General features: G+C 56.1%; 55 protein-coding genes and 1 riboswitch (2 of these 56 only partly in view). Of the genes, 25 read left to right on the top strand and 30 right to left on the bottom strand.

What is annotated here, in order from left to right:
* The 8 genes from ABLV30_RS21235 to ABLV30_RS21200 form a co-directional block, all read right to left on the bottom strand.
* Positions 1-436 carry the 5' portion of a shikimate 5-dehydrogenase gene (locus ABLV30_RS21235; protein ID WP_032719358.1) on the bottom strand. The gene continues 374 nt to the left of window position 1, outside the view, so the window shows 436 of its 810 coding nt (coding positions 1-436); it begins with the start codon at positions 434-436; the stop codon falls past the left edge of the window.
* Positions 429-1,661, bottom strand: coding sequence for an L-sorbose 1-phosphate reductase (gene sorE / locus ABLV30_RS21230; RefSeq protein ID WP_265800765.1), 1,233 nt, complete (start codon positions 1,659-1,661; stop codon positions 429-431). Before sorE ends, ABLV30_RS21235 begins: the two co-directional genes overlap by 8 nt.
* A gap of 97 nt (positions 1,662-1,758) precedes the next feature.
* On the bottom strand, positions 1,759-2,583 hold the full coding sequence (locus ABLV30_RS21225) for a PTS system mannose/fructose/sorbose family transporter subunit IID (RefSeq protein ID WP_004097717.1): 825 nt from the start codon (positions 2,581-2,583) through the stop codon (positions 1,759-1,761).
* Positions 2,584-2,594: 11 nt separating this feature from the next.
* Entirely contained in the window at positions 2,595-3,392 is a 798-nt protein-coding gene (locus ABLV30_RS21220; protein WP_014227519.1) for a PTS mannose/fructose/sorbose transporter subunit IIC, read from the bottom strand.
* Between the two features lie 186 nt (positions 3,393-3,578).
* The gene (locus ABLV30_RS21215) at positions 3,579-4,073 is read right to left on the bottom strand and encodes a mannose/fructose/sorbose PTS transporter subunit IIB (RefSeq protein WP_025107712.1); all 495 of its coding nucleotides are present in this window, start codon (positions 4,071-4,073) and stop codon (positions 3,579-3,581) included.
* Positions 4,073-4,480, bottom strand: a complete 408-nt coding sequence (locus tag ABLV30_RS21210; protein WP_014227521.1) for a mannose/fructose/sorbose PTS transporter subunit IIA — start codon at positions 4,478-4,480, stop codon at positions 4,073-4,075. Before ABLV30_RS21210 ends, ABLV30_RS21215 begins: the two co-directional genes overlap by 1 nt.
* Before the next feature lie 9 nt (positions 4,481-4,489).
* Entirely contained in the window at positions 4,490-5,293 is an 804-nt protein-coding gene (locus ABLV30_RS21205; RefSeq protein WP_025107711.1) for an SDR family oxidoreductase, read from the bottom strand.
* A gap of 70 nt (positions 5,294-5,363) precedes the next feature.
* The gene (locus tag ABLV30_RS21200) at positions 5,364-6,311 is read right to left on the bottom strand and encodes a sugar-binding transcriptional regulator (protein ID WP_025107710.1); all 948 of its coding nucleotides are present in this window, start codon (positions 6,309-6,311) and stop codon (positions 5,364-5,366) included.
* A gap of 348 nt (positions 6,312-6,659) precedes the next feature.
* On the opposite strand from ABLV30_RS21200, the gene rluF reads away from it, so the two are divergent.
* Positions 6,660-7,532: a 23S rRNA pseudouridine(2604) synthase RluF gene (gene rluF, locus ABLV30_RS21195; RefSeq protein ID WP_224293760.1), complete on the top strand. Its 873-nt coding sequence runs from the start codon at positions 6,660-6,662 to the stop codon at positions 7,530-7,532.
* Here rluF and ABLV30_RS21190 read toward each other — a convergent pair.
* The 4 genes from ABLV30_RS21190 to ABLV30_RS21175 all read right to left on the bottom strand — a co-directional run bounded on the left by ABLV30_RS21190 (position 7,529) and on the right by ABLV30_RS21175 (position 10,929).
* A complete protein-coding gene (locus tag ABLV30_RS21190) occupies positions 7,529-7,801 on the bottom strand; it encodes a DUF3811 domain-containing protein (RefSeq protein WP_009653910.1) in 273 nt (90 codons plus the stop codon). The genes rluF and ABLV30_RS21190 overlap by 4 nt on opposite strands.
* A gap of 196 nt (positions 7,802-7,997) precedes the next feature.
* Entirely contained in the window at positions 7,998-8,927 is a 930-nt protein-coding gene (gene panS / locus ABLV30_RS21185) for a ketopantoate/pantoate/pantothenate transporter PanS (RefSeq protein WP_025107709.1), read from the bottom strand.
* Between the two features lie 111 nt (positions 8,928-9,038).
* Positions 9,039-10,619 (bottom strand): RNA repair transcriptional activator RtcR, encoded by a 1,581-nt coding sequence (gene rtcR, locus ABLV30_RS21180; protein ID WP_265800771.1) that lies wholly within the window; start codon positions 10,617-10,619, stop codon positions 9,039-9,041.
* A gap of 94 nt (positions 10,620-10,713) precedes the next feature.
* On the bottom strand, positions 10,714-10,929 hold the full coding sequence (locus tag ABLV30_RS21175; RefSeq protein ID WP_072351824.1) for a hypothetical protein: 216 nt from the start codon (positions 10,927-10,929) through the stop codon (positions 10,714-10,716).
* Positions 10,930-11,065: 136 nt separating this feature from the next.
* On the opposite strand from ABLV30_RS21175, the gene ABLV30_RS21170 reads away from it, so the two are divergent.
* A complete protein-coding gene (locus tag ABLV30_RS21170; protein ID WP_014227527.1) occupies positions 11,066-12,193 on the top strand; it encodes a slipin family protein in 1,128 nt (375 codons plus the stop codon).
* A 5-nt stretch (positions 12,194-12,198) separates the two neighbouring features.
* Complete coding sequence (locus ABLV30_RS21165; protein ID WP_048262090.1) at positions 12,199-12,987, top strand: nucleotidyltransferase domain-containing protein; 789 nt, start codon at positions 12,199-12,201, stop codon at positions 12,985-12,987.
* A gap of 39 nt (positions 12,988-13,026) precedes the next feature.
* Here the strand turns inward: ABLV30_RS21165 and lysC are convergent, their stop codons facing one another.
* Positions 13,027-14,376, bottom strand: a complete 1,350-nt coding sequence (gene lysC, locus ABLV30_RS21160) for a lysine-sensitive aspartokinase 3 (protein WP_004097732.1) — start codon at positions 14,374-14,376, stop codon at positions 13,027-13,029.
* 180 nt (positions 14,377-14,556) lie between these two features.
* Positions 14,557-14,790: riboswitch (Lysine riboswitch) on the bottom strand.
* A gap of 352 nt (positions 14,791-15,142) precedes the next feature.
* Between lysC and pgi the strand changes: the two genes are divergently transcribed.
* Positions 15,143-16,792: a glucose-6-phosphate isomerase gene (gene pgi, locus ABLV30_RS21155; RefSeq protein WP_004097737.1), complete on the top strand. Its 1,650-nt coding sequence runs from the start codon at positions 15,143-15,145 to the stop codon at positions 16,790-16,792.
* Between the two features lie 45 nt (positions 16,793-16,837).
* Here pgi and ABLV30_RS21150 read toward each other — a convergent pair whose 3' ends face one another.
* From ABLV30_RS21150 to ABLV30_RS21125, 6 genes are all read right to left on the bottom strand, one after another.
* The gene (locus ABLV30_RS21150; RefSeq protein ID WP_004097740.1) at positions 16,838-17,293 is read right to left on the bottom strand and encodes an acyltransferase; all 456 of its coding nucleotides are present in this window, start codon (positions 17,291-17,293) and stop codon (positions 16,838-16,840) included.
* Positions 17,294-17,301: 8 nt separating this feature from the next.
* Entirely contained in the window at positions 17,302-17,811 is a 510-nt protein-coding gene (locus ABLV30_RS21145) for a GNAT family N-acetyltransferase (RefSeq protein WP_014227531.1), read from the bottom strand.
* Between the two features lie 111 nt (positions 17,812-17,922).
* Entirely contained in the window at positions 17,923-18,300 is a 378-nt protein-coding gene (locus ABLV30_RS21140) for a Rid family detoxifying hydrolase (protein ID WP_232551388.1), read from the bottom strand.
* A gap of 25 nt (positions 18,301-18,325) precedes the next feature.
* A complete protein-coding gene (locus ABLV30_RS21135; protein ID WP_004097748.1) occupies positions 18,326-18,646 on the bottom strand; it encodes an AzlD domain-containing protein in 321 nt (106 codons plus the stop codon).
* A complete protein-coding gene (locus ABLV30_RS21130; RefSeq protein ID WP_004097750.1) occupies positions 18,639-19,376 on the bottom strand; it encodes an AzlC family ABC transporter permease in 738 nt (245 codons plus the stop codon). Before ABLV30_RS21130 ends, ABLV30_RS21135 begins: the two co-directional genes overlap by 8 nt.
* Positions 19,377-19,443: 67 nt before the next feature.
* Entirely contained in the window at positions 19,444-20,721 is a 1,278-nt protein-coding gene (locus ABLV30_RS21125) for an L-serine ammonia-lyase, iron-sulfur-dependent, subunit alpha (RefSeq protein ID WP_025107706.1), read from the bottom strand.
* Positions 20,722-21,098: 377 nt separating this feature from the next.
* Between ABLV30_RS21125 and psiE the strand changes: the two genes are divergently transcribed.
* A complete protein-coding gene (gene psiE / locus ABLV30_RS21120; RefSeq protein ID WP_004097754.1) occupies positions 21,099-21,509 on the top strand; it encodes a phosphate-starvation-inducible protein PsiE in 411 nt (136 codons plus the stop codon).
* A gap of 190 nt (positions 21,510-21,699) precedes the next feature.
* Here the strand turns inward: psiE and malG are convergent, their stop codons facing one another.
* The 3 genes from malG to malE all read right to left on the bottom strand — a co-directional run bounded on the left by malG (position 21,700) and on the right by malE (position 25,526).
* Positions 21,700-22,590: a maltose ABC transporter permease MalG gene (malG, locus tag ABLV30_RS21115; RefSeq protein ID WP_004097756.1), complete on the bottom strand. Its 891-nt coding sequence runs from the start codon at positions 22,588-22,590 to the stop codon at positions 21,700-21,702.
* Positions 22,591-22,604: 14 nt separating this feature from the next.
* The gene (gene malF, locus ABLV30_RS21110) at positions 22,605-24,149 is read right to left on the bottom strand and encodes a maltose ABC transporter permease MalF (RefSeq protein WP_025107705.1); all 1,545 of its coding nucleotides are present in this window, start codon (positions 24,147-24,149) and stop codon (positions 22,605-22,607) included.
* A 186-nt stretch (positions 24,150-24,335) separates the two neighbouring features.
* A complete protein-coding gene (gene malE, locus ABLV30_RS21105; RefSeq protein WP_014227534.1) occupies positions 24,336-25,526 on the bottom strand; it encodes a maltose/maltodextrin ABC transporter substrate-binding protein MalE in 1,191 nt (396 codons plus the stop codon).
* Between the two features lie 370 nt (positions 25,527-25,896).
* Between malE and malK the strand changes: the two genes are divergently transcribed.
* From malK to ubiA, 5 genes are all read left to right on the top strand, one after another.
* Complete coding sequence (malK, locus tag ABLV30_RS21100; protein WP_004097762.1) at positions 25,897-27,006, top strand: maltose/maltodextrin ABC transporter ATP-binding protein MalK; 1,110 nt, start codon at positions 25,897-25,899, stop codon at positions 27,004-27,006.
* Positions 27,007-27,177: 171 nt separating this feature from the next.
* The gene (locus tag ABLV30_RS21095) at positions 27,178-28,467 is read left to right on the top strand and encodes a maltoporin (RefSeq protein ID WP_014227535.1); all 1,290 of its coding nucleotides are present in this window, start codon (positions 27,178-27,180) and stop codon (positions 28,465-28,467) included.
* A 111-nt stretch (positions 28,468-28,578) separates the two neighbouring features.
* The gene (malM, locus tag ABLV30_RS21090; RefSeq protein ID WP_014837132.1) at positions 28,579-29,496 is read left to right on the top strand and encodes a maltose operon protein MalM; all 918 of its coding nucleotides are present in this window, start codon (positions 28,579-28,581) and stop codon (positions 29,494-29,496) included.
* Positions 29,497-29,684: 188 nt separating this feature from the next.
* On the top strand, positions 29,685-30,182 hold the full coding sequence (ubiC, locus tag ABLV30_RS21085; protein ID WP_014227537.1) for a chorismate lyase: 498 nt from the start codon (positions 29,685-29,687) through the stop codon (positions 30,180-30,182).
* Between the two features lie 12 nt (positions 30,183-30,194).
* Complete coding sequence (ubiA, locus tag ABLV30_RS21080) at positions 30,195-31,064, top strand: 4-hydroxybenzoate octaprenyltransferase (protein WP_004097768.1); 870 nt, start codon at positions 30,195-30,197, stop codon at positions 31,062-31,064.
* A gap of 98 nt (positions 31,065-31,162) precedes the next feature.
* Here the strand turns inward: ubiA and plsB are convergent, their stop codons facing one another.
* Positions 31,163-33,586: a glycerol-3-phosphate 1-O-acyltransferase PlsB gene (gene plsB / locus ABLV30_RS21075; protein ID WP_025107704.1), complete on the bottom strand. Its 2,424-nt coding sequence runs from the start codon at positions 33,584-33,586 to the stop codon at positions 31,163-31,165.
* Between the two features lie 129 nt (positions 33,587-33,715).
* Here plsB and ABLV30_RS21070 point away from each other — a divergent pair, with 129 nt between their 5' ends.
* The 4 genes from ABLV30_RS21070 (at position 33,716) to ABLV30_RS21055 (ending at position 36,550) form a co-directional block, all read left to right on the top strand.
* Positions 33,716-34,084: a diacylglycerol kinase gene (locus ABLV30_RS21070; RefSeq protein ID WP_014227539.1), complete on the top strand. Its 369-nt coding sequence runs from the start codon at positions 33,716-33,718 to the stop codon at positions 34,082-34,084.
* A gap of 122 nt (positions 34,085-34,206) precedes the next feature.
* Entirely contained in the window at positions 34,207-34,815 is a 609-nt protein-coding gene (lexA, locus tag ABLV30_RS21065; protein ID WP_004097774.1) for a transcriptional repressor LexA, read from the top strand.
* Positions 34,816-34,887: 72 nt separating this feature from the next.
* Positions 34,888-36,204 (top strand): MATE family efflux transporter DinF, encoded by a 1,317-nt coding sequence (gene dinF, locus ABLV30_RS21060; protein ID WP_265800777.1) that lies wholly within the window; start codon positions 34,888-34,890, stop codon positions 36,202-36,204.
* A 136-nt stretch (positions 36,205-36,340) separates the two neighbouring features.
* Positions 36,341-36,550 carry a CsbD family protein gene (locus ABLV30_RS21055; protein ID WP_004137568.1) on the top strand — a complete coding sequence of 70 codons (210 nt, stop codon included), beginning with the start codon at positions 36,341-36,343 and terminating at the stop codon, positions 36,548-36,550.
* 342 nt (positions 36,551-36,892) lie between these two features.
* On the opposite strand, the gene zur is transcribed toward ABLV30_RS21055, so the two are convergent.
* The gene (gene zur, locus ABLV30_RS21050) at positions 36,893-37,408 is read right to left on the bottom strand and encodes a zinc uptake transcriptional repressor Zur (protein WP_004097781.1); all 516 of its coding nucleotides are present in this window, start codon (positions 37,406-37,408) and stop codon (positions 36,893-36,895) included.
* Between the two features lie 201 nt (positions 37,409-37,609).
* Here zur and ABLV30_RS21045 point away from each other — a divergent pair, with 201 nt between their 5' ends.
* The 3 genes from ABLV30_RS21045 (at position 37,610) to pspG (ending at position 39,584) form a co-directional block, all read left to right on the top strand.
* The gene (locus ABLV30_RS21045; RefSeq protein WP_014227541.1) at positions 37,610-38,098 is read left to right on the top strand and encodes a cupin domain-containing protein; all 489 of its coding nucleotides are present in this window, start codon (positions 37,610-37,612) and stop codon (positions 38,096-38,098) included.
* Positions 38,099-38,202: 104 nt separating this feature from the next.
* Positions 38,203-39,201 (top strand): tRNA dihydrouridine(20/20a) synthase DusA, encoded by a 999-nt coding sequence (dusA, locus tag ABLV30_RS21040; RefSeq protein WP_086074011.1) that lies wholly within the window; start codon positions 38,203-38,205, stop codon positions 39,199-39,201.
* A gap of 140 nt (positions 39,202-39,341) precedes the next feature.
* Complete coding sequence (pspG, locus tag ABLV30_RS21035) at positions 39,342-39,584, top strand: envelope stress response protein PspG (protein ID WP_014227543.1); 243 nt, start codon at positions 39,342-39,344, stop codon at positions 39,582-39,584.
* Between the two features lie 177 nt (positions 39,585-39,761).
* On the opposite strand, the gene ABLV30_RS21030 is transcribed toward pspG, so the two are convergent.
* The gene (locus ABLV30_RS21030; RefSeq protein ID WP_014227544.1) at positions 39,762-40,745 is read right to left on the bottom strand and encodes a quinone oxidoreductase; all 984 of its coding nucleotides are present in this window, start codon (positions 40,743-40,745) and stop codon (positions 39,762-39,764) included.
* Between the two features lie 61 nt (positions 40,746-40,806).
* Here ABLV30_RS21030 and dnaB point away from each other — a divergent pair, with 61 nt between their 5' ends.
* The 4 genes from dnaB to aphA all read left to right on the top strand — a co-directional run bounded on the left by dnaB (position 40,807) and on the right by aphA (position 45,787).
* Positions 40,807-42,222 carry a replicative DNA helicase gene (gene dnaB / locus ABLV30_RS21025; RefSeq protein WP_004097788.1) on the top strand — a complete coding sequence of 472 codons (1,416 nt, stop codon included), beginning with the start codon at positions 40,807-40,809 and terminating at the stop codon, positions 42,220-42,222.
* A gap of 145 nt (positions 42,223-42,367) precedes the next feature.
* Positions 42,368-43,447 carry an alanine racemase gene (alr, locus tag ABLV30_RS21020; protein ID WP_265800781.1) on the top strand — a complete coding sequence of 360 codons (1,080 nt, stop codon included), beginning with the start codon at positions 42,368-42,370 and terminating at the stop codon, positions 43,445-43,447.
* A 238-nt stretch (positions 43,448-43,685) separates the two neighbouring features.
* A complete protein-coding gene (tyrB, locus tag ABLV30_RS21015; RefSeq protein ID WP_014837136.1) occupies positions 43,686-44,879 on the top strand; it encodes an aromatic amino acid transaminase in 1,194 nt (397 codons plus the stop codon).
* Between the two features lie 194 nt (positions 44,880-45,073).
* Positions 45,074-45,787, top strand: a complete 714-nt coding sequence (gene aphA, locus ABLV30_RS21010; protein WP_004097791.1) for an acid phosphatase AphA — start codon at positions 45,074-45,076, stop codon at positions 45,785-45,787.
* A gap of 13 nt (positions 45,788-45,800) precedes the next feature.
* On the opposite strand, the gene ABLV30_RS21005 is transcribed toward aphA, so the two are convergent.
* The gene (locus tag ABLV30_RS21005) at positions 45,801-45,938 is read right to left on the bottom strand and encodes a hypothetical protein (RefSeq protein WP_157214916.1); all 138 of its coding nucleotides are present in this window, start codon (positions 45,936-45,938) and stop codon (positions 45,801-45,803) included.
* Here ABLV30_RS21005 and ABLV30_RS21000 point away from each other — a divergent pair.
* Both ABLV30_RS21000 and ABLV30_RS20995 read left to right on the top strand, forming a co-directional pair.
* On the top strand, positions 45,930-46,346 hold the full coding sequence (locus ABLV30_RS21000) for a secondary thiamine-phosphate synthase enzyme YjbQ (protein ID WP_048262067.1): 417 nt from the start codon (positions 45,930-45,932) through the stop codon (positions 46,344-46,346). The two genes, ABLV30_RS21005 and ABLV30_RS21000, sit on opposite strands and share 9 nt — an antisense overlap.
* Before the next feature lie 2 nt (positions 46,347-46,348).
* Entirely contained in the window at positions 46,349-46,702 is a 354-nt protein-coding gene (locus ABLV30_RS20995) for an MmcQ/YjbR family DNA-binding protein (protein ID WP_004097793.1), read from the top strand.
* Between the two features lie 2 nt (positions 46,703-46,704).
* Here the strand turns inward: ABLV30_RS20995 and ABLV30_RS20990 are convergent, their stop codons facing one another.
* From ABLV30_RS20990 to uvrA, 3 genes are all read right to left on the bottom strand, one after another.
* Positions 46,705-47,022 carry a hypothetical protein gene (locus ABLV30_RS20990; RefSeq protein WP_004097794.1) on the bottom strand — a complete coding sequence of 106 codons (318 nt, stop codon included), beginning with the start codon at positions 47,020-47,022 and terminating at the stop codon, positions 46,705-46,707.
* 2 nt (positions 47,023-47,024) lie between these two features.
* Positions 47,025-47,435 carry a hypothetical protein gene (locus ABLV30_RS20985; protein ID WP_014837137.1) on the bottom strand — a complete coding sequence of 137 codons (411 nt, stop codon included), beginning with the start codon at positions 47,433-47,435 and terminating at the stop codon, positions 47,025-47,027.
* Positions 47,436-47,567: 132 nt separating this feature from the next.
* A complete protein-coding gene (gene uvrA / locus ABLV30_RS20980; protein WP_004097797.1) occupies positions 47,568-50,393 on the bottom strand; it encodes an excinuclease ABC subunit UvrA in 2,826 nt (941 codons plus the stop codon).
* Positions 50,394-50,639: 246 nt separating this feature from the next.
* Between uvrA and ssb1 the strand changes: the two genes are divergently transcribed.
* Entirely contained in the window at positions 50,640-51,167 is a 528-nt protein-coding gene (gene ssb1 / locus ABLV30_RS20975; RefSeq protein ID WP_004097799.1) for a single-stranded DNA-binding protein SSB1, read from the top strand.
* An 86-nt stretch (positions 51,168-51,253) separates the two neighbouring features.
* On the opposite strand, the gene ABLV30_RS20970 is transcribed toward ssb1, so the two are convergent.
* Positions 51,254-52,867: a lytic transglycosylase F gene (locus ABLV30_RS20970; protein ID WP_202019343.1), complete on the bottom strand. Its 1,614-nt coding sequence runs from the start codon at positions 52,865-52,867 to the stop codon at positions 51,254-51,256.
* Positions 52,868-53,462: 595 nt separating this feature from the next.
* Here ABLV30_RS20970 and ABLV30_RS20965 point away from each other — a divergent pair.
* Positions 53,463-55,572 carry the 5' portion of a TonB-dependent siderophore receptor gene (locus tag ABLV30_RS20965; RefSeq protein WP_265800785.1) on the top strand. Its footprint extends 152 nt past the window's final position, so only the first 2,110 of its 2,262 coding nucleotides appear in the window; its start codon is at positions 53,463-53,465; its stop codon lies off the right edge, out of view.

Here is a 55,572-nt window from a genome sequence, read left to right as displayed (position 1 = left end):
CATCGCGGAAACCGGCATCGCGGAAGGCGGCGATGACCGCTTTGCCCATTCCGCCGCTGCCCTGGATCATCACTTTGGCTGAGGAATCGAGCTGATAGCTGTCAATCAGGCTTTTCACCGCGATATAGTCGGTATTCAGCCCGGTCAGCCTGCCGTCGTCGTTGACGATGGTGTTGACCGAATCAATCGCCTTTGCCGAAGGGTCAAGCGCGTCAAGATACGCTATGCAGCTCTCTTTAAACGGCATAGAGACCGCGCAGCCGCGAATGCCTAATGCGCGCACGCCGTTTACCGCCGCGGCTATATCCTGGGTCGTAAACGCTTTATAGATATAGTTCAGCCCCAGCTTTTCATACAGGTAATTATGAAAGCGGGTGCCGAAGTTACCCGGGCGACCGGCCAGCGACATGCACAGCAGCGTATCGCGATCAATCATGAGCAATATCCTCCGCGTGGGCCAGCAGGTACTCTTCCGCCTCTTTTGACCAGATACCGTGGTGACGTTCCATAATCGCCGCCAGCTGCGGGTCGCTAATGTTTCCCAGAGGCGTAAGCGGAATGTTTTTTCCGGTATAGACCAGCTTCTTACCGCCGCCTACCGCCGGTAAATCCAGGGTGGTCTCGCCCGCCGCGTTCAGCCCCAGAATATGAGTCACCACTTTCGCGGTCTGCACCTTTTTCTCCTGCATCAGCGCTACGGCGGCGCGCATATCGTCGGTATTGCCGCCGGAGGTGCCCACGTAGTGGGTGAAGGCGTAATGCACATCGTAAAAATTGATCGGTGCGCTGAACTGCTTATCCTGCGGGCCGGCGAAAAAGTTCAGGCAGCCGTCCGGGGCCAGCAGCGAGGATGCCAGGGTGATGAGCTGTTCGTTAGGGACGAAGACGAAGATATCGTCAAAGCCGTGGCCGCCGGAGAGCTCCATCAGCGTTTCGCGGCTGGCGTCGCGCCCATCCAGATAGTGAATCAACGTTTGCGGCTCGGAGGGATAGTGCTGGCGCGCATAGCTGAGCTTTGGCTTATTGGTATCGGTGACCACCAGCAGCGCCGGGTTGATCGGGCCATGCAGCGCGTAGTCGATGGCCAGTAGCCCCATCGGGCCGGTGCCGCCGAGGATCAGGGCGCGGCCCTGCGGGCGAATGCCCATTACATGGTTATAGCTGCCTTCCTGCAGATGATAGTTGGCGTTGAAGGCGCCAATCACGCAGGAAAGCGGCTCCACCAGCGAGCCTTCAAACCAGGTATCGCCTTCCCAGGAAAGCAAACAATCCTGTTCCATCACCTCGTTGGGGATCACCACGTGGGTGGCTTCGCCGCCGATCCATGGAAAAGAATAACCGGGGCAGTCCGGGCGATCCGGCAGCTGCAGATTGGCCTGAATCACATAGCGCTGGCCGGCATGAAACTTGTGCTGCCACTTTTTGCCGACGGCGATAATCTCCCCGCAGAACTCATGGCCGATAATGATTGGGTTGGTCGCCACATCGTCAGGCACCTTTTTGTGGTCCTCGCCCTGATTCGCCTCTTTCCACGAGGAGAGGCACAGGCTGTCGGTGACCACCCGGGCGAGGATTTCATCATCCTGCATCGCCGGGAGTTCGAAGGTTTCCAGGCGCAGGTCGCGTTTGCCGTACAGGCGCAGGGCTGTTGTTGTTTGCATGTTTACCACCTCATCCCCTTCATCTTTCGCATGACGGCTGCGAAATCTTTTGGGTCTAACTTGTTGAAGTAGCCCCGGCATCGCCGGGGCGGAAAAATCAGGACAGGAAGCCCAGCGCGTTACCGATAATCCCCAAACCGAAGAGGGCGAAAATCAGCCATACCGGGTTCACTTTCTTATTGAGCAGGCGCACCATCAGCAGCGTCAGGCCCAGAGCCAGCAGGCCGGGGCAGAGCTGATCGAGGATGTCCTGTACGGTCATGGTGACGGTCGAGCCGTCGGCGCCCGGGGTTTGCGAGACCACCAGCGGGACGTTGATGGTAGTCCACTTGGTGACCAGCACGCCCATCACAAACAGGCCAAGAATGGAGGCGCCTTCGGTCAGTTTTTGCAGCAGGTTGCCGCCCATATCGCTGACGATATTGACCCCTTTACGGAAGCCAAGCTGCAGCCCGTACCACTTCATCGCCAGACGTACCGCGTTGAAAATAAAGAAGAACAGCAGCGGTCCAAGAATATTGCCGGAGAGCGCCAGCGAGGCGCCGAGGGCGGCGGTAATCGGCCGCAGCGTGCCCCATACCAGCGGGTCGCCCACGCCTGCCAGCGGCCCCATCAGGCCAACTTTGATCCCGTTGATGGCGCCATCGTCGATAGCGGCGCCGTTGGCCCGGGCTTCCTCCATCGCGGCGGTGACGCCAATCACCGGCCCGCAGACTGCCGGAGTGGTGTTGAAGAACACCAGATGGCGCTTCAGCGCGGCGACCTGATCCTCTTTCAGCGGGTAGAGGCGCTTGATGGCCGGGATCATGTCGTAGCAGAAGCCAAGCCCGTGAATACGTTCGAAGTTGAATGACGCCTGCTGCAGGTTGGAGCGCAGAAACATGCTCACCAGGTCGCCTTGGGTAATTTTTCTCTGTTCCATGTTGGGCTCCATCAGTCGTCAAGCTGGTCAAGGGCAGTGGAAGAGGTGGCGGCGGCCTGCGGTTCGGGTTTACGCCACTGCGGATTAAGCTGGATATAAATCAGCGCGATGATGACCCCGACGCCGCCGAAGGCCAGCAGGCTAAAGTCGAGGTAGCCGCCCGCGAGGAAGCCGAGGAAGAAGAAGGGCATCAGATACTTCACGCCCATCATGCGCAGCACCATGGCGTAGCCGACCACCACGATAAAACCGCCGGCGATTTGCAGACCGCGGGTGACGAAGTCCGGAATGGCGTTGAGCATATTGCTGACCATATCCGCGCTGACAAACAGAGAAACGATGAGTGCGGGAATGGCGACGCGCAGCGCCTGAACGCCCAGCGCCGACACGTGCAGCAGATCGATTGTTCTGAAGCGCGCCTCTTCCGCGGCCTTATCCGCCGCGTGCTGGAACACCACGGTAATGGTGCGGGCGAACACGGTGAGCACCTGACCTGCGGCAGCGACCGGCAGCGCAATCGCTATTCCGGTAGCGATGCTTTGCTGGCCCACGATCACCAGGATGGCGGAGATAATGCTGGCTAACGCCGAATCCGGAGACTGCGCCGCGCCGACGTTCATCCAGCCGAGCGCGATCAGCTCCAGCGTCCCGCCGAGCATAATCCCGGTTTTTAGATCGCCGAGAATTAAGCCAATCACGGTACAGGCGATTAATGGCCGGTGCGTCTGGAATTCATCCAGCACGCTGCCCATCCCGGCAATACAGGAAAAAATAAATATGGCGATTATTTGTAGGGTACTTATTTCCATAATTTGTCACCTTGAGGGTATAGAAATCCCTGCCTTTTACGGCATTTACACGATGTTCTTCAGGCTGCCTCTTTGTTGACTGCATTCTCTCGCCCCAGTCACATAGTTAGCTATGCTGCTGGTGACTCGCTCATTTGCCGCCGCGATGCATCCAGAATGATAGTGTGTAATAAAAGGCGCGTTTTATTATTCTGTAACGGACTGCTCTGCTATTTTATCGAGAATATTAACCGACGGATCCGAAGCCACGACGCGTAAATCAAGCTTAACGCCCAGAGTATCTAACTGCTGAAAGGCATTAATATCCGCTGCGTCTAATGACACCGCTTTGGTTAACTGTTTTTTACCCGGTCGCCAGGCCATGCCGCCAATATTCAGCGTGGCTATTTTGACGCCCTGCTGCACCATGGTTAATACGTCCTGCGGATTAGTGAATAAATAAAAAACCGTTTCGTCCTGATATTGCGGGTTGTGATAAACGGCGACGGCTTTCTCGATATTCACCACATTGACCTTCATGCCCGGCGGCGCGGCCTGGCGAAGCAGCGTGCGGCGAACGTCGTCGTTATACACGTCGTCATTACAGATAATGATGCGCTGGGCGTTGGCCACTTTTGACCAAACGGTGGTGACCTGGCCGTGAATCAGGCGGTCATCGATGCGTGCGAGCGTAATGTTCATCAGAAATCCTCCTCAACGGTTTCCGGTTGCCGCCAGGTGACGCAGCACTGGCTGGCGATGGTCTCAAGATGTTGGCACAGTGCTTCTGCATTCATCGTTTGCTGGTTATCGACCAGCTCCAGAGCCAGCGGTAGCGACAGGCCGCTGATGACCCGAAGCTGTGGGTTGCGCATCGCCAGGCCGGCGGCGGCGTTCCACGGGCTGCCGCACTGTAGATCGACGGCGATGAGCCACTCCTCCTCTTTGTGAGTACTTACCAACTTTTCAAGCTTATCGGCGATATCGCCCGCGTTTTCCCCCGGTACAAACGCCACGGCGCTGACGTGGACATCGCCGTAAACCATGCGCACCGAGTCGAGCATGGCGCAGGCCAGCTGACCGTGAGCGCAGAAGATGACGTTAACCATGTTTCCCCCTTAGCCGCGCGTTTTGCCGCCCGCAATGTTAGTGGTTACTCCGGTAATGTAGCTGGCGCGCTCTGAGAGCAGATAGCAAACAAAATCAGCAACTTCGCTGAGACGGCCGGAGCGACCAACAGGAATCGCATTTTTGCTATAGCCTTCGCGCAGCTGTTCGACGGTGATATTGCGGGTCCAGGCCAGCGCTTCTTCATATTCCGGCGTACGCAGCCCGGTTTTTTCCAGAATGCCCGGCGCAACGCCTACGACGCGAATACCGTGCTTGCCCAGCTCTTTCGACCAGGAGCGGGTAAAGCTGTTCAGCGCGGCTTTGGTCGCGGCGTAGCAGCTCTGGCCTTCAGAGCCTTCGAGACCGCTTTCTGACGAGACGTTAACAATCACGCCGCTGCGCTGTTTAACCATCTGGCGCGCCACCGCCTGCGACATCAGGAACACGCCTTTCTGGTTGATATTGACCATTTTTTCGAAAGCCGCTTCATTTAATTCATAGCGACCGGACGGCGCTTTCTCATCGACTAATAAACGCGGGAAGTTGACGCCGGCGTTATTGACTAAACCATCAATGCGGCCAAAGCGCTGAATAATACTGTCGACGGTTTTATTCACTTCGCTGGCGCTGGAAATATCGGTTGGCCAGAAATTATAATTATCGCGATCCTGATGTTTGTCGCCGCCGTGAATATCGCTCATCTGCACGTTTGCGCCCTGGGCTAATAACTCATCGACAATCGCCAGGCCGATTCCTGATGCGCCGCCGGTCACGATAATTATTTTGTCTTTTAAATTTAACCATGTATTCATTATCGACTCCTGTTTCTTTAGATAAAGGGATCCCCCGCAGCAGCGCTGCGTGAAATCATATTCTTGACATTTACTTCAGTAATGACTCAGCGGTTTCTCGATTCGTCACCAGACAATTAATGTAATGACCGTTTAAGGCGCCAAGAATCCCGGCGTATTTCTCCTCGCCCATGGCGATACCCACCGAGTAGCGCGCCTGCTTGAGTTTCACCATCTCGATAGAGAGCGTTTTTTCGCTCATGGCGGTTTCGACCAGCGCGCCATCAATGTTGTAAAAACGCGAACAGATATCGCCGGCGACCTGGCGAGCGTTGAGATCGTCGCTCTCTTCACTGCCGTAAAATGCATGCCAGTTGGCGCCGTCGCGGATCGCCGGAGAACCAATGCCCACCAGCGCGACGTCCAGGTTATCCCAGTAGGAGGCAATCGTTTTAAAATGCCGGGACTGCATAATACCGTTGCGAATTAATGTGTTATCCAGCAGTGCCGGGAAATCAGCGAGATGAGATTCCGCTTTCAGCTTCGCCGCTGCGCCGTAGGTCAGCGTATTCACGTGGTAGCGACTTTCCAGTTTTCCGGAGGGGCCGCCGATAATCGGCACGCAGATAACCTGACGGGACTGGCTGGCCTGCGGCAGATTCTCCACCAGCGCGCGCACCGCCCGACCCCAGGAGAAGCCGACGATATCGCCCGGCTCCAGCAGCCTGTCGACCAATTGCGCGCCATGCAGGCCGATAAGATTGAGCTGATCCTCCTCCAGCAGTGAGTCGCAGGCCGCCACCACCGCCTCTTTGAGACCGAATTTTTGTTTTAGCTGCTGCTCAAGCCACAGATTTTCGTTGTAGTCGTAGTTGATGGCGATAGTGACGATGCCCTGCTCGCGGCCGCGCTTCAGCAGACGGCTGATAGTGGTGCGGTATATCCCCAGCTCGCGGGCAATCTGCGCCTGGGTCATATCCTGCTCATAGTAGAGCTGGGCGATTTTCACGATCAGACGAATATCGTCGCTGTTTTCCATCGTCACTGTCGGCTCCTGCACATTTGTGCAAATGGGAGAGTTGCTGTCATGATCTGATATAACCCCATCAGCGACCCGCTTCAAAGAAATTTTCCTCTATTTCATGATGATGTTCCGACCGTTTCTGTTGCACATTTGCGTTGCTTACCGGTGGTTTATGGCACCTTTGTGCCGGACGTGATAAGAGCCTGATTCTGCTTTGTTTCGCCGGGCAAAGTTGCCGGGCTTTCATGGGCACACTTTTGTGTTGAAAGGCGTGGCAGATCACATTTAGCGGCAGGCGACGAGAGCGCGATTCTTTTTTATCGCCCGCAAGGTAGGGTATATTTCGCTTTTACAGGAGATTTTATGCTGCCCGACTCATCAACCCGACTCAATAAATACATCAGCGAAAGCGGAATTTGCTCGCGTCGTGAAGCCGATCGCTTTATCGAACAAGGCAACGTTTTTATCAACGGCAAGCGCGCTACCATCGGCGACCAGGTTAAAGCGGGCGACGTGGTAAAGGTCAATGGCCGGTTGATTGAGCCGCGCGAAGCGGACGATCTGGTCCTGATTGCGCTGAATAAACCGGTTGGCATCGTCAGCACTACCGAAGACGGCGAACGCGACAACATCGTTGATTTCGTAAACCACAGCAAACGCGTTTTCCCCATCGGTCGCCTGGATAAAGACTCCCAGGGGCTGATCTTTCTGACCAACCATGGCGATCTGGTGAATAAAATCCTGCGCGCCGGTAACGATCACGAAAAAGAGTATCTGGTCACCGTTGATAAGCCGGTGACCGATGAGTTTATCTGCGGCATGGGGGCGGGCGTACCGATTCTCGGCACGGTGACGAAGAAGTGCAAAGTGAAAAAAGAAGCGCCGTTTGTGTTCCGCATTACCCTGGTGCAGGGGCTGAATCGCCAGATCCGCCGGATGTGCGAACACTTTGGCTATGAAGTGACGAAGCTTGAGCGGACGCGGATCATGAACGTCAGCCTGACGGGGATCCCGCTGGGAGAGTGGCGCGATCTGACCGACGATGAGCTGATCGATCTTTTCAAACTGATTGAAAACTCGTCTTCAGAAGCGAAACCGAAGGCAAAAGCGAAGCCGAAAACGGCCGGCATCAAGCGTCCCGTCGTGGCGATTGAAAAAACCAGCGACAAGTCCTCCCGCCCGGCGTCGAACGGCAAACGCTTTACCGCGCCGGGGCGCAAGAAGAAAGGGCGTTAACGTCTGCCGCGCGTCGGGGTATTTGCCGACCAGGAAAACGAGGCCTCTGCGTCCGGTTTATAAGCCTGCTTTTTCTTCAGCTGGCGGGCTTTCTTAGCCTCGGCCTCGCGCAGGGCCATCAGTTTATCGATGTACTCTTTTTTCACGCTGTTGGTTTCCGCGTTGGTCAGCGGACGGCCATGGGCGATGCGCGCGCGGTCGAGCAGGGTTTTCAGTTCGCGCTGTTCGCGCTCGGTCATCTCTTTTTGCGTGATGCGGGGGAGTGCCATAGTGGTGCCCTCAATTAGCCTGTGGTTTCAGTGTACGGTATTGGGGCTGACGTCTCACGGTAAATTGTTGTGCCTCGCAGAAAATCCCGGAGGCGGCGCTGCGCACCTGTCCGGCTACAAAACCCGCAAGCTGCACGGACCGTAGCCCGGCTAAGCGCAGCGCAAGCCGGGAAAATTACGGGTTATTCGCGCTCTTTTACCGTTTACGCGGTTTGTCGGCGATAGGCTTCCCTGACCAGTAGCCGGCCAGCAGCGAGCCGGACAGGTTGTGCCAGACCGAGAACAGCGCGCCGGGCAGCGCGGCCAGCGGGCCAAAGTAGATTTTCCCCAGCGCGGCGGCAAGGCCGGAGTTCTGCATTCCTACCTCGATCGCCAGCGTGCGGCAGGTGGACTCGTCAAAGCCAAACAGTCGCCCGCCCCAGTAGCCGCCGAGCAGACCGATAGTGTTATGCAGGATAACGGCGATAATCACCACAAAACCAACGGAAGCGATATGCGACGCGGAGCCTGCCACCACGGCGCAGATAATCGCCAGAATGCAGACCATCGAAAAGGCCGGCAGGAACGGCTCCACCGCCTTCACCACTTTCGGCAGCAGATGGTGCACGACAAGCCCCAGCGCAATCGGGATCACCACGATTTGCAGAATGCTGAGCAGCATCCCCATCACGTCCACCTGAATATGCGCATCCACGTACAGACGCGTCAGCAACGGGGTGGCGACCACGCCAACCAGTGTGGAAACCGATGAGATGGTGACTGAGAGCGCGACGTCGCCTTTTGCCAGAAAGATCATCACGTTGGATGCCGTACCGCTGGCGACGCTGCCGACCAGCACCATCCCGGCGGAGAGCTCGGGCGGCATGTGAAAAATCAGCGCCAGCAGCCAGGCGGCGAGCGGCATCACCAGGTAATGGAGAAAAATGCCTGCGGCGACCGGCGCGGGGCGGGAAAGCACGCGCTTAAAATCGTCGACTTTCAGATGCACGCCCATGCCGAACATAATCAGCATCAGCAGCGTCGGGACCCACGGGCCAACGGGGGTAAAAGTGGATGGCGTGTAATAGGCGATAACCGAGAGCAGCAGCGCCCATAATGGGAACAGCCGCGTAAGCGTGGCGAGCATGTTGTTTTCCTTGCACGTAAGTTGTGTTTGCTTGTTATAGACCGGCCGGGATCGAGCCCGGCCATCGCTATTGTTTATCGTGCTAAGACATATTATTCAAACAAATTATGCTCATGTTCCGCTGCGGATAAGCTCCCAGCTGAGTCCGAAGCGCGCTAAATATTTGCGCAAGCGGTCGGCATCGTTAGGGTTGGCCTTTTTTTGCCGGGAGACGGCGAACAGCTCGCGTCCGGCTTCGGAGAGCGAAACGCTGCGCTGGCAGACCTCCAGCACCGTTTCCAGCTGGCGGCGATCGAACAGATCGATTTCCATTGCAATATCAGGAGAAGATGTCGTGAGCTGCCAGCTCTCTTTCAGCAGCATTATCTCCTCTTCCGCAACGGCCAGCGTAATGCGCCCCTGCTCGGCCAGGGTCGCCATACGCGCCACGGAGGAGCCTAGCTCGCGGAAATTGCCGCGCCATTGCGCCTGCGGCGAGCAGGCAAAGGCCAGATAGCGTTCGCGGGCGTCTTTATCGAAGCGGATCTGCGTCTGCCGCTCGTTGGCCAGTCGCCGTAATTCATACTCCACGTTCGGCGCAATATCTTCCCGCCGCTGCGCCAGGCCGGGGAGGGCAAAGCGCCACATATTGATGCGCGCATAAAGATCTTCGCGAAAGCGCCCCTCCGCCACCCACTGCTGCATATCGCGATGCGTGCCGGCGATTAGCTGGAAGTCGCTGTGCACCTCTTTATCCGAGCCAAACGGGAAAAAGGTTTTTTCTTCGATGGCCTTCAGCAGCATAGCCTGCTCATCCAGCCCCAGCTCGGCGATTTCATCGAGAAACAGCACGCCGCCGTCGGCTTCGCGTAATAGCCCGGCGCGAGGCGTAACCGCGCCGGTAAACGCGCCTTTGACATGTCCAAACAGCGTGGACATGGCGTTATCACCGCGCAGCGTGGCGCAGTTTACCGCCATGAATTTTCCCGCCACCCGATGGCGCGACTGACGAAGCTGAAAAATACGTTTGGCGAGGACGGACTTCCCGGCGCCCGTTGGGCCGGTCAGCAGGATCGGATCGGTCGATCGGATCGCCACGCGCTCAATACGATCGATAAGCGCGTTGAACGTCGCATTACGCGTCTCGATACCCGCCTTCAGGAAGGAGACGGACTGCTGCTGCTCGCGCTGAAAGCGGCTGGTGAGCGTGGCGTAGCGGCTTAAGTCCAGATCGATCACCGAGTAAATACCGGCGGCGACGGCGTCATCCGCTGCGCCTTTCGGCGCAGGGCTGGTCTGCAGCAGGCTGGCGGGGAGATAGCGCGCTTCGGTCAGCAGGAACCAGCAGATCTGCGCCACGTGGGTCCCGGTGGTGATATGCACCAGATACTCTTCGTTTTCGGTATCAAAGCGATAGCGGTTGGCGAAGTCGAGAAACGCCGCGTAGACCTCTTCAAAATCCCACGGATCGTTTATCTCAATCGTATGCGGGCGCACTTCGGTATGCGGCGAAAGCTGGGCGACATCGTCAATCAGCTTTTGCGCCATATTTTCATCACGCGGCTGGTGGAGAAGCTCCAGCCTGTCGACAGGAAAATCGGCCTGCTGGCATAGCCCAACGGTAGGCCGCCATTTTTTAAAGCGATTCGCCCGCTTGCCGCGTTTGTCCAGCACCGTTCCGAGGACGCCAATGACCACTCGCCGCTTTTTCATGTTTATCCCAAAAGATAAGTTTCGATATTTAAAGATAAAAAAACCTGCTGCCGGAAGCAAGCGTTACCGTTTGAATTAAAAAACAAAAGCGTTATTAATCAATTGATTGAAAAATAACTTTCGCATTTTTTATTGTTGGCACGCAACTGGCAATATCCCTTCCGTCACGACGCTGAAAACGCAGGGGGTTAAACCCCGCCGGCACGCCAGGAACGGTACAGGCCGTTTTTCGGGCGCGTTCCGTCAGCCGATGACCACCAATGGGTTCGATTCCCGATTTCATCTCCAATGAAAACTGGTCGTTAATCATAGAAATAACGCGGGGTGATGCGCAGTCAGCACGCCCCACAGCAGGCCGCCGGTAAAGGCGCCGTGCCGCAGGCAAAAGGGAGTTCCCCTGCGGCTTCGCCCCTGCACCCGCGCCTGATTTTGCTAAGGAACAAAAAATGACGAAGAAAATCACGATACGTAAAGGTCAGCTTGGCCTTTTATCCCGTCAGGGTGACTACTATCAGGTTCTGGAAGCGGGCGAGCATCGCCTGCCGTGGTTCAACGTCCCCGAAGTGCTGATCGTTAACCGGGACGGCAGCGAAGTGCCGGAGGCGCTGGCGGAGTATTTACGACGCTTTCAGCCGGAATGGATTGAACGCTACTGCCTGGCGGCGGATTTGACGGATGTCGAGGCCGGGGCGCTGTATGCCAACGGTGTGCTGCAGGAAATTTTACCGCCTTCGACGCGCCGACTGTACTGGTCCGCCGGTGATGAAATTCAGCTGCTACGTATCGATACCCGGCAGGTTGCGGTTCCGGCTGACATTATGAATGCGGTGCTGCAGCCGCGACGTCACGGGGCGGTAAAAGGTCGCGAAGCGATCCTCACCGTATCGGTGCCGGCGTGGCACGTCGGGGTGCTGAAAATCGACGGCGAGACACAATCGCTGCTGCAGCCTGGCCTGAGCGCGTACTGGAAGGTCAATCATCTGGTGGAAGCGGAAGTGGTCGATACCCGCCTGCAGGTGCTGGAGGTTGGCGGCCAGGAGATTCTAACCAAAGATAAAGTGAACCTGCGTTTAAATCTGGCGGCGAACTGGCGTTACAGCGATGTACTGCAGGCGTTTGGACAGCTGACGAAGCCGCTGGACCATCTGTATCGCGAGCTGCAGTTTGCGCTGCGTGAAGCCGTCGGAACGCGAACGCTGGATGAGCTGCTGGAAGATAAGAAAATCATTGATGAGGTCGTGAGCGCGCAGGTCACCGAGCGCATGGCGGCATTTGGTATCGACGTCGCGTCGCTGGGCGTGAAGGATATTGTGCTGCCCGGCGACATGAAAGCCATTTTGTCGCAGCTGGTGGAGGCGGAGAAATCGGCGCAGGCGAACGTGATCCGCCGGCGTGAAGAGACCGCGGCGACGCGCTCGCTGCTCAACACCGCGAAGGTGATGGAGAATAACCCGGTCGCGCTGCGCTTAAAAGAGCTGGAAACGCTGGAAAGAGTGGCGGAGCGTATCGATAAAATCTCGGTCTTTGGCGGCCTGGACCAGGTGCTGCATGGCCTGGTGAATCTAAAAGGATAATGAAAATGACGTATCACGCTGTAAGCGCCGCCATGCGCCATAAGGTGCGGCGGCAGTTAAAAGACGTGGAGCAGCGCTACGGCGTCAGAGTGCTCTACGCCTGCGAATCCGGCAGCCGGGGCTGGGGCTTTGCCTCGCCGGACAGCGATTATGATGTGCGGTTTCTCTACGTTCACCCGCTGGAGTGGTACCTGCGGGTGGATCCCCCGCGCGATGTTATTGAGCTGCCCATCGACGATGAGCTGGACGTCTGCGGCTGGGAGTGGCGCAAGGCGCTGGGTCTGCTGAAAGGGGCGAACCCGACGCTGATCGAATGGCTGGATTCACCGGTGGTGTATCAGCAGGATGACGCGACGGTTCAGGCGCTGAAGAAAGTGATACCGCATTGGTTTTCTCCGGTTCGCGCCCGCTGGCATTACTATTCGATGGCCCGTAAAAATTTCCGCGGCTATCTGCAAGGCGAACGAGTGCGGCTGAAAAAGTACTTTTACGTACTGCGCCCGCTGCTGGCCGTCCGCTGGGTTGAGGCGGGAAAAGGTGTGCCGCCGATGCGCTTTGATGAACTGCTGGCAGGAAGCGAGCTGGAAGCGGGTCTACGTGCGGAAATAGACGAGCTGCTGGAACGTAAACAGCGTGCAGGAGAGGCGGAAAACGGCCCGCGTCGACCGCTGCTGCATGCGTTTATTCAGTCCGAGCTGCTCAGAGGCGCAATCCCGCCAGCGCTGCCTGAGAGCCGGAGCGGTGATGTCAGGGAGTTGGACAGATTGCTGATGACCACGGTGATGGGAAACTAAAAATGGCCCGGCAGAAATGGCGGGCCATTTTATTCGCTATTACTCGAACAGATTATGATGCAGCTTCTGCACCACTTTTTCGGCATCCGCACCCGGGACCAGGAAGCACAGGTTATGGCTGGATGCGCCGTAGCAAATCATACGAATATTAAACGGGTCCAGTACGCCAAACACCTCTTTACCGACGCCGCACGCCTTCGACAGTTCATTACCAATGATGGCGACCAGCGCCAGATCCTGCTCGACCTCAACGCGGCACAGAGAGGAAAGTTCGGTCAACAGTCCCTGGGTGAGCAGGGTATCGCCAGCCGACGTCGAACCGGTGGTATCCATGGTCAGCGCCACGCTCACTTCCGACGTGGTGATCAGATCGACGGAGATACTGTGGCGGGCCAGAATACTGAATACCTCGGCCAGAAAACCGCGTGAGTGCAGCATATTCAGGCTGTGCAGGGTTAGCAGCGTCTGCTTGCGGCGCAGCGCCAGCGCGCGGAACAGCGGCGGGTTTTCGGTGTTTTTGCACACCAGCGTGCCGCCGGCTTTCGGCTCTTTGCTGGAGCCGACGAATACCGGAATATCGCTGCGCACGGCGGGGAGCAGGGTAGCCGGATGCAGGACCTTCGCGCCAAAGGTCGCCATTTCCGCCGCTTCTTCAAAAGCGATAACGTCAATGCGTTTGGCCGCCGGGGCGACGCGCGGGTCGGTGGTATAGATACCCGGAACATCGGTCCAGATGTCGACGCGGGTGGCGTTTAGCGCTTCGCCGAGTAGCGCGGCGGTATAGTCGCTGCCGCCGCGGCCAAGCGTGGTGGTGCGGCCTTTGGCTTCGCTGCCAATAAAGCCCTGGGTGATCACCACGCCTTCCGCAAGACGCGGGGCCAGCAGCTGCTGGGTTAATTCGGATAAGGCGGCAATATCCGGTTCCGCGCGGCCAAAGCGGTCGTTGGTGCGCATAATTTTGCGCACGTCGAACCACTGGGCGGCGATGCCGCGCTCGCGCAGGATCTCGACAAACAGCAGAGTAGACATCAGTTCGCCGTGGCTGACCAGTTCGTCGGTTAACGCGGTTGAACTGGCCAGGGAGGCGGCTTCCGCCAGGGTGGTGATGTTTTCCAGCAGGCGCTCAATTTCATCGCGAATAACGTTGGGATAGCGCAGACGCTCCAGAATGTTGAACTGGATTTGACGCATGGCATCGAGCTTCGCGAAACGTTCGCCGGGTTCCAGCCCTTCCGCTAAGGCGACCAGCAGGTTGGTCACCCCCGCTGAGGCGGAAAGCACCACCACGCGGGTATTGGCGTCCAGCAGCGCGACGTCCACGCTGCGGTTCATGGCATCAAAATCGGCAACGCTGGTGCCGCCGAACTTGGCTACAACTAAGTCTGTCATAACAACCTCGTGTCAGGGGGCCTGACTTATTAAAACGATTCCAGAAAACCAATCCTGGCGGGGCTGGACGCAACCGGATTGCAATAAAATGTCTTAATAAGCCAGGCCAAATTATTCAGCCATGGCACAAGGGAAGAGCGAAAAACAGGGTGGGCGCAGAGCGATAAACAAACTACGATGTCACCCAGAAGTGCTCCACCTTGTAGACCCGCTTGCCGATGCTGTGCATCAGACGGCGAGTATGAAACGCCCGACTGCGAACGTTTCTGGTGACAACCCAGGGGATTCAGCCCCTGTGGCCGGTGATGAGCGTAACCAGACGCTTATTCACCTCGGCGTTGCTCCCCCTCACGTATTTTCCCCGGACTGGCTCCTCCAATACGGTTACCTGGGCAACGCACCTCTTCTGGCAATTACCGACGTCTTTCACTTTGCCAGGGGGACGCGGGACATTATACCCCCCTGCAATACCCTTTCGCTGTAGCGTGAAATGCGCGATCCATACCTACCTACGTATATGTAGGTACTGCCGTTATATAAAGGCTTCAGGCGAAGTATGTCAACGTCAGGGTTATGCGGATTTTTCATGCGCGAGTCGCTGACAGAAAAAAGCCTTATGATGTCTATACTATGAGGGGCGATTTGCGCCAAATTGGCTCTAATCCTGACGCGTATCATCGGCATAACACAAAAATCATCACAATTTTTCGTCACCGGCGCTACAATCGACCGCAGTCACAATTCTCAAATCAGAAGAGTATTGCTAATGAAAAACATCAACCCAACGCAGACCTCTGCCTGGCAGGCATTACAGAAACACTTTGATGAAATGAAAGACGTTACCATCGCGGATCTGTTCGCGAAGGATAGCGATCGTTTCTCTAAATTCTCCGCCACGTTCGACGATCTGATGCTGGTGGATTTTTCCAAAAACCGCATCACCGAAGAGACGCTGGCAAAACTGCAGGACCTGGCCAAAGAGACCTTCCTGGCAGACGCCATTAAATCCATGTTCTCCGGCGAGAAGATTAACCGCACGGAAGACCGCGCGGTGCTGCACGTTGCGCTGCGTAACCGCAGCAATACTCCGATTCTGGTTGATGGCAAAGACGTGATGCCGGAAGTGAACGCCGTGCTTGAGAAGATGAAAACCTTCTCCGAAGCCATTATCTCCGGCAGCTGGAAAGGCTACACCGGTAAAGCGATTACCGACGTCGTCAACATCGGTATCGGCGGCTCCGACCTCGGCCCGTTCATGGTGACCGAAGCGCTGCGCCCGTACAAAAATCACCTGAATATGCATTTTGTTTCTAACGTCGATGGTACCCACATTGCCGAAGTGCTGAAAACGGTGAACCCGGAAACTACCCTGTTCCTGGTCGCGTCGAAAACCTTTACTACTCAGGAAACCATGACCAATGCCCACAGCGCGCGCGACTGGTTCCTGGCGACCGCCGGCGATGAGAAGCACGTCGCGAAACACTTCGCCGCGCTCTCGACCAACGGTAAAGCGGTTGGCGAGTTCGGTATTGATACCGCCAATATGTTTGAGTTCTGGGACTGGGTTGGCGGCCGTTACTCTCTGTGGTCAGCCATCGGCCTGTCCATCATCCTGTCCGTCGGCTTCGACAACTTTGTTGAGCTGCTCTCCGGCGCGCACGCGATGGACAAACACTTCTCCACCACGCCGGCTGAGAAAAACCTGCCGGTGCTGCTGGCGCTGATCGGTATCTGGTACAACAACTTCTTCGGCGCTGAAACCGAAGCGATTCTGCCGTACGACCAGTATATGCACCGTTTTGCCGCCTACTTCCAGCAGGGCAACATGGAATCCAACGGTAAATACGTTGACCGTAACGGCAACGCCGTGGATTACCAGACGGGCCCAATCATCTGGGGCGAGCCGGGGACCAACGGTCAGCACGCGTTCTACCAGCTGATTCACCAGGGGACCAAAATGGTGCCTTGCGACTTTATCGCGCCGGCGATTACGCATAACCCGCTGTCCGATCACCATCCGAAGCTGCTGTCTAACTTCTTTGCGCAGACCGAAGCGCTGGCGTTTGGTAAATCCCGCGAAGTGGTTGAGCAGGAATATCGCGATCAGGGTAAAGATCCGGCGACCCTGGAACACGTGGTGCCGTTCAAAGTGTTTGAAGGCAACCGCCCCACCAACTCCATCCTGCTGCGTGAAATTACGCCGTTCAGCCTGGGCGCGCTGATTGCCCTGTATGAGCACAAAATCTTCACCCAGGGCGTGATTATGAACATCTTCACCTTCGACCAGTGGGGCGTTGAGCTGGGCAAACAGCTGGCTAACCGCATCCTGCCGGAGCTGAAAGATGGTTCCGAAGTGAGCAGCCACGATAGCTCCACTAACGGCCTGATTAACCGCTATAAATCCTGGCGCGCATAATCGCTAAAACGTTCGCAATGCCGGCCCATGTGGCCGGCATTTTTGTTATAGCCGCCGCAGCAGCTTTGCCGGGTTCCCGGCCCACACGCCTTTCTCCGTAATGGATTTGGTCACCACGCTGCCCGCGCCAATCACGACCCCATCGCAGATGCTGACCGCCAGAATGGTTGCGCCGCTGCCGATAGACACATCGTTGCCAATCACAATTCTTCCCCAGCTCTCGCGGTCGGCGTTGGGCTTTCCCTCGCGGAACATATCGTTGGCGAACATCACGCCGTGGCCGATAAAACAGCGCTCGCCGATGGTCACGTACTCGCAGATAAAGGTATGGGACTGAATTTTGCTGTCGTTGCCGATACGGGTATGGCCCTGAATCTCTACAAACGGCCCGACGAAGACGTTATCGCCAAGCGTGCAGTCGTAGAGGTTGGCGGGCTGGTAAATCACCACGTTTTCGCCGCTGGCGACGTTGCGAATGGCGGTTTCACGAAGGGTATGCATGCTGCCTCTCAGATTGGTTTAGCCAGAATATGGAGTGTGCTTTCCTGGGTTGCAGAATGAAATGCCACATCCTTTACGTGCTGCATCCCCTGACGTTCATAAAAACGGCGGGCACCGGTATTCGCGGCGAGCACTTCCAGCCATAGCCAGCTTTCACCGGTCTCTTTCGCTCGCTTCTCGACGGCGCGAAAAATCTGCTCGCCGTAGCGATGCCCGGTAGCGTCAGGTAATAGATAGAGTTTATGCAATAGCGTACCCGTTGGGCCTTCGGGGTTGATGTCCTGGCGGCAGGCATATTTAGCAAAGCCAATTGGCTCCTCTGCCTCAGCAATCAACCAGCAGCACTGCGGATCGGCCAGGCTGTGCGCCAGCGCGGCCATGGAATACTCTTGCTGCAGGTAGTGCTCCATTTCATCGGCGTTGTGCCAGAGGTGGGCAAAGTGGTGGCGATAGCTGGCATTGGCCATCTGGTTGAGTAAAGCCGCATCTTCCGGACGTGCAAGACGAATCTTTAGCATTCTGCGTTCCTCGCAAAGAAGTGGCGATATTTTGCCCGTAAAGTTCGCTGCGGGTAAACCTCAAAAGTGGGGGGGATAAGAAGTGGCCGGAGGGTGGCCTCCGGCCGGGGATCAGGCGACGGCGATGGCTTCGATCTCAATGCCCGCATCTTTAGGCAGTCTGGCGACTTCGACGCAGGAACGGGCCGGAAAGGCCGTGTTGTGTTCGGTGAAGAACGCTTCATACACCGCGTTGATGGTGGCGAAGTCATTCAGATCCTTGACGAAGACCATCGTCTTAACGATGTTTTTCACCTGCAAACCCGCCGCTTCAACGATAGCCTTAACGTTGTCCAGCGACTGTCGCGTCTGCTGAGCGATGTCGTCAGACATGGTGCCGTCCTGCGGATTGACCGGGAGCTGCCCTGAGGTCATCGTCATGGTACCCAGATTTACTCCCTGAACATACGGGCCAATGGCGGCAGGCGCAGCGGCGGTGGTAATTATCATTCTGTTGATTCCTTCTGATAGGTGATTACATGAAATAGTTGAGCAAAACCAGTGAACCGACGCCGCTGACGACGACCCAGACCAGGCCCAGGCGGAAGCTGGCGAGCGTGCAGATAATCGCGGCGATCACCTTCGGGTTTTTCAAATCGAACTCCATGCTGGAGTTCACGCTCAGGATCTGAATCGTGATGATGGCCGGCAGCACGGTCACCGGCACAAAACGCAGCGTTTTGCTGACCCGGCTCGACATCTGAATCTTCCCGGCGAGGCCAATGAACGAGAAGCGAATAAGAAAGGTCACGGCGGCCATGCCAAGCGTCAGGGCGATAAAAAAGCTATTACTCATTTTCCAGCGCTCCTTCGAGAGAGAGTTTGTCAGCGGCCTGCGCCTGTTTACGCTCTTCGGCGAGATCGACGCTCAGGCCCGCCATTACGCCCAGTACGGACGCGACGACGATACCTAACGAGTAGGGCAGTACGACCAAAAGTACCCCGGATACGGCAGCAACAACGGCGGCGACGGTGCAGGCCTGGCTTTTGATTTGTGGGACCACGATGGCGATAAATGCGGCGACCATCGCGAAGTCCAGACCATATTTTTCAATGTGCGGAAAAGAGGCGCCAACCAGAGCGCCAAGGAAATCGGCCAGCACCCAGGCGAACCAAAACGTCAGCATTGCTGAAAAATAGAAAAGATATTTATCTTTTTTATTCTCCTCCATCTCTTTCACCGTCGTGGCGTACACTTCATCGGTCAGGGCATACGCCATAAAGCATTTTTTAAAGAAGGAGGCTTCGCGTACCGTACTGGAAATAGAGGCGCTATAAAGCACATGGCGAAGATTAATAATCAGCGTGGTGAATATAATCACCCCAAGGCTCGCTCCGGTTTTTAGCATATTTAACGCCAGCATTTGTGCCGAACCGGCGATGACAATCGTCGACCATGCCGTACTTTGCCAGATACTCATCCCGGCGCTAACGCTTAGCGCGCCGACAATAAATGAAAACGGAAAGTCGCCGATGCACAGGGGAAGTATGGCGCTCATACCCCGTAGAATCACTTTTTTGTTCATAAACAATACCTGTTGTATTCAGGAGATTAATTATTTGTGTAAGGTACATTAAAACGCTAATTAATGATTACTTTGCTACCATAATGTTGATGATTTCTTTATCGGTATAGGCCATAGGCTTAATTACCAGACGGCAGAGATTATTAATAGTCTGCTCAACGTCAGCGCAAACAATGCCGTCATTAGAGCCAGCGCAGCTATTTTGCATCGCCATCAGTACGGCCTTAAAGGCGCTGGAAACCACGGACGACACTTTCATTGCGCAGCTATTAGAGGCGCCATCACAAATCATGCCGGTAATATCGCTGATCATATTAATAATAGCGGTATTAATTGTTTGCAGGTCACGGGTAAATAACCACGCCATGCCAGCCGCGGCGCCCATCGCTGCCGTGGACGCCGCGCATAGCGCGGAGAGACGCGTATAGCGGGAGTGGATCGATATGGCGGTCAGGTGGGAGAGCGCCAGCGCCCGCGCGAGGGTCTCTTCATCGGCGTTAAGATGCTCCGCGACCGTCACTACCGGCATGGTGGCGGCGATACCCTGGTTACCGGAACCAAAGTTAGACATCGCGACGACGGGGGCTCCGCCCATTCGTGCGTCGGATGCGGCGACGGTATTGATGATGACTTTACTCAGCAGGTCGTTGCTGAGCAGGCCATTTTTTACCGCATCAGAGAAGGTGCCGTTGATGTTCAAGCCGTATTTTTTGCTTTTACCTTCCTCCGCCAGCGCCGAATTGAGCCGGGCGGCTTCGAGAATAAATGCGATGTCGGCGAATTCGACCTCGTTAATAAAATTAAAGGCTTCCGCAAGCGAGAAGGTTGCTAATGTTTCCTGCTGCGTTACCGTACTCTGTTTGTCCGCCAGCACCTGCGCTTCGCCATTAATATACAGCTCAACGATATTGGTATGCGTGCCCTTGACCACCACGCGGCAGCTCTTTTCGCCACCCGTTAGCGTCAGATCCAGATGAATAAAGTCAGGAGTATCTTTCACGCTAATATTGACCTGGCCATCGGCAATTAACATCTGGGCTAATTCAACATGCCGTTCGGTAATTCCCTCCAGCGTTTTTAAACCTTTATCCGCATCGCCACCAAATGCGCCAATTGCGGCTGCGAGCGCCACCCCGCTGACGGAAGTGCCCGGAATAGTTACGCCCATCGCATTCTTGTACAGGTTCGCAGAAATAAAGCCGCTAATGTTTTGACAAGCCGTATCTAAATGTTTTGCAGCGTAAGCGGCGGTAAAAGAAATAGCAACGGGTTCCGTACAGCCTAATGCCGGAGCCACTTCTTTTTTTAGCCAGTTTATAAACAGGGATGAGTGTTCAGTAGTCATGTTTTATATCGTTCCGCTAACGAGGGTTTATTAATCTGCGAGTATGCTAAGTCAATTTCTAAGGAAAAACTTACTCTAATGCGGGCGTAATTTATGCCTGAAAGAGAAAAATATTCGCTTATTACAATATTGTAAAATTGTGATCTTATTATGGTTAATTAACTGATTTGACGGGTATTTATATTCTGTTTTTTGAACATAAAAAGGGATTTAGTTAACTACCTCACAGCGTTGCCGAAAGTAAAAATTTCTCTTTTTACGTATTTCATCGGAGATGAGAAAGGCAAGCAGTGGAAAGAAGGGACTCACAAATGTAGATCTGGATCACATTTTTGCGTTATACAGGTCACAGGAAATCATGATGATGAGGTGTACCTATGCCGCCGGTTTATCGTCCGTTGGTGAGTTTTATTGCAACCGCAATGCAAACCGTTTTGAATCTTGGCCTGCTGTGCCTGGGGGTCATTCTGATCGTATTTCTGGGAAAGGAGACGCTGCATCTGGCGCACGTCCTGTTCACCCCGGAGCCTGTCAGCAAGTACAAGCTGGTGGAAGGGCTGGTGGTCTACTTCCTCTATTTCGAGTTTATCGCGCTGATAGTGAAGTACTTTGAGTCGGGATTTCACTTCCCGCTGCGCTACTTTGTCTATATCGGCATCACCGCAATCGTCCGCCTGATCATTATCGATCATGAGTCGCCTATGGCGGTGCTGATTTACTCCGCGGCGATCCTGATTCTGGTGATAACGCTCTGGCTGTGTAACTCCAACCGTCTGAAGCGCGAATAAAAAAAGCGGCCTCCAGGGCCGCTGACCAACAGTCACAAATAGAATTTATGTAGGGTCCAGTTGAGGATAGCAGTGGCATTTGCCTTACTTTTTCAGCTGAGGGCGACGGCGGTAATACCCGGTTGGGGTCGCGCATTACCGCTAAACCGTCGGCCCTCATCTGAAATTTGGGGCGGGTGTTACAAAAAAATTAACCTTTCACTCCGCCAGCCGTCAGGCCGTTAACCAACCAGCGCTGGGCCAGCAGGAACACCACGGTAATCGGAATGGCGGAAAGCACCGCCGCGGCGGCAAAGTCGCCCCACAGATAGTTCTGCGGGTTGAGATACTGTTGCATTCCGACCGCAAGGGTATAGCTGTTCACATCGCGCAGCAGCAGGGAGGCCACCGGCACTTCGGTAATCGCCGCGATGAACGACAGAATAAACACCACCGCCAGAATCGGTACCGACAGCGGGAGCAGCACGAGGCGGAAAGCCTGCCATGGGGTCGCACCGTCCAGCGCCGCCGCTTCTTCCAGCGAGCCGTCGATGGTTTCGAAGTAACCTTTGATTGTCCAGACGTGCAGCGCGATACCGCCCATATAGGCGAAGATGACGCCGCCGTGGGTATTCAGGCCGACGAACGGCACGTACTGGCCGAGACGGTCAAACAGGGCGTACAGCGCGACCAGCGACAGCACCGCGGGGAACATCTGGAAAATCAGCATCCCTTTCAGCAGCGTTGCTTTACCCGGGAAGCGCATGCGGGCAAAAGCGTAAGCGCAGGTGGTAGAAAGCGCGACGATGCCAATGGCGGTAATGCCTGCCACCTTGATGGAGTTCCACAGCCACAGCAGCACCGGGAAGGGGGGCGGCGTGACGCGACCATCAGCGTGTTCGACGCTGAAGCCGAGCGCCAGCCGCCAGTGCTCCCAGGAGATACTTTCGGGGATCAGGCTACCGGTGGCGAAGTTCCCTTCGCGCAGAGAGATAGCGATGACCATCAGCAGCGGGAACATAATCGCCGCGATAAAAATCAGCAGCAGGAGGTGCGTCGTGAACAGGCGCAGCTTCTGAGATTTGGGTTGAACCATAGCCATAATCGTTATCTCCCTTAATCAAACTTCATACGTGTGGCTTTCAGGTTAACAATCGCCAGGGCGCCTACCAGCAGGAAGATCAGCGTGGCGATAGCCGCCGCAAGGCCGAAGTCCTGACCGCCGCCGCCTTCAAAGGCGATACGGTAGGTATAGCTCACCAGCAGGTCGGTGTAGCCCGCCGGCGTGGTGGTGCCGAGCCGGTCCGGCCCGCCGTTGGTCAACAGCTGAATCAGCACGAAGTTGTTAAAGTTAAAGGCGAAGCTGGCGATCATCAGCGGCGTCAGCGGCTTGATCAGCAGCGGCAGCGTAATTTTGAAGAAGTTCTGGAACGGCGTAGCGCCATCCATTGCCGAGGCTTCATATAAATCGTCAGGAATCGCTTTCAGCAGGCCCATGCACAGGATCATCATGTACGGATAGCCCAGCCAGGTGTTGACGATGATAATCATGGTACGCGCGGTGGTCGGGTCGCTAAACCAGGCCGGCTTGATGCCGAACAGCGCGCTGAGCATCATGTTGATCTCACCAAAGCTCTGGTTGAACAACCCTTTGAAAATCAGAATCGAGATAAACGACGGTACGGCGTAAGGCAGAATCAGCAGTACGCGGTAAATCGCTTTACCTTTCAGGGCTTCCCACTGGACGAGACAGGCGAGCACCATGCCGACCGCAACGGTGAGAATCACGGTCAGAACGGAGAACACCACCGTCCAGACGAAAATCGCGAAGAACGGTTTCTGGATGCCTTCATCCTGGAACACGCGAGTGAAGTTATCCCAGCCGATGGTCACGGTGTAGCCCGGGCTGAGCTTTTCGCTGCCCCAGCTACCGTCGGCGTTCATCGCCTGATAGAAACCGACCTCGGCGTTCGGACGGTATTTCACGCCGCTCTGGTTGTTGGTCAGCGTGCCGTCACTGGCCAGCGCGTACAGCGGCTGGGTACCGGAGAACTGACGCAGGGAGCTCATAATGACTTTGCTTTCATCCGGCAACACGGCGGTCAGCTGGTTCAGGGCGGTACGGTTTTGCGTAATCACGCGCAGCGTGGCGCGCTCGCCTTCCGGCAGGGCGTCTGCCTCTTTTAAGGCCAGCTTCTGTTCGCCGCCGAATTTAAAGGCGTCGGAAAGATAGTTTTTGCCGCTTTCGCCGTCGGTCAGCGCCAGCTTCCACTCATCTCCCGCCGGATAAAGCGCGAAGTTGTAGGATTTGCCCGCCTGGAAGGAGCGGTCCATCAGCACCTGTTGGGCGCGTTCGAAGGTCAGCTGGTTAGTGCTGCTGTAGTTGGTGAAAGCGATAGCGATAGTGCAGATCAGCGGGAACAGGACGAACAGCCCCATCCCGGCGAGACCCGGATAGACATAGCGCCAGGCGTAGGCCTTGCGATTGGAAAAAATATACAGGCCAACCGAGCTCAAAATCAGCGTCATGATGGCAAACAGGTACTCCCCCTGGGCGTACATCAAAACAACAAGGTAACCCACCAGCAGGCACAGCAAGCCGATCACAGACCATGTGAGCTGCGGGCTTTGCCACCAGTGCTTCTTTTTCACGACATCCATGGGGATCATCCTCTTTACACTTTATCCTTCGCGCTACCTCTTTGTTGGCTGCGGATGCGCACCCCAGTCACTTACTGATGTAAGCGCCTGGGGATTTGCATCCTTGCCGCCTCGATGTAGCGCGAATGATTTCGCGTAACAACGTATTCAACAAACCTTATTCCCTAAGAAATAAGGGAAACCGTATTACTTGGTGATACGAGCCTGTGCGTCTTTCAGCGCCGCATCGACGGTCTGGCGACCGCTAGCTGCGTTGATCACTGCGGTACGAACGGCATACCAGAAGGCGGACATCTGCGGAATATTCGGCATGATTTCACCTTTCTGGGCGTTAGCCATGGTAGCGGCGATACGCGGATCTTTTTCCAGTTTTTCCTGGAAGGATTTCAGCGCGACCGCGCCCAGCGGTTTGTCCTTGTTCACTTCATCCAGACCCTGATCGGTCATCAGGTAGTTTTCGAGGAACTCTTTCGCCAGTTCTTTGTTCGGGCTGGCGGCGTTAATACCGGCGCTCAGTACGCCAACGAACGGTTTAGACGGGTTGCCTTTGAAGGTCGGCAGCAGGGTAACGCCGTAGTTAACCTTGCTCTTATCGATGTTAGACCACGCCCACGGACCGTTGATGGTCATCGCGGTTTCGCCTTTGTTGAATGCCGCTTCCGCGATGGAGTAGTCGGTGTCGGCGTTCATATGTTTGTTCTTGATAAGGTCGACCAGGAAGGTCAGGCCCGCTTTCGCGCCAGCGCTATCCACGCCTACGTCTTTCACGTCGTACTTGCCGTTTTCAAACTTGAATGCATAACCGCCGTCGGCGGCGATCAGCGGCCAGGTGAAGTACGGTTCTTGCAGGTTGAACATCAGCGCGCTCTTACCTTTCGCTTTCAGTTCTTTATCCAGCGCCGGGATCTCTTCCCAGGTTTTCGGCGGGTTTGGCACCAGGTCTTTGTTATAGATCAGCGACAGCGCTTCAACGGCAACCGGGTAGGCAATCAGCTTGCCGTTATAGCGAACCGCATCCCAGGTGAACGGATAGAGTTTGTCCTGGAACGCTTTATCCGGGGTGATTTCCGCCAGCAGGCCGGACTGCGCGTAGCCGCCAAAACGGTCGTGAGCCCAGAAGATGATGTCAGGGCCGTCGCCGGTCGCGGCAACCTGCGGGAATTTCTCTTCCAGCTTATCCGGATGCTCTACGGAGACTTTAATGCCGGTGTCTTTTTCAAACTTTTTACCCACTTCAGCGAGGCCGTTGTAGCCTTTGTCGCCGTTAATCCAGATAACCAGCTTACCTTCTTCGATTTTTGCGAGGGCAGAGGCGGAAAACATCATCGTGGTCAATGCAGACAGCGCGAGGATGCGAGCGCCAGTTTTGATTTTCATATACCCGTCCTATTTGGTGATGTGCTCGTGGATACACTTGAGTGGCTTAACGGTGATGAGTTTCCTTTTTTAACAACCTCTTTCCATCCTCCCCATGTCTACGCCCCATCCCCCGATAGTGTGATCTCCATTGCAGAAATGCCGGTTATGAGTCCTGGAGCACATAAAAAGGCGGCCAATTTTGCAGGCTACATCACGAAATCGACGTCCGTCCGTCCCCCCCGGCGGCGAGAAGCAATCTCTCATCCTCCCGCCTCCTCCCCCATAAAAAAGCCGGGGGGTGGAGGATTTACCCTATTTATGAATGCCGCATAGTCAGCCCATCTTGAATGTGTCGTTAAGTGACAGGTTGTAACGAAGGGAGAAGGGCATGGCGAGCGTACAGCTGCGAAATGTAACGAAAGCCTGGGGTGACGTAGTGGTATCGAAAGATATCAATCTCGAGATCCAGGATGGGGAGTTCGTCGTGTTTGTTGGGCCATCAGGCTGCGGCAAATCCACCCTGCTGCGTATGATTGCCGGGCTGGAAACGGTGACCAGCGGCGATCTGCTGATTGGCGATACCCGAATGAATGATGTCCCGCCCGCCGAGCGCGGTATCGGGATGGTGTTTCAGTCTTATGCGCTTTACCCCCACCTTTCCGTTGCGGAAAACATGTCTTTTGGCCTGAAGCTGGCCGGCGCCAAAAAAGAGCTGATTAACCAGCGCGTGACTCAGGTGGCGGAAGTTCTTCAGCTGGCCCATCTGCTGGAGCGTAAACCGAAAGCGCTTTCCGGCGGTCAGCGTCAGCGCGTGGCGATTGGCCGTACTCTGGTGGCTGAACCGCGCGTGTTCCTGCTGGATGAACCGCTCTCTAACCTCGATGCCGCGCTGCGCGTGCAGATGCGCATTGAGATTTCCCGTCTGCATAAGCGTCTTGGCCGCACGATGATTTACGTGACCCACGACCAGGTCGAAGCGATGACCCTGGCCGACAAGATTGTGGTGCTGGACGCCGGTCGCGTCGCGCAGGTCGGGAAGCCTCTCGAACTCTATCACTACCCGGCGGATCGTTTCGTCGCGGGCTTTATTGGCTCGCCGAAGATGAACTTCCTGCCGGTGAAAGTCACCGCTACCGCCATTGAGCAGGTGCAGGTGGAGCTGCCAAACCGTCAGCAGGTCTGGCTGCCGGTGGACAGCGCCCGCGTTCAGGTCGGCGCCAACATGTCCTTAGGGATTCGCCCGGAACATCTGCTGCCCAGCGATATCGCCGACGTCACCCTTGAAGGTGAAGTTCAGGTGGTCGAACAGCTCGGCCACGAAACGCAAATTCATATCCAGATCCCATCCATCCGTCAAAACCTGGTTTACCGCCAGAACGACGTGGTGCTGGTAGAAGAGGGAGCCACATTCGCCATCGGTTTGCCGCCGGAGCGCTGCCATTTATTCCGTGAGGATGGCACCGCTTGTCGTCGGCTGCATAAAGAGCCGGGCGTGTAAGGCTTCTAACTAAAAAAAAACACAAAACCATTCGCGCTGCATCGAGGCGGCAAGGGAATGAATCCCTGGGAGCGTACAAAAGTACGTGACCAGGGTGAGTGAGCGCAGCCAACAAAGAGGCAGCCCGAAGGGTGAAGTGTTCAAAGAAAAGCAATGATCTCAGGAGATAGAATGATGATTACTCTGCGCAAACTTCCACTGGCGGTCGCCGTTGCGGCAGGCGTTATGTCTGCTCAGGCGCTGGCCGTTGATTTCCACGGCTACGCTCGTTCTGGTATCGGCTGGACCGGCAGCGGCGGTGAGCAACAGTGCTTCAAAGCCACGGGTGCTCAAAGCAAATACCGTCTTGGCAACGAATGTGAAACCTATGCGGAACTGAAGCTGGGCCAGGAGTTGTGGAAAGAAGGTGATAAGAGTTTTTATTTCGATACTAACGTCGCTTATTCCGTAAATCAGGAAGATGACTGGGAAAGTACCTCTCCGGCGTTTCGTGAAGCTAACATCCAGGGTAAAAACCTGATTGACTGGTTGCCGGGTTCTACCCTGTGGGCCGGTAAGCGCTTCTACCAGCGTCATGACGTTCACATGATCGACTTCTACTACTGGGATATCTCCGGCCCGGGTGCGGGTCTGGAAAACGTTGACCTCGGCTTCGGTAAACTCTCTCTGGCGGCCACGCGTAACTCAGAAAGCGGCGGTTCTTACACTTTCTCCAGCGATGACACCAAGAAATTTGCTGCTAAAACCGCAAACGACGTCTTTGACGTGCGTCTGGCCGGTATGGAAATCAACCCGGGCGGCGTACTGGAGTTAGGCGTGGATTATGGCCGCGCTAACCCGCAGGACGATTACCGTCTGGTTGATGGCGCATCAAAAGACGGCTGGATGTTCACCGGTGAACATACTCAGTCTATCTGGGGCGGCTTCAACAAGTTTGTTGTTCAGTATGCGACCGACTCGATGACCTCCTGGAACAGCGGTCACTCCCAGGGAACCAGCATCGATAACAACGGCAGCATGATCCGCGTTCTGGATCACGGCGCGATGGACTTCAACGATGACTGGGGCCTGATGTACGTTGCGATGTACCAGGACGTGGACCTGGACAGCAACAACGGTTCTACCTGGTACACCGTCGGTGTTCGTCCGATGTACAAATGGACGCCGATCATGAGCACCCAGCTGGAAGTCGGTTACGACAACGTGAAATCTCAGCGCACCAGCGAAAACAACAACCAGTACAAAATTACCCTGGCCCAGCAATGGCAGGCGGGTAACAGCGTCTGGTCTCGCCCGGCAATCCGTATTTTCGCGACCTACGCAAAATGGGATGAGAACTGGGGCTACAGCAACACCTCCGGTCTGCAGACTAAAGACGGCAGCGGTAACGGGGTTTACACCTCCAGCCGCGGTAACGATAGCGAAGTGACCTTCGGTGCGCAGATGGAAGTTTGGTGGTAACACCGCCGTAATCATGTAGTGACACGGAGGGGCTCTGCCCCTCCTGATTCTTCAGGATTAGCGCGCTATTGCCTGGCCACCGCTAAACCTACGCTATCCGAGGTGAGAACAATGAAAATGAAGAAAACTCTCGTCGCCCTGTGTTTATCCGCAGGAATGTTGGCATGCGCGCCGGGAATGAGCCTTGCCGACGTCAACTTTGTCCCGCAAAACACCAGCGCAGCGCCCGCCATCCCCGGCGCTGCCCTGCAGCAGCTCGTCTGGACGCCAGTCGATCAATCTAAAACGCAGACCGTTGATTTACTCACGGGCGGCCAGCGCCTGGATGTTGCCGGCATCTCCGGCCCGGTTGCGGCCTGGAGCGTTCCGGCGAATATTGGCGAACTGACCCTGACGCTCACGAGCGAAGTGAATAAGCAAAAACAGATTTTTGCGCCGAACGTGCTGATTCTCGATCAGAATATGACGCCATCCGCGTTCTTCCCCAGCAGCTATTTTACCTATCAGCAGCCCGGCGTAATGACCGCGGATCGGCTTGAAGGCGTCATGCGCCTGACCCCGGCGCTGGGGCAGCAGAAGCTTTACGTGCTGGTCTTTACGACGGAAAAAGATCTACAACAAACCACGACTCTGCTGGATCCGGCGAAAGCTTACGCTAAAGGCGCGGGCAATGCCGTGCCGGATATTCCAGACCCGATTGCCCGCCACACCACCGATGGCGTGCTGAAGCTAAAAGTCAAAACCAATAGCGGCTCCAGCGTGCTGGTTGGTCCACTGTTTGGCTCTTCCGGCAATGGCCCGGTGACCGTCGGCAATACCGCCGCGCCGGTTGTCGCGCCGGCCCCGGCTCCGGCGGCGAAAAGCGAACCGATGCTTGATGACACCGAAACCTATTTCAACAACGGCATTAAGCAGGCGGTTGCGAAAGGCGATATCGATAAGGCCCTGAAATTGATGAACGAAGCTGAACGTCTTGGCTCGAAATCTGCTCGTTCCACCTTTATCAGCAGTGTAAAAGGCAAGGGGTGACCGTCTCCCCGCAATGCTGATGTTTAGGCACAGCCTTTAGGTGCGTCCGTCAGGGCGCACTTTTTTTTAGCGCGCCGCAGCCTCTGTTGCACGGCTGTTGCGCGGATGATCGTATATTGACGTTTGCCCGCCCCCGATGCCCCATTCTGCGATACAATACCTTTACGTTATGTACCGGAGATTCAGGCATGCCACATCCTGCGCTTACGCAACTGCGTGCGCTGCATTATTTTGCCGCTATGCCCCCGCTGGATGCGCATCTGCGCGACTGGCTATTGCTGGAAGACTCAATGACCAAACGCTTTGAGCAGCAGGGGAAGAAAGTCAGCGTCATCATGGTTAACGAAGGTTTTGTTGGACGCGACGCGCTGGCCGGTGAGGCGCCCCTGTTACCGAGCGAACCCCGCTACTGGCTGCGGGAAATCATTCTTTGCGCCAACGGTGAACCCTGGCTGGCCGGGCGCACGATAGTGCCCGAATCAACGCTGAGCGGCCCCGAACTGGCGCTGCAACAGCTGGGGCAAACGCCGTTGGGCCGCTATCTCTTCACGTCATCGACGCTAACCCGTGATTTTATTGAAATTGGTCGTCATGCAGAGCTGTGGGGGCGTCGTTCCCGCCTCCGGTTGAGCGGCAAACCGCTGCTGCTGACGGAACTGTTTTTGCCTGCATCGCCGTTGTATTAAGAGGAAAATGAAATGGAGTGGAGTCTGACGCAGAACAAGCTGCTGGCGTTTCACCGCCTGATGCGTACTGACAAACCGATTGGCGCGCTGCTGCTGCTGTGGCCGACGCTGTGGGCGCTGTGGGTGGCGACGCCGGGGATACCGCCGCTATGGATCCTCGCCGTTTTTGTCGCTGGCGTCTGGCTGATGCGCGCCGCAGGCTGCGTGGTCAACGACTATGCCGATCGCAAGTTTGACGGCCACGTCAAACGGACGGCCCGCCGCCCGTTGCCGAGCGGCGACGTTAGCGAAAAGGAGGCGCGGACGCTGTTTGTCGTGCTGGTGCTGCTTTCGTTCCTGCTGGTGTTGACCCTGAACACCATGACCATTCTGCTGTCGGTAGCGGCGCTGGCGCTGGCATGGGTATATCCGTTTATGAAGCGCTATACCCACCTGCCTCAGGTCGTGCTGGGCGCGGCGTTCGGCTGGTCGATCCCGATGGCCTTTTCGGCGGTCAGCGAATCGCTGCCGCTGAGCTGCTGGCTGATGTTCCTCGCCAATATCCTGTGGGCGGTGGCCTACGATACCCAGTATGCGATGGTCGATCGTGATGATGACGTCAAAATCGGTATCAAATCGACGGCGATTCTCTTTGGCGACAACGATCGCTTAATCATCGGTATTTTACAGGTGGCGGTACTGGGTCTGATGGCCGCGGTAGGCTGGCTGAGCGGGCTGGGCTGGGAGTATTACTGGTCGTTGTTTATCGCCGCGGCGCTGTTTGCCTGGCAGCAGAAGCTGATATTTAAACGCGAACGCGATGCCTGCTTTAAGGCGTTTATGAACAATAACTACGTGGGGCTGGTGCTGTTTCTCGGCCTGGCGATGGGATATATGCAGTAGCGCTGTGGGTTTCCCGGCTTGCGGCGTAAACGCCTTAGCCGGGCTACAAAACCGCAGGGTCCGGTAGCCCGGCGCAGGCCGGGACATTTCTTTAAACGTTACGCTTCATCCTGGGTAACGCTTTCAATCGTTAATCGCACATCCGAAGTAATCAGATCCGCCAGCATGCGGTAGATCTTCAACGTCTCTTCCGGCTCGGCGTCCCCGGTATCGCTGATATAGCCTTCGTCACGCAGGGTCAACACCAGCGTGCTGAACACCGCCTTATCGAAGAACTCCGGCGCGTTGATGCCGTGCAGAACGGACAGGCGCTGCGCCACGGTGCGGCTCTCTTTCTCCAGCGAACTGCGGTTGATTGACGGGTTAGCGCTCAGCAGCCAGAAGGTAATGGCGTAGCGCTGCAGCGTTTCGCGCGCGCCTGCGGCCAGCAGTTGCAGAGAACGGGCATGAGACGGATTGACGCTCACCTCATCGTCGTTCAGGGCGATGAGGCCCTGACGCTGCATCTCAGCGAGCAGCGCATCGACGACGCCCGCCAGCTCCGCTTTTTCCCAGCGCAGGAACAGCTCGGCCTTCAGGAACGGATAGAACATCTCGACGTGACGCAGGATTTCGGCACGGGTAATACGACGATGCTGAGTGACGATGGCGGCTAACAGCGACGGCATCACCAGCATATGGGCGATGTTGTTGCGGTAGTAGGTCATCAGGACGGCCTGCTCGCGCGGCAGAATGATGATATCGCCAATGGTATCTTTCTCAACTTCGAACTTGTTCATCTGCAGCGCGTGGTCAATCAGCTCGCTGGCCGAAGCCGCAGGCGTAGTCGCATCCGCTGAATATGGCACGTTGCGCAGCAGGGCGAGATAGCACTCCAGCTGCTCGGTGAGCTGCTCGCGGGTCAGTGAACGCTGACGCGATGCCAGAAGCGCGGTACAGCACAGGTTCATGGCGTTAGCCGCGCCGGCATTATTGATGCGCACCATCAGATCCGAGGCGATATTATTCACCGTCGGGGTCAGCCAGGAAGGGCGAACCGCTTCGATAGGGTCGATAGACTCGCGCCAGTCCGGCACATGCTGGTTCAGATAGGCCATCAGCGGCAGGGGTTCGCCGAAGTTAACGTAGCCCTGGCCGAGATTTCGCAGCTTGCTCAAGCCGCGCAGCATCTGCGGCAGGCTCTCTTTCTCTTTCGTCGCACCGCGTAGCTCTTTGGCGTAGGTACCGACCTCCATCACGTGCTCGTAGCCGATGTAAATCGGCACCAGGGTGATGGGGCGATTACCGCCGCGCAGCATCGCCTGAATGGTCATCGACAGGGTGCCGGTTTTCGGATCCAGCAGGCGTCCGGTACGCGAACGCCCGCCTTCAACGAAATACTCCACCGAATAGCCGCGGCTGAACAGCTCGCCGAGATATTCGCGGAATACGGTTGAGTAAAGCTTATTGCCCTTGAACGTGCGGCGAATAAAGAACGCGCCGCCGCGACGGAAGATCGGACCGGCGGGCCAGAAGTTCAGGTTGATACCGGCGGCGATATGCGGCGGCACCAGGCCCTGATGATAAATGACGTAAGAGAGCAGCAGATAGTCCATATGGCTGCGGTGGCACGGGACATAAACGATCTCGTGGCCTTCATGCGCCAGCTGGCGCACGCGCTCGGCGTTATGCACGTTAATGCCCTGATACAGCCGGTTCCAGGTAAAGCCCAGCACGCGGTCGGTCAGGCGAATCATCTCATAGGAGAAGTTTGCGGCGATCTCTTCCATCAGGGCGATAGCGTTTTGCTGCGCCTTTTCATGAGAAATTTTCTTGCTGCGCGCTTCGTCTTCTACCGCACGGGCAATGGCTTTCGACGCCAGCAGTTTATTAAACAGATCCTGGCGCGCGGGCAGGCGCGGGCCGACCGCCGCCAGACGCTGACGGGCGAAGTGCATGCGCGCCACGCGGGCCAGCTTCTGGGCGATGGTTTTATCGGTACCGTGTTCGTCCGCCATCTTACGCAGCGAGACCGAAGGCGAGAAACGGACAAAGCTGTCGCGGCCCAGCCACAGGACGGCGAAGAATTTCTGAATGCCGTTGAGCATGCGCAGCGGCGGGTTCACCTCGCCTTTTTCACGCCCCGGCGCGCGACCGAACATCACCGAAACCGGCACCATCTGCACGTCAAGATCGGGATGGTTGCGGTGCAAATCCAGGTAGTCGTGAAAGAGCTTGATAGACTCTTCTTTCGGCGTGTAATAGGTAAACACGCGCGGTCCGCCGTGGATAAATACGTAGCGCGGAAGCAGGCCGCCGTCGATCTCGAGCGGCTCCAGCGGGTCCGGTAACTCATGTTCCAGACATTGCGCGCGCAGCGTCAGCAGGTCCGCCTTCGAATTGTAGGGCAGGACATACATAATGGGACGCGAGGTATCCAGGCCTAATTCCTGAGCAGGTTGTGCCGGAATCGACTTGCTTTTTACCAGCGCCCTTAATGGTAAATTCAGTAATTTATAGTAAATTCGTTGCCAGCCAGACATAGACGATGTGAAGCCTCTGGTTAATCATGCAAATGCGCCGCAAGAATAACAGAAAGTGCGCAAAATTTCCGTTGTAACGCGGCAAACGCGTACACTCATTGACGTCATTTACATAAAAAGGTTTGTTTGATGGCCAATAATACCACTGGGTTAACCCGAATTATTAAAGCGGCAGGGTATTCCTGGAAAGGATTCCGGGCGGCGTGGGTCAACGAGGCCGCCTTTCGTCAGGAAGGCATCGCGGCCGTTGTTGCCGTGGCGATCGCCTGCTGGTTAGACGTCGATGCCATCACCCGGGTGCTGTTGATTAGCTCGGTCCTGCTAGTGATGATAGTTGAAATTATCAATAGCGCGATTGAGGCGGTTGTTGACCGTATTGGCCCTGAACATCACGAGCTGTCGGGGCGAGCGAAAGACATGGGATCGGCGGCGGTATTGCTGGCGATCATCATCGCGCTGATCGCGTGGGGAACGCTTTTATGGGCAAACTACCGCTAACGCCTGGCGTAGCGGCTCGCAAAACGGAAAGAAACTCCTGATTTTTGTGTGAAATGTGGTTCCAAAATCACCGTTAGCTGTATATACTCACAGCATAACTGTATATACACCCAGGGGGCGGAATGAAAGCGTTAACGACCAGGCAGCAAGAGGTGTTTGATCTCATTCGGGATCATATCAGCCAGACGGGCATGCCGCCGACGCGTGCGGAGATTGCTCAGCGCTTGGGGTTCCGTTCCCCAAACGCGGCGGAAGAACACCTGAAAGCGCTGGCGCGTAAAGGCGCAATCGAGATCGTTTCCGGCGCCTCCCGCGGTATTCGTCTGCTGACGGAAGAAGAAACGGGTCTGCCGCTTATTGGCCGCGTCGCGGCGGGTGAGCCGCTGCTGGCCCAGCAGCATATCGAAGGTCACTATCAGGTCGATCCGGCTATGTTTAAGCCGAATGCCGATTTTCTGCTGCGCGTTAGCGGGATGTCGATGAAAGACATCGGTATTCTTGATGGCGACCTGCTGGCCGTCCATAAAACGCAGGATGTGCGCAATGGCCAGGTGGTTGTGGCGCGCATCGACGAAGAAGTTACCGTGAAGCGACTGAAAAAGCAGGGTAACGTCGTTGAACTGCTGCCGGAAAACAGCGAATTCTCGCCGATCGTGGTGGACCTTCGCGAGCAAAGCTTCACTATTGAAGGCCTGGCCGTTGGCGTTATCCGCAACGGCAACTGGCAGTAATCTCTTCACCTCGCGGCATCATCACCTGATGCATGATGCTGCGCCGTTTTTCCTCATTTGGGCTCTTTCTCCATGCTTTTTAACGCCGCCGACAAAGCCCTGTGGCGCTTAGCGCTGCCCATGATTTTCTCCAATATCACCGTTCCGCTGCTGGGGCTGGTGGATACCGCCGTTATTGGCCACCTCGACAGCCCGGTTTATCTGGGGGGCGTGGCGGTTGGCGCAACGGCGACCAGCTTCCTCTTTATGCTGCTGTTGTTCCTGCGAATGAGTACCACCGGACTGACGGCGCAGGCGTTTGGCGCAAAAGATCCGCAGCGGCTGGCGCGTGCGCTGGTGCAGCCGCTGGTTCTGGCGCTGGCCGCCGGGGCGGCGATTGTGCTCTTACGGATGCCGTTAATCGACCTGGCGCTGCATATCGTCGGCGGTAGCGAAGCCGTGCTCGAACAGGCCAGACGCTTCCTGGAGCTCCGCTGGCTAAGCGCGCCGGCATCGCTGGCGAATCTGGTCCTGCTGGGCTGGCTGCTGGGCGTGCAGTACGCCAGAGCGCCGGTGATCCTGCTGGTAGTCGGCAACGTCCTCAACATCGTGCTCGATTTATGGCTGGTGATGGGCCTGCATATGAACGTGCAGGGGGCGGCGCTGGCGACGGTCACCGCAGAATACGTCACTTTCTTTATTGGCCTGCTGATGGCGAGACGCGTGCTGGCGCTGCGCGGCGTTTCCCTATCGATGCTGAAAAACGCCTGGCGCGGAGATATACGCCGCCTGCTGGCGCTGAATCGCGACATCATGCTGCGCTCGCTGCTGCTACAGCTCTGCTTCGGGGCGGTGACGGTATTTGGCGCCCGCCTTGGCGCCGATGTCGTCGCGGTCAATGCGGTCCTCATGACGATGCTGACCTTTACCGCCTATGCGCTGGACGGTTTTGCCTACGCCGTTGAGGCGCACTCCGGGCAGGCCTACGGCGCGCGCGACGACAGCCAGCTGCTTGCCGTCTGGCACGCGGCCTGCCGCCAGTCAGGGATGGTGGCGCTGGCGTTTGCGCTGATTTACGGCCTTGCCGGTGAGCAGATTATCGCTTTGCTGACCTCGCTGCCTTCGCTGCAGCAGCTGGCCGACCGCTATCTGGTCTGGCAGATGATACTGCCGGTCATTGGCGTCTGGTGCTACCTGCTGGACGGAATGTTTATCGGCGCGACGCGGGGGGCGGAGATGCGCAACAGCATGGCGGTAGCGGCGGCGGGGTTTGCCCTGACGCTGCTGACGGTACCGACGCTCGGCAACCACGGACTGTGGCTGGCGCTGACGGTCTTTCTCGCTCTGCGCGGCGTTTCTCTGGCGGTTATCTGGCAGCGCCACTGGCAGCGCGGAACCTGGTTTTCGTAATGCATTTGGTGCATATGATGGTTAAAGATTCCGAATAATAAATCTTACTCAGAATACTCATCTATAGTTAAGTCATGTCCGGCACACAGCGGGCTGTTCATTCACCGAACGATAACCGAACGATGAGGAATGCATGATGAATAAAGACGAAATCGGCGGTAACTGGAAACAGTTCAAAGGTAAAGCGAAGGAAAAATGGGGCAAGCTGACCGACGATGACATGACCGTCATTGAAGGCAAACGCGACCAGCTGGTGGGCAGAATTCAGGAACGTTACGGTTACGCCAAAGACCAGGCAGAGAAAGAAGTGACCGACTGGGAAACCAAAAACGACTATCGCTGGTAGCGAAAACGCCGTGTTTTAACCCCTTACTATTGCCTGCTCTAACGATTTATACCCTAAATAATTCGAGTTGCAGGACAAGGCACTCGTGCTTTGAACAGCGCTTGCGCTGGCCCCGGAGGGGCGAGGCCGCAGGCCGAGTAACGCGGCAACGCAGAGAATCCCCAGGAGCTCACTCCAGTAAGTGACTGGGGTGAGCGACAAATCTGTCTGGAACAGATTTGAACGTCGTATCCCGGCGGCCCGAAGGGCGAGGCTCATGGATGAGCCGAGTAACAAAGCCAACGCACATGCAACTTGAAGTATGACGGGTATACACCCTTGATTCCCGCTGCGGCTAACGCCTCAGCGGGCTTTCTTTTTGATCTGGATGGTATGGTCGTGGTGGCAGTGGCCCGGCGTACTGCAGGATTCAACCTCGACGCAGGCGGCGCACAGGCCGTGAGCCTCAATGACGTTGTGGCGCAGGGCGAATCCCATTCTTGCCGCCAGCGTATGCATAATATCTTCGACGCCTTCCGCACACTCTTCTTTGACGCCGCCGCAGCGGTCGCAGATAAACATCGCCGAGCTGTGGGTCGGCTGATCGAAAAGGTGACACAGCACGTAGCTATTGGTGGATTCCACCTTATGCACGAACCCTTGCTCGAGTAAAAACTCCAGCGCCCGGTACACCGTCGGCGGTTTCGCCTGAGGCTCTTTTTCACGAAGGAGATCGAGCAGGTCGTAGGCGCTGATTGCCCCTTGCTGCAGGCTCATCAAACGCAATACTTCAAGGCGCTGCGGGGTCAGGCGCACGCCACGCTGCGCGCACAGCTTTTCAGCATGCGCTAACATTTGTTGCGAAGTGGTCTTATCCATGAGCGTCCTCTGGTTGCGTGAATCTGAAACTGTTACTTTATCACGATACCGGTAAAACGCCGAGACCCGGCGGGCTATACCCGTCACACTTCACGTTACCTGCGCGCTGGCTGCGCCAATTCGTCCCAGCCGCGCTCCTGGGGTCGCTCAACCTTGCCACCTTATGCTATACCTGATGCATCTCATTTTCGGGAGAAAACGATGAAACGACCTGACTGCATTCGACACTGGCGTGAACTGGAAGGCGTGGATGATTCCACCTATCCCGACAGTACTGAGCTTTTCTCCATCGGCGCGCCGCTGGCGCGGGGCCTGCGGCTGAATCGCCTGGGGATCCACCATGAGCGTCTACCGCCCGGACGCCGAACCTCTTATCCGCATGCGGAGAGCGACGAAGAAGAGTTTATCTACGTGCTGGAAGGCTATCCGGAAGTGTGGATTAACGGCTATCTCTGGAAGCTGGAGCCGGGGGATAGCGTCGGCTTTCCTGCCGGAACCGGCATTTGCCACACCTTCCTCAATAACACCGAGCAGGAGGTTCGCCTGTTAGTCGTTGGCGAGGCAAATAAGAAATTTAATCGCATCTACTACCCGCTTAACCCCGGCTATGCCGCCACGCGACAGGATCGCTGGGTTGACCATCCGCCGCAGTTTTTTGGCCCTCACGACGGGAAGCCACGGAAAATATAGCGTTTATTGCGGGATAAAAAAGGTGAGCGCTGACGCTATGCGTCAGTGGTTTATCTTTGTGCTATAGTAGCGCCCCTTTTTACCCGGATGCTTATTTATTCGCCATGATGTCAGATTCAACGCCTACTGCTTTCGCCGCTCACCGTTTTTCCATCGCGCCGATGCTCGACTGGACCGACAGACACTGCCGTTATTTTCTGCGTCAGCTGTCGCGCCACACGCTGCTGTACACCGAAATGGTGACCACCGGTGCGATTATTCACGGCAAGGGCGACTATCTGGCCTACAGCGAAGAAGAGCATCCGGTCGCCCTGCAGCTCGGCGGCAGCGATCCGGCTGCGCTGGCACACTGCGCGAAGCTGGCGCAGGCGCGCGGCTACGATGAAATTAACCTGAACGTTGGCTGCCCGTCCGATCGCGTGCAGAACGGTATGTTCGGCGCCTGCCTGATGGGGAACGCGCAACTGGTGGCAGACTGTATTAAAGCCATGCGCGACGTCGTGTCGATCCCGGTCACGGTGAAAACCCGTATCGGCATTGATGACCAGGACAGCTACGGGTTTCTGTGTGATTTTATCGAAACGGTATCCGGGAAAGGCGAGTGCGAGATGTTTATCATCCATGCGCGCAAAGCGTGGCTTTCGGGGCTGAGCCCCAAAGAAAACCGCGAGATCCCGCCGCTTGACTATCCGCGCGTTTACCAGCTGAAGCGTGATTTTCCGCATCTGACGATGGCGATTAACGGCGGCATTAAGTCGCTGGAAGAAGCAAAACAACATCTTGCGCATATGGACGGCGTAATGGTGGGCCGTGAGGCCTATCAGAATCCAGGCATTCTGGCGTCGGTGGATCGGGAAATTTTCGGCGTGGAAGGCGTCGATGCTGACCCGGTTTCCGTGGTCCGGGCGATGTATCCCTATATCGAACGCGAGCTTAGCAACGGTACTTATCTGGGGCACGTAACGCGCCATATGCTCGGGCTGTTTCAGGGGATCCCCGGCGCGCGCCAGTGGCGTCGCTATCTGAGCGAAAATGCGCATAAAGCCGGGGCGGACATCAACGTGCTGGAACAGGCGCTGAAACTGGTTGCCGACAAGCGTTAGTTTTTCACTAAAACCTGGTCAAATTCACCACGCCCTGCACGTATCGTGCCGGGCGTTTTTGTTATTATTCAATAGATTATATTTGGCACGATTTTTGTAATATCCGGTAAGGTAGATAAAATTTCTTTAGGGGAAAGACGATGCTGGAACTCTTATTCGTTATTGGCTTTTTTGTCATGTTATTGGTCACCGGCATTTCACTGCTGGGTATTATTGCCGCGATTGTGGTCGCGACCGCGCTGATGTTTGTCGGCGGTCTGTTTGCGTTAATGATTAAACTGCTGCCGTGGCTGCTGCTGGCCGTTGTTGTGGTTTGGGTGATTCGGGCGATAAAATCACCAACCGACAACCGTTATCGCGCTAATAACCGCTGGCGCTACTAAGGTATTGAGCGGTATGTCACAACCTGAAGATTTTTGCATAAAACAGCGTAGGCTTTGCTTATTAAATCTGTCACTATTAGCGGGTTAACGAATTCATCGTGCTGTACCCTACATACAGCCGAACAAAAAAAGTAAGGGCTTCCCATGTGGAAGCCCTAAACTTTAGTGCTCCGGCCATTACGGCAAGAGCAAACTTGAACCCTGCGTCGCCCGGCTTTCCAGCACCTCATGTGCGCGTCTGGCGTCGGTTAACGCATATTTTTGGCTCTCCGCGACATCCACTTTTATCACGCCGCTGGCGATCAGCGAAAACAGCTCGTTGCTGGCTTCCGTCAGCTCTTCACGCGTGGTGATATAGCCCTGCAGAGAAGGGCGGGTGACGTACAGCGAACCTTTTTGATTGAGGATCCCGAGATTGACGCCGGTCACCGGGCCGGAGGAGTTGCCGAAGCTCACCATCAGCCCCCGACGCTGCAGGCAGTCAAGGGAGGCTTCCCAGGTATCTTTCCCGACGGAATCATAAACCACGTGGACTTTCTTACCGTCGGTGATCTCTTTCAGGCGCTCGACGATATTCTCTTCGCGATAGTTAATGATCTGCCAGGCGCCGGCCTGTTTGGCGCGTTCAGCTTTTTGCGCGCTGCCGACGGTACCGATCAGCTTCGCGCCCAGCGCTTTGGCCCACTGACAGGCGATGAGCCCGACGCCGCCGGCCGCCGCATGAAATAAGAACGGCTCGCCCGCTTTGATCTCGTAGGTTTTCCGCAGCAGGTAATAGACCGTGAGCCCTTTCAGGAATGAGGCCGCCGCCTGCTCGAAAGAGATCGCGTCCGGCAAAATGGCGGCCTTATCCGCGGGCACGTTGTGGACGGTGCTATAGGCTCCCAGCGCCGATTGCGCGTAGACCACCCGATCGCCGGCTTTGATATGTTTCACGCCGCTGCCGACTTTGCTTACTACGCCAGCGGCTTCGGTACCCAGACCGCTCGGCAATGACGGGGGCGGGTAGAGGCCGCTGCGGATATAGGTATCAATGTAGTTGATGCCGATGGCCTTATTCTCTACCTGAATTTCGTGCTCTGCGGGATCTTTCGGCGTGAACTCCAGCGCTTGCAGAACATCAGGCCCTCCGTGCTGGTGAAATTCAATTCGTGTTGCCATGCTTCCTCCAGAAATGTGGTAATCTTTCGACCCATTCACTATCTCGGTAACTCCATTCACTATGGCAGGAAATAAACCCTTCAACAAACCACAGACTGAACCCCGCGAGCGTGATTATCAGCTCGATGGGTTGAAGGTCCCGCCGCACTCGATTGAAGCGGAACAGTCGGTGTTGGGCGGTTTAATGCTGGATAACGAACGCTGGGACGATGTTGCCGAGCGGGTTGTTTCGGAAGATTTTTATACCCGTCCGCATCGCCATATTTTCACCGAAATGGCGCGCCTGCAGGAATCGGGCAGCCCGATTGACCTGATTACGCTCGCCGAATCGCTGGAGCGTCAGGGGCAGCTGGACAGCGTCGGCGGCTTCGCCTACCTGGCGGAATTATCGAAAAATACGCCAAGTGCGGCGAACATCAGCGCTTATGCCGATATCGTCCGCGAACGTGCGGTGGTACGCGAAATGATCTCCGTGGCGAATGAAATCGCCGAGGCCGGTTTCGATCCCCAGGGCCGCACCAGCGAAGATCTGCTCGACCTCGCCGAATCCCGGGTGTTTAAAATTGCCGAAAGCCGCGCAAATAAAGACGAGGGGCCGAAGAATATCGCCGACGTGCTCGACGCTACCGTGGCGCGTATTGAACAGCTCTTCCAGCAGCCGCATGACGGCGTCACCGGGGTGAATACCGGCTATGACGATCTCAATAAAAAAACCGCCGGTCTTCAGCCGTCGGACCTGATTATTGTCGCCGCGCGTCCGTCAATGGGTAAGACGACTTTTGCGATGAACCTCGTGGAAAACGCGGCGATGCTGCAGGATAAGCCGGTACTCATCTTCAGTCTCGAGATGCCCTCGGAGCAGATTATGATGCGTTCTCTGGCCTCGCTGTCGCGCGTTGACCAGACCCGCATTCGTACCGGCCAGCTGGATGATGAAGACTGGGCGCGCATTTCCGGCACCATGGGAATTCTGCTGGAAAAACGTAACATCTATATTGATGACTCCTCCGGCCTGACGCCAACCGAAGTGCGCTCCCGCGCGCGGCGCATCGCCCGCGAGCACGGCGGCATCGGTCTTATTATGATCGACTACCTGCAGCTGATGCGCGTGCCGTCGCTCTCCGATAACCGTACGCTGGAAATCGCCGAAATTTCCCGCTCGCTCAAGGCGCTGGCGAAGGAGCTACAGGTGCCGGTGGTGGCGCTGTCGCAGCTTAACCGCTCGCTGGAACAGCGCGCGGATAAGCGCCCGGTCAACTCCGACCTGCGTGAGTCCGGCTCCATCGAGCAGGACGCCGACTTAATCATGTTTATCTACCGTGATGAGGTTTATCACGAAAACAGTGATTTAAAAGGCATCGCTGAAATTATTATTGGTAAACAGCGTAACGGCCCTATCGGGACGGTGCGCCTGACGTTTAACGGTCAGTGGTCGCGTTTTGATAATTATGCTGGGCCACAATACGACGACGAATAAATCTCCGTCATCCTTCATGCCGCAGGTGCGTTGACTACGCCTGTTCACCCCGGTCACTTAGTTTACTAAGCTCCCGGGGATTCTCAGGCTTGTCGCCTTCCTGCAACACGAAGGATTTAGGAGATTCTTTTATTAAGGAATTCAAATGCAAGCGGCAACTGTAGTCATTAACCGCCGCGCTCTGCGACACAACCTGCAACGTCTGCGTGAACTGGCGCCCGCCAGCAAACTGGTTGCGGTGGTGAAAGCGAACGCCTACGGACACGGTCTTCTTGAGACCGCGCGAACGCTCCCGGACGCCGATGCTTTTGGCGTCGCCCGTCTTGAAGAAGCCCTGCGCCTGCGCACGGGCGGTATCGCCCAGCCGATCCTGCTGCTGGAGGGATTCTTTGAGGCCGCCGACCTGCCGGTGATCTCCGCCCAGCGCCTGCACACGGCGGTACACAGCCCGGAGCAGCTGGCTGCGCTGGAGGAAGCGGATTTACCCGAGCCGGTAACCGTATGGATGAAGCTGGACACCGGGATGCATCGATTAGGCGTTCTGCCCGAACAGGCCGAAGCCTTTTATCAGCGCCTGAGCCAGTGTAAAAACGTCCGCCAGCCGGTCAATATCGTGAGCCATTTTGCCCGTGCGGATGAGCCTGAGTGCGGCGCGACCGAACGTCAGCTGGATATCTTTACCACCTTCACGGAAGGGAAACCGGGGCTGCGCTCAATCGCCGCATCCGGCGGTATATTGCTATGGCCGCAGTCGCACTTCGACTTGGCGCGTCCGGGGATTATTCTCTACGGCGTATCACCGCTCGACGGTGGATCCACCGGCGCGGATTTTGGCTGCCAGCCGGTGATGTCTCTGACCTCCAGCCTGATCGCGGTCCGCGAGCATAAAGCCGGCGAGCCGGTGGGCTACGGCGGAACCTGGGTCAGCGAGCGTGATACGCGTTTAGGCGTTGTGGCGATGGGCTACGGTGACGGCTATCCGCGCGCCGCGCCGTCCGGCACGCCGGTACTGGTTAACGGCCGGGAAGTGCCGATTGTCGGACGCGTGGCGATGGATATGATTTGCGTCGATCTCGGGCCTGAAGCACAGGACCACGCTGGCGACGCGGTCGTGCTGTGGGGCGAAGGCCTCCCCGTCGAGCGGATTGCCGAAATTACAAAAGTAAGTGCTTACGAACTTATTACGCGCCTGACTTCACGGGTATCCATGAAGTACGTGGATTAATGTCAGCCAGCGCGCTTTCCCCCGGTGGCGGCTGACGCCTTACCGGGGCTACGGGGCCGCTACCGGCTACGGGCCGGTAGCCCGGATAAGGCGGTTTAAGCCGCCATCCGGGATGGGCGTTCACGTTGTTGCGTCAAATCCAGCCCGTTCTGTTTTATCCGCCAACATCCCCTCGACCTTCTTTCACATCCAGTTTATTGTGTTATAACGAGCCCATGTAAACCTGGAGAAACATCGCGTGTTTCAGAAAGTTGACGCCTACGCTGGCGACCCCATTCTCTCCCTGATGGAGCGTTTTAAAGACGATCCGCGTAGTGACAAAGTAAATCTCAGCATCGGTCTTTATTACAACGAAGACGGCATCATTCCGCAGCTGAAGGCGGTTGCCGAAGCGGAAGCACGTCTTAACGCCCAGCCGCACGGCGCCTCAATCTATTTACCGATGGAAGGGCTGAACACCTATCGCCACGCGATTGCGTCGCTGCTGTTCGGGGCCGATCATCCGGTACTGGCGCAGCATCGCGTGGCCTCTATTCAGACGCTGGGCGGCTCCGGAGCGCTGAAAGTCGGCGCAGACTTCCTGAAACGCTACTTCCCAGGCTCGCGCGTATGGGTCAGCGACCCGACGTGGGAAAACCACATCGCTATATTTGAAGGGGCTGGATTCGAAGTAAGTACTTACCCTTGGTTTGATGATAAAACCAATGGCGTGCGTTTCGCGGCTTTCCTTGAAAAACTCAATACGCTACCGGAACGCGATATCGTGCTGCTGCATCCCTGCTGCCATAACCCAACGGGAGCCGATCTTACCAACGCTCAGTGGGATCAAGTGGTTGAGGTGCTGAAAGCGCGTAATTTGATTCCTTTCCTCGACATTGCCTATCAGGGCTTTGGCGCCGGCATGGAAGAGGATGCCTACGCTATCCGCGCCATAGCGAACGCCGGGATGCCCATGCTGGTCAGCAACTCGTTCTCGAAAATCTTCTCCCTGTACGGTGAGCGCGTTGGCGGGCTGTCGATCGTCTGTGAAGATACTGAAACCGCGGGGCGCGTACTGGGGCAATTAAAAGCGACCGTACGTCGCAACTACTCCAGCCCGCCGAACTTTGGCGCGCAGGTGGTTGCGGCGGTGTTGGGCGACAGCGCGCTGAAAGCCTCATGGCTGGCGGAAGTGGAAGGGATGCGCACCCGTATTCTGGCCATGCGTCAGGAGCTGGTTGATGTGCTGAAAGAGACGGTTCCGGGCGGTGATTTTGACTATCTGCTCAAGCAGCGCGGCATGTTTAGCTATACCGGTTTCAGCGCGGCCCAGGTTGACCGCCTGCGCGATGAGTTTGGCGTCTATCTGATTGCCAGCGGCCGCATGTGCGTCGCGGGGCTGAATGCAGGAAACGTGCGCCGCGTAGCGCAGGCGTTTGCTGCGGTAATATAAGTTCTTCCTGACCTTTTGCCCGCGCCAAATCATGACGCGGGCAATTCGCTTCCCGAAGTGTGATCATTCTCTTTTTATATGACATCAGAGCAGAAAAACCTTCCTATCCGCCTTCGCGGGGGGTAAGGTCTGGGTGCATTAATAAGCGTACACATTATTGAAAATTATAACGATTCGATTATTTAGGGAAAAATATGCGCAAGATCACCCTGGCCTTTGGGGCCGTCTGCTTACTGTTCACGCTAAATAGCTCCGTCGTTGCTCGCGCCTCCACACCGCAGCCGCTGTGGACGGGCACCAATATGGCGAAACTCGCCGAACAGGCGCCGATCCATTGGGTTTCCGTCGCCCAGATTGAAAATAGCCTGCTGGGACGCCAGCCGATGGCCGTCGGTTTTGATATTGATGATACCGTCCTGTTCTCCAGCCCGGGCTTCTGGCGCGGGCAGAAAACCTATTCCCCCGGCAGCGATGATTACCTGAAAAATCCGGAGTTCTGGGAAAAAATGAACAACGGCTGGGATGAATTCAGCATGCCGAAAGAGGTGGCGCGCCAGCTGATTGCGATGCACGTAAAGCGCGGCGATAGCATCTATTTCGTTACCGGCCGTAGCCAGACCAAAACCGAAACGGTATCAAAAACCCTGCAGGATGATTTTCTCATCCCGGCGGCGAATATGAACCCGGTTATTTTTGCCGGCGATAAACCTGGCCAGAACACCAAAACGCAGTGGCTGCAGGAGAAAGGGATCAAAGTTTTCTACGGCGATTCGGATAACGATATCTCCGCTGCCCGCGAGGTGGGTGCTCGTGGGATCCGTATCTTGCGGGCCTCAAACTCTTCCTATAAGCCGCTGCCGATGGCGGGCGCTCAGGGTGAAGAGGTCATTGTGAATTCAGAATATTAAGCTGCCCGCCGGCTTAATCATCAATCGCTAAAACGGCAGCCGGCACGCTGCCGTTTTTTTGTGCAAAATAGCGTGCCAAAGGTTTTACCTTTTCGCTTATTGCTGCACACTTAGGAAGGTTCATTAGTAAAAGGAGTGGTTTATGTGGCATCAGCAAACCCTGACGTTAGGCCCGAAAGTACGGGGCTTCCATCTGGTCACTGATGAAATTCTCGGGCAAATCCGCGAAATATCGCGGGTGAAAACTGGCCTGCTGCATTTGCTGCTCCAGCATACATCTGCTTCCCTGACGCTAAACGAAAACTGCGATCCGACCGTTCGCTTCGATATGGAGCAGCATTTTCTGCACGCCGTACCGGAGAACGCACCGTATGAACACGATTATGAAGGTCCTGATGACATGCCCTCGCACATTAAGTCGTCGATGCTGGGCGTATCGCTGATGCTGCCCGTACGGGATGGCAGCGTCAGGCTGGGGACCTGGCAGGGGATCTGGCTCGGGGAGCATCGTATTCATGGCGGATCGCGCCATATCATCGCGACGCTGATGGGGGAATAAAAATGACAATTTCGGATTTATTGCAGTACTGCATGGCAAAGCCGGGCGCCGAACAAAGCGTACATAGCGACTGGAAAGCGACGCAGATCAAAGCGGCGGACGTCCTGTTTGCGATGGTAAAAGAGGTTGAGGACAACCGGCCAGCGGTATCGTTAAAGACCAGCCCTGAGCTTGCGGAACTGTTGAGGCAGCAGCATCGCGATGTTCGCCCCAGCAAACATCTCAATAAAGCCCACTGGAGTACGGTGTTTCTTGACGGCTCCCTGCCTGATTCGCAAATTTATTATCTGGTGGATGCTTCCTACCAGCAGGCGCTTGATTCGCTTTCCGAGGCTAAGCGTAAGCTGTTGCCATAGCGCTAAATTCTGCCCAGCAGCGCCAGCAGGGTCACATCAAACAGACGAAGCAGCGTGGACTGCAGATGCGCCTGCATGGCGATCTGTTCGTTGTTGGCGCGAATGCTGGCAATATCGCGCTGCCCTTGCAGGAGCAGAATGAGGTCGTCCTGACTTAACCAGCCGCGAGCTTTCTCCTGTAACGCCTGAAGCGTGAGCATCCCGGCGTCGCGAATGTCGCTGTCTTCATCATTTACAATCGCGTGCATAAGCTGCAACCACTCTGCCGTATTCACGCCGGCGCCGGCCAGCTGGGCGCTTAACTCTTCTATGGTGGACATGCTTATCTCCCTGAACGCTGTTGTTCGCCGTTGATGGCCTGCTGGTAAAGTTTTTCCGTCTGTTGCGCCAGAATTCCGGCCTCGAAAGGCGTCAGCGCTCTCTCCTGGGGGACGACGCGCCGGTACAGCCGCTGATAATTTTTCTCCAGCACGTGAAGATTACTCTGCCGTAGCGCATCGCTATCGCTTAACGCCAGGCTGAATAGCGGGCGAATCTGGCGATCCTCGTAACTGAGCAAGCGTTGGTCGAGTGGCGCTGCCGCCGCGTCGCTGATGAACTGCAGATGAAGCTGTTCCAGCATCAGCAGCTGCTGATGAGCCGTGCTGCTGTAGCCGTCTATCCAGCTGCAGGCGGTCAGCGCGAATAACGCCGCGACGAGCGTAAATCGATAAAGTCCGTGCTTTAAGTACATGATGCATCCTGCAATTTATGGCGGTGGTGCTATCTGATGACAGATGCCGTCCGGCCGCAAATCACAAAATATCAGCGGGAGAAAATGAGAGGAAATGAGGCCTCTTCCCGGGACGGGAAGAGGCAGATGAGATTACTTCAGCATGGGCTTGAGGAAGCGAGCCGTATAGGAGGCCTCGCACTCGGCGACCGTTTCCGGCGTACCGGAAACGAGAATCTCTCCGCCGCCGCTTCCGCCTTCCGGCCCAAGGTCAACGATCCAGTCAGCCGTCTTGATGACATCCAGGTTGTGCTCAATCACCACGATGGTATTCCCCTGGTCGCGCAGCTGGTGCAGAACCTCCAGCAGCTGCTGAATATCGGCAAAGTGCAGACCGGTGGTCGGTTCATCAAGGATATACAGCGTTTGCCCGGTACCGCGTTTGGACAGCTCGCGCGCCAGCTTGACGCGCTGGGCCTCGCCGCCGGAAAGCGTGGTAGCCGACTGACCAAGGCGAATATAGGTCAGACCGACGTCCATCAGCGTTTGCAGCTTACGCGCCAGCGCCGGAACCGCATCGAAGAACTCACGCGCTTCTTCAATGGTCATATCCAGCACTTCATGAATCGTTTTGCCTTTGTACTTAATCTCCAGCGTTTCGCGGTTATAGCGTTTGCCTTTGCACTGGTCGCACGGTACGTAGATATCCGGCAGGAAGTGCATCTCGACTTTGATCACGCCATCACCCTGGCAGGCTTCACAGCGGCCGCCGCGTACGTTAAAACTGAAGCGACCGGGCGTGTAGCCACGCGAACGTGATTCAGGTACGCCGGCAAACAGTTCACGGACCGGCGTAAAGACGCCGGTGTAGGTTGCGGGGTTAGAACGCGGCGTACGGCCGATGGGGCTCTGGTCGATATCGATCACTTTGTCGAAATGTTCCAGCCCCTGCACGTCGCGGTAAGGTGCCGGTTCCGCGATGGTGGCGCCGTTGAGCTGACGCTGGGCAATCGGGAACAGCGTGTCGTTGATCAGCGTGGATTTACCCGACCCGGAAACGCCGGTGATACAGGTGAAGAGGCCCACCGGCAGCGTCAGCGTCACGTCTTTCAGGTTGTTGCCGCGCGCGCCGGACAGCTTCAGCACTTTCTCCGGATTGGCGGGTACGCGCTGTTTCGGTACTTCGATTTTACGCTTGCCGCTCATGAACTGGCCGGTCAGCGATTCCGGCACCGCCATAATATCTTCCAGCTTGCCTTCAGCCACGACCTGACCGCCGTGTACCCCAGCCCCCGGGCCGATATCGATAACGTGGTCGGCGGCGCGAATGGCGTCTTCATCGTGCTCAACGACAATCACGGTGTTGCCGAGGTTTCGCAGGTGGATCAGCGTGCCCAGCAGGCGTTCGTTATCGCGCTGGTGCAGGCCGATAGAGGGCTCATCCAGTACGTACATGACGCCGACCAGGCCTGCGCCGATCTGGCTGGCGAGGCGGATACGCTGCGCTTCGCCGCCGGAGAGGGTTTCCGCCGAACGGGAGAGCGTCAGGTAGTTCAGACCGACGTTGACGAGGAATTTCAGGCGATCGCCAATCTCTTTCAGTACTTTTTCAGCAATTTGCGCACGCTGGCCGGAGAGCTTCAGGTTGTTGAAGAAGTCCATCGCGTGGCCGATGCTCATATCCGAGATGGTCGGCAGCGGGGTATTCTCCACAAACACGTGCCGCGCTTCGCGCTTCAGGCGGGTCCCTTCACAGCTGGTGCAGGGACGGTTGCTGATGAATTTCGCTAACTCTTCACGTACTGCGCTGGATTCCGTCTCTTTATAACGGCGCTCCATATTGTGCAGCACGCCTTCGAACGGATGGCGGCGCACCGAGGTATCGCCGCGATCGTTCATATATTTGAATTCAATATTCTCTTTGCCTGAGCCGTACAGAACCACTTTTTGTACGCTGCTATTCAGCGTGCCCCAGGGCGCTTCCACATCGAATTCATAATGTTCCGCCAGCGACTTCAGCATCTGGAAGTAGTAAAAATTGCGCCGATCCCAGCCGCGAATCGCCCCGCCAGCCAGCGACAGCTCTGGGTTCTGAATGACGCGTTCCGGATCGAAATACTGCTGGACGCCGAGACCATCGCAGGTCGGGCAAGCGCCAGCCGGGTTGTTGAAGGAGAACAGGCGCGGTTCCAGTTCGCGCATGCTGTAGCCGCAAATCGGGCAGGCGAAGTTGGCGGAAAACAGCAGCTCTTCGGCTTTCGGATCGTCCATATTGGCGACGATGGCGGTGCCGCCCGACAGCTCCAGCGCGGTTTCAAAAGACTCGGCCAGGCGCGTGCTGAGATCGTCGCGCACCTTAAAGCGGTCAATCACCACTTCAATGGTGTGTTTCTTCTGCAGCTCCAGCTTCGGCGGATCGGAGAGATCGCAGACCTCGCCGTCGATCCTCGCGCGGATGTAGCCCTGCCCGGCGAGGTTTTCCAGCGTTTTGTTATGCTCGCCTTTGCGCTCTTTAATGATCGGCGCCAGCAGCATCAGGCGCTGGCCTTCTGGCTGGGAGAGCACGTTATCGACCATCTGGCTCACGGTTTGCGCCGCCAGCGGGACGTCGTGATCCGGGCAGCGCGGCTCGCCGACGCGCGCGTACAGCAGACGCAGGTAGTCGTGAATTTCGGTAATGGTGCCTACCGTTGAACGGGGGTTGTGGGACGTTGATTTCTGTTCAATGGAAATCGCCGGCGACAGCCCTTCAATATGGTCGACGTCGGGCTTCTCCATCAGCGACAGGAACTGCCGCGCGTAGGCGGAGAGCGACTCAACGTAGCGACGCTGCCCTTCGGCATACAACGTGTCGAAAGCCAGTGAGGATTTGCCTGAACCCGAAAGCCCGGTGACGACAATGAGTTTGTCGCGCGGGATGACGAGGTTGATATTTTTGAGATTGTGGGTGCGGGCGCCCCGAACTTCGATCTTATCCATTCACCTTTCCCGGTAGATACGCGGATTGCCTGGTTTGTTAGAAGGACAAACGGCAGAAACGGCTAATTATGACACAATTTAACCTGTTTGAATATACAGTATTGGAATGCATTTTCCGGTGGGATGTGTAAAAATGTCGCACCGCGAGAGTTATCTGGAACCTACTTCCCAGCTATCAACATAGTACCTGGAAATGGTACACTCGCGCGTTTACACTATTAAGAAACGCATTCAGGAGACACAAACATGGCCAGCAGAGGCGTAAACAAGGTGATTCTCGTCGGTAATCTGGGCCAGGACCCGGAAGTACGCTACATGCCGAGTGGTGGCGCAGTTGCCAACATTACGCTGGCTACTTCCGAATCCTGGCGTGATAAAGCGACCGGTGAGATGAAAGAGCAGACCGAATGGCACCGCGTTGTGCTGTTCGGCAAACTGGCGGAAGTGGCCGGCGAGTATCTGCGTAAAGGTTCTCAGGTCTATATTGAAGGCCAGCTGCGTACCCGTAAATGGACTGACCAATCCGGTCAGGAAAAATACACCACCGAGGTTGTCGTTAACGTTGGCGGCACGATGCAAATGCTCGGCGGTCGTCAGCAGGGCGCGGGCGCCCCGGCAGGCGGTGGTCAGCAGCAGGGCGGTTGGGGCCAGCCTCAGCAGCCGCAGGGCGGAAACCAGTTCAGCGGCGGCGCGCAGTCTCGTCCGCAGCAGCAGGCGCCAGCTGCCCCTTCCAATGAGCCGCCGATGGACTTTGATGACGATATTCCGTTCTAACGAAGCGTTAGCGTCGTAAAGTCATCTCTGAAAAAGCCCCTGTTCGGGGCTTTTTCTATTTTGTCACCCAGGCCATCTGCGCTATTTCACTGCGTGGCAGGTGCGGCAGGTGCGGCAGGTGCGGCAGGTGCGGCAGGTGCGGCAGGCGTGGCAGGTGTGGCAGGTGCGGCAGGCATCCCCACTGTCGGCACGACCTGATTTTTGGAGGCCGTCGTCGCCTGCTGTTTACGCGCTATTTCATCCACGATCAGCCGGTAAGCGATGTAATACTTATAGATATTGCTGACATAGCTTACGGTCTCGGAGCCGATCTTCTCGGCGGCCAGATACTCCACGTTGCCAAACCAGACGTTCGGATCAAAACCGCGCTTTTTGGTATCCGCCCGCAGCCGGGCGATGCGCGCGGGGCCCGCGTTATAAGAAGCGAATGAGAACAGCGCCTTATCAAGCTGGGTCATCGGTTCATCGCCATAGTAGCGGTCTATCATCCAGCGCATATATTTCACCCCGGCATGAATGTTGGGGTCGAGCTGCTTAATATCGCCGACCTTCAGCTCCTTGCCGGTGCTCGGCATTACCTGCATAACGCCAATTGCGCCGACGTGGCTACGCACCGACTGATTTAGCCGCGACTCCTGATAGCCCTGCGCGGCCATCAGCAGCCAGTCAACATCGTAGCGATCGCCATATTTGCGGAAGATCTCCACCATGGTCAGAAATTTACGCCGCTCTTTTTGCGCCGCCGCGTTTTTAACGTACCTGGCATCCTTCAGGTAGCGCAGCAGAATCGTATTACCCAGCTTGCTGCCCTGACGATTCTTGTTGATGAATTCATTAAGCAAGGCCAGCAGCTGCGGGCTATTGTTGCGTACCGCCCAGCCGATATTGCCTTCCTTGCGCAGAATGATGTTCTGATGAACCTGAATGTTGGGGAAAACCTGTTTCCAGAACAGAGCCTTGTGGCGGTCGACGACGGTCAATGGAATCAGGCCCGCGTTAAGCATCTCTATCAGATCTTCATCCTCCAGCGCTTCGGGCGCCGGTTCGATGGTGATGGGGGGCAGCGATTGCTGGGCAAAGCGCGCGTTGAGCGCGACCAGGCTCTCGTAATAGCTCGATGAGGTACGCACAAAGACCGTTTTACCGGAAAGCTGCTGCAGATTTTCCACTTTGGGCGAGCCGGGGCCGGAAAGAAGCAGCTCCTGAACGTGAGAGTAGATTGGCGCGGTAAAGGTCATCTCCTGCTGGCGAGCGGGGGTAATCGTCAGGTTGGCGGCGATAATATCCCCCTTACCAGCGTTAAGCGCGCTGATGAGCTGGTCGCGGGCAACCGGAACAAAGATGATACGGACCTTAAGATGACGATGTTTGAGCTTTTTCTCCTTCGTCAGGCTTTGATTGAGGCTTCGCTCAAACTCCATAAAAATATCGTGAGTGGCGCCGCGCTGCGTCCCTTTGTTAATAAAGAAAAAGGTTTTGCTGAAGGTGGTTAATACGCGAATGGTTCGCCGGTCGAGCATACCCGGTAAATCTCCCTTCCATGGCTGCAGCATATCGTCAACGTTGACTTCCAGGGCCTCGCGCTCCTCGGGCTCTGACAGTTTATTCTCTGTGGCGGCGTAAACGGATGTGAAGCATAGCAGGGCGGCAAGGCATGCAAGTCCGCCGACAAGGTATCGATAGAACGACGACGTATTCATGGCGCGGTGCTCCGCAGGAGGATTTCCTTATTTTAGTCAATTTCTGGCCGTTAGCATGCCCGGCGATCGAGAATGTCGGTCGGTTAATCAGCTATTTTATTAATTAACAGGCTCAGTATTTATAGTGAAATAATAAAGAAATAAATATCGGTAATTATGGAGAGAATATGCTCAGATTGTGTTTTTTTAGTGTGGATATATTTTGATTATTTAAAGTGCAAATAAGGAGTAAACGTAAGTAATTATTTCATCTTTTTGTTTTTATTGAATTATTTAAAATTATTGCTGTGATGCATAATTATCCACTTGATAATAAATCTCATTTCTAATAACGTTGTGTGGCACAATACTCCTATTACTGCTGTTCGGCGAATGCTATCAAAGAATAGCGCGGTGCGTTTATTTCTTCATTTTTGCCAGAGTAATAAATCTATTTTGGTCGCTCATTATTTATTGCTATCCCTATTTAAACGGGAGGGCCTGACTACGCCAAAAAAAGAGATGTTACGCCAGGCATGGAAGACATGGCCGGTGTTTATCTGGCGGATGAAGAAGGCGTGCCCCGACGGCTAAAAAGAAAAACAGGGCATATTCCATGAAATACGATTCACACTACTCGCTGGCCGTGCTGATCCCGATGGCCATCTGGGGAGGGATGCTGCCGGCGCAGGCCGCTGACAGCAACACGCCAGACGATACGAAGAAATCAGAAACGGCTACGGCAAATGATGACGAAACCATGGTGGTCACCGCGGCGGCGCAGACGCTGCAAGCGCCCGGCGTATCGACCATCACCGCTGAGGAGATCCGTAAACATCCGCCCGCGCGCGATGTCTCTGAGCTGATTCGTACCCAGCCCGGCGTCAACCTCACCGGCAACTCCACCAGCGGCCAGCGCGGTAATAACCGTCAGGTCGATATTCGCGGCATGGGGCCGGAGAACACCCTGATTCTGGTGGATGGTAAACCGGTGACCAGCCGTAATTCCGTGCGCTATGGCTGGCGCGGCGATCGAGATACGCGAGGTGATACCAGCTGGGTACCGGCGGAAATGATCGACCATATCGACGTGATTCGCGGCCCTGCGGCGGCCCGCTACGGTAATGGCGCGATGGGCGGGGTGGTAAATATCGTCACCAAACCGGCCACCAGCGAATGGCATGGATCATGGAATACCTATATGAACGTACCTCAGCACCGTAAAGAGGGCGCGACGAAGCGGACAAACTTCAGCCTCAATGGCCCGCTATCGGATGAGGTCAGCTTTAATTTATGGGGAAATCTGAGCAAAACGCAGGCCGATGCCCAGGATATTAATTCCGGTCACGAAGCGGCGCGAACCGGTAGCTATGCGGGATCGTATCCGGCTGGACGCGAAGGCGTAGTGAATAAAGATATCCACGGTAAGCTGCGCTGGGAATTTGCGCCGATGCAGGCGCTGGAGTTTGAAACCGGCTACAGCCGCCAGGGCAACCTGTATGCAGGCGATACCCAGAATACCAATACCAGCACGCTGGTGAAAAGTATGTACGGTAAAGAGACCAACCGCCTCTATCGTCAGACTTATGGCGTCACGTGGACCGGCGGCTGGGATAACGGCGTGACCAGCAATACTTACGCGCAGTATGAGCACACCCGTAACTCGCGTATGAACGAGGGTCTGGCGGGGGGAACGGAGGGGATCTTCTCCAGCAGCGAATTCTCCGATATCGACCTGTCGGATGTGCTGCTGCACAGCGAGGTGAATATTCCGTTTACCCTGGGATTCGAGCAGAATCTGACGCTGGGTACCGAGTGGAACCAGCAGCGGATGAAAGATGGCGTATCGACCACCCAGTCGCTCTCTTATGGCTCCATTGACGGTATCTCGGCAACCGGGCGTAGCCCCTATTCCAGCGCCGAGATTTTCTCGCTGTTTACCGAAGATAATATCGCGCTGACCGAGAGCACTATGCTGACGCCGGCTCTGCGCTTCGACCATCACAGCATCGTTGGCAATAACTGGAGCCCATCGCTGAACCTCTCGCAGGGGCTGTCGGATGACTGGACGCTGAAGCTGGGCATCGCCCGCGCCTATAAAGCGCCAAACCTTTATCAGCTCAACCCGAACTATATTCTCTACAGCAACGGCCAGGGCTGCTATGCCAGCAGCTCAGCCTGTTACCTGATGGGGAACAGCGATCTGAAGGCGGAAACCAGCGTTAATAAAGAGATTGGCCTTGAGTATAAGCACAACGGCTATCAGGCGGGGCTGACCTGGTTCCGTAACGACTATCATAACAAGATTGAATCGGGCTACTCGGCGGTGGGAACGGCCAGCAACGGCACGACCAATATTTATCAATGGGAAAACGTACCGAAGGCGCTGGTTGAAGGGCTGGAAGGCTCATTAAACCTGCCGGTAAGCGAAACGGTCAACTGGAGCAACAACCTGACGTGGATGCTGCAGAGTAAGAACAAGACCACCGGCGATCGCCTGTCGGTGATCCCGCAGTTCACCCTTAATTCGACCGTCAGCTGGCAGGTACGCGACGATCTTTCGCTACAGAGTACTTTCACCTGGTATGGTCGGCAAAAACCTAAGCGCTTCAACTATAAGGGCGAGGCGGTATCCGGCAGCGAGCTGAATGAAGTGAGCCCGTACAGCATCGTCGGGCTCAGCGCGACCTGGGATGTGAATAAAAACCTGAGCCTGACCAGCGGCG

It is taken from the genome of Klebsiella sp. CN_Kp113 (genome assembly GCF_040064585.1).
GTDB lineage: Bacteria > Pseudomonadota > Gammaproteobacteria > Enterobacterales > Enterobacteriaceae > Klebsiella > Klebsiella michiganensis.
Note: the sequence above shows the minus strand (reverse complement) of the source record. Positions and strands in the feature narration are given on the sequence as shown.

What these genes read in the sequence shown, in the direction of transcription:
- sorE (WP_265800765.1), bottom strand. Translation starts at nt 1,661, where the DNA reads ATGCAAACAACAACAGCCCTGCGCCTGTACGGCAAACGCGACCTGCGC.
- ABLV30_RS21225 (WP_004097717.1), bottom strand. Translation starts at nt 2,583, where the DNA reads ATGGAACAGAGAAAAATTACCCAAGGCGACCTGGTGAGCATGTTTCTG.
- ABLV30_RS21220 (WP_014227519.1), bottom strand. Translation starts at nt 3,392, where the DNA reads ATGGAAATAAGTACCCTACAAATAATCGCCATATTTATTTTTTCCTGT.
- ABLV30_RS21215 (WP_025107712.1), bottom strand. Translation starts at nt 4,073, where the DNA reads ATGAACATTACGCTCGCACGCATCGATGACCGCCTGATTCACGGCCAG.
- ABLV30_RS21210 (WP_014227521.1), bottom strand. Translation starts at nt 4,480, where the DNA reads ATGGTTAACGTCATCTTCTGCGCTCACGGTCAGCTGGCCTGCGCCATG.
- ABLV30_RS21205 (WP_025107711.1), bottom strand. Translation starts at nt 5,293, where the DNA reads ATGAATACATGGTTAAATTTAAAAGACAAAATAATTATCGTGACCGGC.
- ABLV30_RS21200 (WP_025107710.1), bottom strand. Translation starts at nt 6,311, where the DNA reads ATGGAAAACAGCGACGATATTCGTCTGATCGTGAAAATCGCCCAGCTC.
- rluF (WP_224293760.1), top strand. Translation starts at nt 6,660, where the DNA reads ATGCTGCCCGACTCATCAACCCGACTCAATAAATACATCAGCGAAAGC.
- ABLV30_RS21190 (WP_009653910.1), bottom strand. Translation starts at nt 7,801, where the DNA reads ATGGCACTCCCCCGCATCACGCAAAAAGAGATGACCGAGCGCGAACAG.
- panS (WP_025107709.1), bottom strand. Translation starts at nt 8,927, where the DNA reads ATGCTCGCCACGCTTACGCGGCTGTTCCCATTATGGGCGCTGCTGCTC.
- rtcR (WP_265800771.1), bottom strand. Translation starts at nt 10,619, where the DNA reads ATGAAAAAGCGGCGAGTGGTCATTGGCGTCCTCGGAACGGTGCTGGAC.
- ABLV30_RS21175 (WP_072351824.1), bottom strand. Translation starts at nt 10,929, where the DNA reads ATGATTAACGACCAGTTTTCATTGGAGATGAAATCGGGAATCGAACCC.
- ABLV30_RS21170 (WP_014227527.1), top strand. Translation starts at nt 11,066, where the DNA reads ATGACGAAGAAAATCACGATACGTAAAGGTCAGCTTGGCCTTTTATCC.
- ABLV30_RS21165 (WP_048262090.1), top strand. Translation starts at nt 12,199, where the DNA reads ATGACGTATCACGCTGTAAGCGCCGCCATGCGCCATAAGGTGCGGCGG.
- lysC (WP_004097732.1), bottom strand. Translation starts at nt 14,376, where the DNA reads ATGACAGACTTAGTTGTAGCCAAGTTCGGCGGCACCAGCGTTGCCGAT.
- pgi (WP_004097737.1), top strand. Translation starts at nt 15,143, where the DNA reads ATGAAAAACATCAACCCAACGCAGACCTCTGCCTGGCAGGCATTACAG.
- ABLV30_RS21150 (WP_004097740.1), bottom strand. Translation starts at nt 17,293, where the DNA reads ATGCATACCCTTCGTGAAACCGCCATTCGCAACGTCGCCAGCGGCGAA.
- ABLV30_RS21145 (WP_014227531.1), bottom strand. Translation starts at nt 17,811, where the DNA reads ATGCTAAAGATTCGTCTTGCACGTCCGGAAGATGCGGCTTTACTCAAC.
- ABLV30_RS21140 (WP_232551388.1), bottom strand. Translation starts at nt 18,300, where the DNA reads ATGATAATTACCACCGCCGCTGCGCCTGCCGCCATTGGCCCGTATGTT.
- ABLV30_RS21135 (WP_004097748.1), bottom strand. Translation starts at nt 18,646, where the DNA reads ATGAGTAATAGCTTTTTTATCGCCCTGACGCTTGGCATGGCCGCCGTG.
- ABLV30_RS21130 (WP_004097750.1), bottom strand. Translation starts at nt 19,376, where the DNA reads ATGAACAAAAAAGTGATTCTACGGGGTATGAGCGCCATACTTCCCCTG.
- ABLV30_RS21125 (WP_025107706.1), bottom strand. Translation starts at nt 20,721, where the DNA reads ATGACTACTGAACACTCATCCCTGTTTATAAACTGGCTAAAAAAAGAA.
- psiE (WP_004097754.1), top strand. Translation starts at nt 21,099, where the DNA reads ATGCCGCCGGTTTATCGTCCGTTGGTGAGTTTTATTGCAACCGCAATG.
- malG (WP_004097756.1), bottom strand. Translation starts at nt 22,590, where the DNA reads ATGGCTATGGTTCAACCCAAATCTCAGAAGCTGCGCCTGTTCACGACG.
- malF (WP_025107705.1), bottom strand. Translation starts at nt 24,149, where the DNA reads ATGGATGTCGTGAAAAAGAAGCACTGGTGGCAAAGCCCGCAGCTCACA.
- malE (WP_014227534.1), bottom strand. Translation starts at nt 25,526, where the DNA reads ATGAAAATCAAAACTGGCGCTCGCATCCTCGCGCTGTCTGCATTGACC.
- malK (WP_004097762.1), top strand. Translation starts at nt 25,897, where the DNA reads ATGGCGAGCGTACAGCTGCGAAATGTAACGAAAGCCTGGGGTGACGTA.
- ABLV30_RS21095 (WP_014227535.1), top strand. Translation starts at nt 27,178, where the DNA reads ATGATGATTACTCTGCGCAAACTTCCACTGGCGGTCGCCGTTGCGGCA.
- malM (WP_014837132.1), top strand. Translation starts at nt 28,579, where the DNA reads ATGAAAATGAAGAAAACTCTCGTCGCCCTGTGTTTATCCGCAGGAATG.
- ubiC (WP_014227537.1), top strand. Translation starts at nt 29,685, where the DNA reads ATGCCACATCCTGCGCTTACGCAACTGCGTGCGCTGCATTATTTTGCC.
- ubiA (WP_004097768.1), top strand. Translation starts at nt 30,195, where the DNA reads ATGGAGTGGAGTCTGACGCAGAACAAGCTGCTGGCGTTTCACCGCCTG.
- plsB (WP_025107704.1), bottom strand. Translation starts at nt 33,586, where the DNA reads ATGTCTGGCTGGCAACGAATTTACTATAAATTACTGAATTTACCATTA.
- ABLV30_RS21070 (WP_014227539.1), top strand. Translation starts at nt 33,716, where the DNA reads ATGGCCAATAATACCACTGGGTTAACCCGAATTATTAAAGCGGCAGGG.
- lexA (WP_004097774.1), top strand. Translation starts at nt 34,207, where the DNA reads ATGAAAGCGTTAACGACCAGGCAGCAAGAGGTGTTTGATCTCATTCGG.
- dinF (WP_265800777.1), top strand. Translation starts at nt 34,888, where the DNA reads ATGCTTTTTAACGCCGCCGACAAAGCCCTGTGGCGCTTAGCGCTGCCC.
- ABLV30_RS21055 (WP_004137568.1), top strand. Translation starts at nt 36,341, where the DNA reads ATGAATAAAGACGAAATCGGCGGTAACTGGAAACAGTTCAAAGGTAAA.
- zur (WP_004097781.1), bottom strand. Translation starts at nt 37,408, where the DNA reads ATGGATAAGACCACTTCGCAACAAATGTTAGCGCATGCTGAAAAGCTG.
- ABLV30_RS21045 (WP_014227541.1), top strand. Translation starts at nt 37,610, where the DNA reads ATGAAACGACCTGACTGCATTCGACACTGGCGTGAACTGGAAGGCGTG.
- dusA (WP_086074011.1), top strand. Translation starts at nt 38,203, where the DNA reads ATGATGTCAGATTCAACGCCTACTGCTTTCGCCGCTCACCGTTTTTCC.
- pspG (WP_014227543.1), top strand. Translation starts at nt 39,342, where the DNA reads ATGCTGGAACTCTTATTCGTTATTGGCTTTTTTGTCATGTTATTGGTC.
- ABLV30_RS21030 (WP_014227544.1), bottom strand. Translation starts at nt 40,745, where the DNA reads ATGGCAACACGAATTGAATTTCACCAGCACGGAGGGCCTGATGTTCTG.
- dnaB (WP_004097788.1), top strand. Translation starts at nt 40,807, where the DNA reads ATGGCAGGAAATAAACCCTTCAACAAACCACAGACTGAACCCCGCGAG.
- alr (WP_265800781.1), top strand. Translation starts at nt 42,368, where the DNA reads ATGCAAGCGGCAACTGTAGTCATTAACCGCCGCGCTCTGCGACACAAC.
- aphA (WP_004097791.1), top strand. Translation starts at nt 45,074, where the DNA reads ATGCGCAAGATCACCCTGGCCTTTGGGGCCGTCTGCTTACTGTTCACG.
- ABLV30_RS21000 (WP_048262067.1), top strand. Translation starts at nt 45,930, where the DNA reads ATGTGGCATCAGCAAACCCTGACGTTAGGCCCGAAAGTACGGGGCTTC.
- ABLV30_RS21005 (WP_157214916.1), bottom strand. Translation starts at nt 45,938, where the DNA reads ATGCCACATAAACCACTCCTTTTACTAATGAACCTTCCTAAGTGTGCA.
- ABLV30_RS20995 (WP_004097793.1), top strand. Translation starts at nt 46,349, where the DNA reads ATGACAATTTCGGATTTATTGCAGTACTGCATGGCAAAGCCGGGCGCC.
- ABLV30_RS20990 (WP_004097794.1), bottom strand. Translation starts at nt 47,022, where the DNA reads ATGTCCACCATAGAAGAGTTAAGCGCCCAGCTGGCCGGCGCCGGCGTG.
- ABLV30_RS20985 (WP_014837137.1), bottom strand. Translation starts at nt 47,435, where the DNA reads ATGTACTTAAAGCACGGACTTTATCGATTTACGCTCGTCGCGGCGTTA.
- uvrA (WP_004097797.1), bottom strand. Translation starts at nt 50,393, where the DNA reads ATGGATAAGATCGAAGTTCGGGGCGCCCGCACCCACAATCTCAAAAAT.
- ssb1 (WP_004097799.1), top strand. Translation starts at nt 50,640, where the DNA reads ATGGCCAGCAGAGGCGTAAACAAGGTGATTCTCGTCGGTAATCTGGGC.
- ABLV30_RS20970 (WP_202019343.1), bottom strand. Translation starts at nt 52,867, where the DNA reads ATGAATACGTCGTCGTTCTATCGATACCTTGTCGGCGGACTTGCATGC.